The 52389-nt window shown below is 72.3% G+C and carries 80 protein-coding genes (1 of these 80 only partly in view); 61 read left to right on the forward strand and 19 right to left on the reverse strand.

All coding sequences use genetic code 11. The annotated features are described in order from the left end of the window. Positions 1-62 precede the first annotated feature (62 nt). From ACIPSC_RS34750 to ACIPSC_RS34845, 20 genes are all read left to right on the forward strand, one after another. Positions 63-608 carry a single-stranded DNA-binding protein gene (locus ACIPSC_RS34750; RefSeq protein ID WP_400832505.1) on the forward strand — a complete coding sequence of 182 codons (546 nt, stop codon included), beginning with the start codon at positions 63-65 and terminating at the stop codon, positions 606-608. A 190-nt stretch (positions 609-798) separates the two neighbouring features. Next, positions 799-1005 carry a hypothetical protein gene (locus ACIPSC_RS34755; protein WP_400832507.1) on the forward strand — a complete coding sequence of 69 codons (207 nt, stop codon included), beginning with the start codon at positions 799-801 and terminating at the stop codon, positions 1003-1005. Between the two features lie 7 nt (positions 1006-1012). Beyond that, on the forward strand, positions 1013-1456 hold the full coding sequence (locus ACIPSC_RS34760) for a hypothetical protein (RefSeq protein ID WP_400832510.1): 444 nt from the start codon (positions 1013-1015) through the stop codon (positions 1454-1456). Next, a complete protein-coding gene (locus tag ACIPSC_RS34765) occupies positions 1453-1731 on the forward strand; it encodes a hypothetical protein (RefSeq protein WP_400832513.1) in 279 nt (92 codons plus the stop codon). Before ACIPSC_RS34760 ends, ACIPSC_RS34765 begins: the two co-directional genes overlap by 4 nt. Next, the gene (locus ACIPSC_RS34770) at positions 1728-1976 is read left to right on the forward strand and encodes a hypothetical protein (RefSeq protein ID WP_400832517.1); all 249 of its coding nucleotides are present in this window, start codon (positions 1728-1730) and stop codon (positions 1974-1976) included. Before ACIPSC_RS34765 ends, ACIPSC_RS34770 begins: the two co-directional genes overlap by 4 nt. Before the next feature lie 73 nt (positions 1977-2049). Next, positions 2050-2244, forward strand: coding sequence for a hypothetical protein (locus ACIPSC_RS34775; RefSeq protein ID WP_400832520.1), 195 nt, complete (start codon positions 2050-2052; stop codon positions 2242-2244). Continuing rightward, positions 2241-2606, forward strand: a complete 366-nt coding sequence (locus ACIPSC_RS34780) for a DUF4326 domain-containing protein (RefSeq protein ID WP_400832523.1) — start codon at positions 2241-2243, stop codon at positions 2604-2606. Before ACIPSC_RS34775 ends, ACIPSC_RS34780 begins: the two co-directional genes overlap by 4 nt. After that, positions 2603-2848 (forward strand): hypothetical protein, encoded by a 246-nt coding sequence (locus ACIPSC_RS34785; RefSeq protein ID WP_400832528.1) that lies wholly within the window; start codon positions 2603-2605, stop codon positions 2846-2848. Before ACIPSC_RS34780 ends, ACIPSC_RS34785 begins: the two co-directional genes overlap by 4 nt. After that, entirely contained in the window at positions 2845-3774 is a 930-nt protein-coding gene (locus ACIPSC_RS34790) for a hypothetical protein (protein WP_400832531.1), read from the forward strand. Before ACIPSC_RS34785 ends, ACIPSC_RS34790 begins: the two co-directional genes overlap by 4 nt. A gap of 151 nt (positions 3775-3925) precedes the next feature. Continuing rightward, positions 3926-4174 carry a hypothetical protein gene (locus ACIPSC_RS34795; RefSeq protein ID WP_400832533.1) on the forward strand — a complete coding sequence of 83 codons (249 nt, stop codon included), beginning with the start codon at positions 3926-3928 and terminating at the stop codon, positions 4172-4174. Beyond that, positions 4171-4980, forward strand: a complete 810-nt coding sequence (locus ACIPSC_RS34800; protein WP_400832536.1) for a hypothetical protein — start codon at positions 4171-4173, stop codon at positions 4978-4980. The genes ACIPSC_RS34795 and ACIPSC_RS34800 overlap by 4 nt, the downstream gene beginning before the upstream one ends. Positions 4981-5037: 57 nt before the next feature. Beyond that, on the forward strand, positions 5038-5226 hold the full coding sequence (locus ACIPSC_RS34805) for a hypothetical protein (RefSeq protein WP_400832539.1): 189 nt from the start codon (positions 5038-5040) through the stop codon (positions 5224-5226). Positions 5227-5295: 69 nt separating this feature from the next. Beyond that, positions 5296-5751, forward strand: coding sequence for a hypothetical protein (locus tag ACIPSC_RS34810; protein ID WP_400832542.1), 456 nt, complete (start codon positions 5296-5298; stop codon positions 5749-5751). Beyond that, positions 5748-5957, forward strand: coding sequence for a LuxR C-terminal-related transcriptional regulator (locus ACIPSC_RS34815; protein ID WP_400832549.1), 210 nt, complete (start codon positions 5748-5750; stop codon positions 5955-5957). The genes ACIPSC_RS34810 and ACIPSC_RS34815 overlap by 4 nt, the downstream gene beginning before the upstream one ends. Continuing rightward, positions 5954-6136 carry a hypothetical protein gene (locus tag ACIPSC_RS34820; RefSeq protein ID WP_400832553.1) on the forward strand — a complete coding sequence of 61 codons (183 nt, stop codon included), beginning with the start codon at positions 5954-5956 and terminating at the stop codon, positions 6134-6136. The genes ACIPSC_RS34815 and ACIPSC_RS34820 overlap by 4 nt, the downstream gene beginning before the upstream one ends. After that, the gene (locus tag ACIPSC_RS34825; protein ID WP_400832556.1) at positions 6133-6471 is read left to right on the forward strand and encodes a hypothetical protein; all 339 of its coding nucleotides are present in this window, start codon (positions 6133-6135) and stop codon (positions 6469-6471) included. The genes ACIPSC_RS34820 and ACIPSC_RS34825 overlap by 4 nt, the downstream gene beginning before the upstream one ends. Next, a complete protein-coding gene (locus ACIPSC_RS34830; RefSeq protein ID WP_400832559.1) occupies positions 6468-6644 on the forward strand; it encodes a hypothetical protein in 177 nt (58 codons plus the stop codon). The genes ACIPSC_RS34825 and ACIPSC_RS34830 overlap by 4 nt, the downstream gene beginning before the upstream one ends. Then, positions 6641-6922: a LuxR C-terminal-related transcriptional regulator gene (locus tag ACIPSC_RS34835; RefSeq protein ID WP_400832562.1), complete on the forward strand. Its 282-nt coding sequence runs from the start codon at positions 6641-6643 to the stop codon at positions 6920-6922. The genes ACIPSC_RS34830 and ACIPSC_RS34835 overlap by 4 nt, the downstream gene beginning before the upstream one ends. Beyond that, positions 6919-7857, forward strand: a complete 939-nt coding sequence (locus ACIPSC_RS34840) for a hypothetical protein (RefSeq protein WP_400832568.1) — start codon at positions 6919-6921, stop codon at positions 7855-7857. The genes ACIPSC_RS34835 and ACIPSC_RS34840 overlap by 4 nt, the downstream gene beginning before the upstream one ends. Positions 7858-7935: 78 nt before the next feature. After that, the gene (locus tag ACIPSC_RS34845; RefSeq protein ID WP_400832571.1) at positions 7936-8403 is read left to right on the forward strand and encodes a transcriptional regulator; all 468 of its coding nucleotides are present in this window, start codon (positions 7936-7938) and stop codon (positions 8401-8403) included. A gap of 27 nt (positions 8404-8430) precedes the next feature. Here ACIPSC_RS34845 and ACIPSC_RS34850 read toward each other — a convergent pair whose 3' ends face one another. Both ACIPSC_RS34850 and ACIPSC_RS34855 read right to left on the reverse strand, forming a co-directional pair. After that, the gene (locus ACIPSC_RS34850) at positions 8431-8874 is read right to left on the reverse strand and encodes a hypothetical protein (RefSeq protein ID WP_400832572.1); all 444 of its coding nucleotides are present in this window, start codon (positions 8872-8874) and stop codon (positions 8431-8433) included. A gap of 70 nt (positions 8875-8944) precedes the next feature. Continuing rightward, positions 8945-10213 carry a helix-turn-helix domain-containing protein gene (locus tag ACIPSC_RS34855; protein WP_400832575.1) on the reverse strand — a complete coding sequence of 423 codons (1269 nt, stop codon included), beginning with the start codon at positions 10211-10213 and terminating at the stop codon, positions 8945-8947. A 154-nt stretch (positions 10214-10367) separates the two neighbouring features. Between ACIPSC_RS34855 and ACIPSC_RS34860 the strand changes: the two genes are divergently transcribed. Beyond that, positions 10368-10607 (forward strand): hypothetical protein, encoded by a 240-nt coding sequence (locus ACIPSC_RS34860; RefSeq protein WP_400832581.1) that lies wholly within the window; start codon positions 10368-10370, stop codon positions 10605-10607. A 44-nt stretch (positions 10608-10651) separates the two neighbouring features. On the opposite strand, the gene ACIPSC_RS34865 is transcribed toward ACIPSC_RS34860, so the two are convergent. From ACIPSC_RS34865 to ACIPSC_RS34895, 7 genes are all read right to left on the reverse strand, one after another. Then, complete coding sequence (locus ACIPSC_RS34865; protein WP_400832589.1) at positions 10652-11047, reverse strand: PIN domain-containing protein; 396 nt, start codon at positions 11045-11047, stop codon at positions 10652-10654. Positions 11048-11067: 20 nt separating this feature from the next. Further along, positions 11068-11985, reverse strand: a complete 918-nt coding sequence (locus ACIPSC_RS34870) for a hypothetical protein (RefSeq protein WP_400832595.1) — start codon at positions 11983-11985, stop codon at positions 11068-11070. Positions 11986-12109: 124 nt separating this feature from the next. After that, complete coding sequence (locus ACIPSC_RS34875; RefSeq protein WP_400832599.1) at positions 12110-12535, reverse strand: hypothetical protein; 426 nt, start codon at positions 12533-12535, stop codon at positions 12110-12112. 117 nt (positions 12536-12652) lie between these two features. Then, entirely contained in the window at positions 12653-13297 is a 645-nt protein-coding gene (locus ACIPSC_RS34880; protein ID WP_400832603.1) for a DUF6083 domain-containing protein, read from the reverse strand. A gap of 273 nt (positions 13298-13570) precedes the next feature. Further along, positions 13571-15019, reverse strand: coding sequence for a replicative DNA helicase (gene dnaB, locus ACIPSC_RS34885; protein WP_400832605.1), 1449 nt, complete (start codon positions 15017-15019; stop codon positions 13571-13573). A 21-nt stretch (positions 15020-15040) separates the two neighbouring features. Next, entirely contained in the window at positions 15041-16222 is a 1182-nt protein-coding gene (locus ACIPSC_RS34890) for a hypothetical protein (RefSeq protein WP_400832610.1), read from the reverse strand. 213 nt (positions 16223-16435) lie between these two features. After that, positions 16436-17197: a GntR family transcriptional regulator gene (locus ACIPSC_RS34895; protein ID WP_400832614.1), complete on the reverse strand. Its 762-nt coding sequence runs from the start codon at positions 17195-17197 to the stop codon at positions 16436-16438. 252 nt (positions 17198-17449) lie between these two features. On the opposite strand from ACIPSC_RS34895, the gene ACIPSC_RS34900 reads away from it, so the two are divergent. From ACIPSC_RS34900 to ACIPSC_RS34960, 13 genes are all read left to right on the forward strand, one after another. Next, entirely contained in the window at positions 17450-17860 is a 411-nt protein-coding gene (locus ACIPSC_RS34900; RefSeq protein ID WP_400832616.1) for a hypothetical protein, read from the forward strand. After that, on the forward strand, positions 17857-18015 hold the full coding sequence (locus tag ACIPSC_RS34905) for a hypothetical protein (RefSeq protein ID WP_400832619.1): 159 nt from the start codon (positions 17857-17859) through the stop codon (positions 18013-18015). The genes ACIPSC_RS34900 and ACIPSC_RS34905 overlap by 4 nt, the downstream gene beginning before the upstream one ends. 94 nt (positions 18016-18109) lie before the next feature. After that, positions 18110-18565 carry a hypothetical protein gene (locus ACIPSC_RS34910; RefSeq protein ID WP_400832621.1) on the forward strand — a complete coding sequence of 152 codons (456 nt, stop codon included), beginning with the start codon at positions 18110-18112 and terminating at the stop codon, positions 18563-18565. Further along, positions 18562-18747 carry a hypothetical protein gene (locus ACIPSC_RS34915; protein WP_400832625.1) on the forward strand — a complete coding sequence of 62 codons (186 nt, stop codon included), beginning with the start codon at positions 18562-18564 and terminating at the stop codon, positions 18745-18747. The genes ACIPSC_RS34910 and ACIPSC_RS34915 overlap by 4 nt, the downstream gene beginning before the upstream one ends. 73 nt (positions 18748-18820) lie before the next feature. After that, positions 18821-19027, forward strand: coding sequence for a hypothetical protein (locus ACIPSC_RS34920; protein ID WP_400832628.1), 207 nt, complete (start codon positions 18821-18823; stop codon positions 19025-19027). A 189-nt stretch (positions 19028-19216) separates the two neighbouring features. Next, positions 19217-19885, forward strand: coding sequence for a hypothetical protein (locus tag ACIPSC_RS34925; RefSeq protein WP_400832632.1), 669 nt, complete (start codon positions 19217-19219; stop codon positions 19883-19885). Positions 19886-19982: 97 nt separating this feature from the next. Beyond that, positions 19983-21248, forward strand: a complete 1266-nt coding sequence (locus ACIPSC_RS34930) for a hypothetical protein (protein ID WP_400832640.1) — start codon at positions 19983-19985, stop codon at positions 21246-21248. 44 nt (positions 21249-21292) lie between these two features. Continuing rightward, the gene (locus ACIPSC_RS34935) at positions 21293-21460 is read left to right on the forward strand and encodes a hypothetical protein (protein WP_400832645.1); all 168 of its coding nucleotides are present in this window, start codon (positions 21293-21295) and stop codon (positions 21458-21460) included. Between the two features lie 158 nt (positions 21461-21618). Next, on the forward strand, positions 21619-21882 hold the full coding sequence (locus ACIPSC_RS34940; protein WP_400832649.1) for a hypothetical protein: 264 nt from the start codon (positions 21619-21621) through the stop codon (positions 21880-21882). Between the two features lie 40 nt (positions 21883-21922). Then, positions 21923-22498, forward strand: a complete 576-nt coding sequence (locus ACIPSC_RS34945; RefSeq protein ID WP_400832655.1) for a hypothetical protein — start codon at positions 21923-21925, stop codon at positions 22496-22498. A gap of 140 nt (positions 22499-22638) precedes the next feature. Further along, positions 22639-24717: a hypothetical protein gene (locus tag ACIPSC_RS34950; protein WP_400832662.1), complete on the forward strand. Its 2079-nt coding sequence runs from the start codon at positions 22639-22641 to the stop codon at positions 24715-24717. A gap of 2 nt (positions 24718-24719) precedes the next feature. Next, positions 24720-25088, forward strand: a complete 369-nt coding sequence (locus ACIPSC_RS34955; RefSeq protein WP_400832668.1) for a hypothetical protein — start codon at positions 24720-24722, stop codon at positions 25086-25088. Between the two features lie 3 nt (positions 25089-25091). After that, positions 25092-27374, forward strand: a complete 2283-nt coding sequence (locus ACIPSC_RS34960) for a hypothetical protein (protein ID WP_400832671.1) — start codon at positions 25092-25094, stop codon at positions 27372-27374. A 100-nt stretch (positions 27375-27474) separates the two neighbouring features. On the opposite strand, the gene ACIPSC_RS34965 is transcribed toward ACIPSC_RS34960, so the two are convergent. Next, the gene (locus ACIPSC_RS34965) at positions 27475-28662 is read right to left on the reverse strand and encodes a methyltransferase domain-containing protein (RefSeq protein WP_400832676.1); all 1188 of its coding nucleotides are present in this window, start codon (positions 28660-28662) and stop codon (positions 27475-27477) included. Next, positions 28659-28787, reverse strand: coding sequence for a hypothetical protein (locus ACIPSC_RS34970; RefSeq protein ID WP_400832680.1), 129 nt, complete (start codon positions 28785-28787; stop codon positions 28659-28661). The genes ACIPSC_RS34965 and ACIPSC_RS34970 overlap by 4 nt, the downstream gene beginning before the upstream one ends. A 274-nt stretch (positions 28788-29061) precedes the next feature. On the opposite strand from ACIPSC_RS34970, the gene ACIPSC_RS34975 reads away from it, so the two are divergent. The 4 genes from ACIPSC_RS34975 to ACIPSC_RS34990 all read left to right on the forward strand — a co-directional run bounded on the left by ACIPSC_RS34975 (position 29062) and on the right by ACIPSC_RS34990 (position 32220). Then, entirely contained in the window at positions 29062-29706 is a 645-nt protein-coding gene (locus ACIPSC_RS34975) for a hypothetical protein (protein WP_400832684.1), read from the forward strand. 85 nt (positions 29707-29791) lie between these two features. Next, positions 29792-30370, forward strand: a complete 579-nt coding sequence (locus ACIPSC_RS34980; protein WP_400832687.1) for a hypothetical protein — start codon at positions 29792-29794, stop codon at positions 30368-30370. After that, entirely contained in the window at positions 30367-31386 is a 1020-nt protein-coding gene (locus ACIPSC_RS34985; RefSeq protein WP_400832691.1) for a hypothetical protein, read from the forward strand. Before ACIPSC_RS34980 ends, ACIPSC_RS34985 begins: the two co-directional genes overlap by 4 nt. 108 nt (positions 31387-31494) lie before the next feature. Then, on the forward strand, positions 31495-32220 hold the full coding sequence (locus ACIPSC_RS34990) for a hypothetical protein (protein ID WP_400832699.1): 726 nt from the start codon (positions 31495-31497) through the stop codon (positions 32218-32220). A gap of 298 nt (positions 32221-32518) precedes the next feature. Here ACIPSC_RS34990 and ACIPSC_RS34995 read toward each other — a convergent pair whose 3' ends face one another. The 3 genes from ACIPSC_RS34995 to ACIPSC_RS35005 all read right to left on the reverse strand — a co-directional run bounded on the left by ACIPSC_RS34995 (position 32519) and on the right by ACIPSC_RS35005 (position 34512). Further along, a complete protein-coding gene (locus ACIPSC_RS34995; protein WP_400832702.1) occupies positions 32519-32641 on the reverse strand; it encodes a hypothetical protein in 123 nt (40 codons plus the stop codon). 72 nt (positions 32642-32713) lie between these two features. Then, positions 32714-33547, reverse strand: a complete 834-nt coding sequence (locus ACIPSC_RS35000) for a PIN domain-containing protein (RefSeq protein ID WP_400832705.1) — start codon at positions 33545-33547, stop codon at positions 32714-32716. Between the two features lie 113 nt (positions 33548-33660). Beyond that, positions 33661-34512 carry a DNA ligase gene (locus ACIPSC_RS35005; RefSeq protein WP_400832712.1) on the reverse strand — a complete coding sequence of 284 codons (852 nt, stop codon included), beginning with the start codon at positions 34510-34512 and terminating at the stop codon, positions 33661-33663. Between the two features lie 603 nt (positions 34513-35115). Between ACIPSC_RS35005 and ACIPSC_RS35010 the strand changes: the two genes are divergently transcribed. Next, on the forward strand, positions 35116-35253 hold the full coding sequence (locus ACIPSC_RS35010) for a hypothetical protein (RefSeq protein ID WP_400832717.1): 138 nt from the start codon (positions 35116-35118) through the stop codon (positions 35251-35253). A gap of 114 nt (positions 35254-35367) precedes the next feature. Then, positions 35368-35586 (forward strand): hypothetical protein, encoded by a 219-nt coding sequence (locus ACIPSC_RS35015; RefSeq protein WP_400832720.1) that lies wholly within the window; start codon positions 35368-35370, stop codon positions 35584-35586. Here the strand turns inward: ACIPSC_RS35015 and ACIPSC_RS35020 are convergent. Continuing rightward, positions 35570-36268 carry an HNH endonuclease family protein gene (locus tag ACIPSC_RS35020; protein ID WP_400832724.1) on the reverse strand — a complete coding sequence of 233 codons (699 nt, stop codon included), beginning with the start codon at positions 36266-36268 and terminating at the stop codon, positions 35570-35572. The genes ACIPSC_RS35015 and ACIPSC_RS35020 overlap by 17 nt on opposite strands. Positions 36269-36400: 132 nt before the next feature. Beyond that, complete coding sequence (locus ACIPSC_RS35025; protein ID WP_400832727.1) at positions 36401-36673, reverse strand: hypothetical protein; 273 nt, start codon at positions 36671-36673, stop codon at positions 36401-36403. A gap of 88 nt (positions 36674-36761) precedes the next feature. Between ACIPSC_RS35025 and ACIPSC_RS35030 the strand changes: the two genes are divergently transcribed. Both ACIPSC_RS35030 and ACIPSC_RS35035 read left to right on the forward strand, forming a co-directional pair. Further along, a complete protein-coding gene (locus ACIPSC_RS35030) occupies positions 36762-37082 on the forward strand; it encodes a hypothetical protein (RefSeq protein ID WP_400832730.1) in 321 nt (106 codons plus the stop codon). Further along, positions 37076-37804 (forward strand): hypothetical protein, encoded by a 729-nt coding sequence (locus ACIPSC_RS35035; RefSeq protein ID WP_400832735.1) that lies wholly within the window; start codon positions 37076-37078, stop codon positions 37802-37804. The genes ACIPSC_RS35030 and ACIPSC_RS35035 overlap by 7 nt, the downstream gene beginning before the upstream one ends. Before the next feature lie 13 nt (positions 37805-37817). On the opposite strand, the gene ACIPSC_RS35040 is transcribed toward ACIPSC_RS35035, so the two are convergent. From ACIPSC_RS35040 to ACIPSC_RS35050, 3 genes are all read right to left on the reverse strand, one after another. Continuing rightward, entirely contained in the window at positions 37818-38324 is a 507-nt protein-coding gene (locus ACIPSC_RS35040) for a hypothetical protein (protein WP_400832738.1), read from the reverse strand. Between the two features lie 148 nt (positions 38325-38472). Further along, positions 38473-39513: a PhlD gene (locus ACIPSC_RS35045; RefSeq protein ID WP_400832741.1), complete on the reverse strand. Its 1041-nt coding sequence runs from the start codon at positions 39511-39513 to the stop codon at positions 38473-38475. A gap of 29 nt (positions 39514-39542) precedes the next feature. Continuing rightward, positions 39543-40433 (reverse strand): XRE family transcriptional regulator, encoded by an 891-nt coding sequence (locus ACIPSC_RS35050; RefSeq protein ID WP_400832746.1) that lies wholly within the window; start codon positions 40431-40433, stop codon positions 39543-39545. Positions 40434-41089: 656 nt separating this feature from the next. On the opposite strand from ACIPSC_RS35050, the gene ACIPSC_RS35055 reads away from it, so the two are divergent. From ACIPSC_RS35055 to ACIPSC_RS35145, 19 genes are all read left to right on the forward strand, one after another. Next, positions 41090-41275 carry a hypothetical protein gene (locus ACIPSC_RS35055; protein WP_400832752.1) on the forward strand — a complete coding sequence of 62 codons (186 nt, stop codon included), beginning with the start codon at positions 41090-41092 and terminating at the stop codon, positions 41273-41275. Between the two features lie 25 nt (positions 41276-41300). Beyond that, positions 41301-41504 (forward strand): hypothetical protein, encoded by a 204-nt coding sequence (locus ACIPSC_RS35060; RefSeq protein WP_400832758.1) that lies wholly within the window; start codon positions 41301-41303, stop codon positions 41502-41504. A gap of 358 nt (positions 41505-41862) precedes the next feature. Beyond that, on the forward strand, positions 41863-42147 hold the full coding sequence (locus ACIPSC_RS35065) for a hypothetical protein (RefSeq protein ID WP_400832762.1): 285 nt from the start codon (positions 41863-41865) through the stop codon (positions 42145-42147). 6 nt (positions 42148-42153) lie between these two features. Beyond that, positions 42154-42522, forward strand: coding sequence for a hypothetical protein (locus tag ACIPSC_RS35070; RefSeq protein WP_400832766.1), 369 nt, complete (start codon positions 42154-42156; stop codon positions 42520-42522). Then, positions 42519-42740, forward strand: a complete 222-nt coding sequence (locus tag ACIPSC_RS35075) for a hypothetical protein (RefSeq protein ID WP_400832773.1) — start codon at positions 42519-42521, stop codon at positions 42738-42740. The genes ACIPSC_RS35070 and ACIPSC_RS35075 overlap by 4 nt, the downstream gene beginning before the upstream one ends. Next, the gene (locus ACIPSC_RS35080) at positions 42737-43120 is read left to right on the forward strand and encodes a holin (RefSeq protein WP_400832778.1); all 384 of its coding nucleotides are present in this window, start codon (positions 42737-42739) and stop codon (positions 43118-43120) included. Before ACIPSC_RS35075 ends, ACIPSC_RS35080 begins: the two co-directional genes overlap by 4 nt. A 27-nt stretch (positions 43121-43147) precedes the next feature. Next, on the forward strand, positions 43148-43339 hold the full coding sequence (locus tag ACIPSC_RS35085) for a hypothetical protein (protein WP_400832781.1): 192 nt from the start codon (positions 43148-43150) through the stop codon (positions 43337-43339). After that, positions 43336-43608, forward strand: coding sequence for a hypothetical protein (locus tag ACIPSC_RS35090; RefSeq protein WP_400832786.1), 273 nt, complete (start codon positions 43336-43338; stop codon positions 43606-43608). Before ACIPSC_RS35085 ends, ACIPSC_RS35090 begins: the two co-directional genes overlap by 4 nt. Beyond that, positions 43605-43808, forward strand: coding sequence for a hypothetical protein (locus ACIPSC_RS35095; RefSeq protein ID WP_400832789.1), 204 nt, complete (start codon positions 43605-43607; stop codon positions 43806-43808). Before ACIPSC_RS35090 ends, ACIPSC_RS35095 begins: the two co-directional genes overlap by 4 nt. Before the next feature lie 471 nt (positions 43809-44279). After that, positions 44280-44456: a hypothetical protein gene (locus ACIPSC_RS35100; RefSeq protein WP_400832792.1), complete on the forward strand. Its 177-nt coding sequence runs from the start codon at positions 44280-44282 to the stop codon at positions 44454-44456. A gap of 44 nt (positions 44457-44500) precedes the next feature. Then, positions 44501-44923 (forward strand): hypothetical protein, encoded by a 423-nt coding sequence (locus ACIPSC_RS35105; RefSeq protein ID WP_400832795.1) that lies wholly within the window; start codon positions 44501-44503, stop codon positions 44921-44923. Beyond that, positions 44910-46535: a hypothetical protein gene (locus ACIPSC_RS35110; RefSeq protein ID WP_400832799.1), complete on the forward strand. Its 1626-nt coding sequence runs from the start codon at positions 44910-44912 to the stop codon at positions 46533-46535. The genes ACIPSC_RS35105 and ACIPSC_RS35110 overlap by 14 nt, the downstream gene beginning before the upstream one ends. A gap of 16 nt (positions 46536-46551) precedes the next feature. Further along, the gene (locus ACIPSC_RS35115; RefSeq protein ID WP_400832802.1) at positions 46552-48000 is read left to right on the forward strand and encodes a phage portal protein; all 1449 of its coding nucleotides are present in this window, start codon (positions 46552-46554) and stop codon (positions 47998-48000) included. Positions 48001-48002: 2 nt separating this feature from the next. Further along, a complete protein-coding gene (locus ACIPSC_RS35120) occupies positions 48003-49004 on the forward strand; it encodes a hypothetical protein (protein WP_400832807.1) in 1002 nt (333 codons plus the stop codon). A gap of 54 nt (positions 49005-49058) precedes the next feature. Further along, entirely contained in the window at positions 49059-49805 is a 747-nt protein-coding gene (locus ACIPSC_RS35125; protein ID WP_400832810.1) for a hypothetical protein, read from the forward strand. Then, entirely contained in the window at positions 49802-49990 is a 189-nt protein-coding gene (locus ACIPSC_RS35130) for a ribosomal-processing cysteine protease Prp (protein WP_400832813.1), read from the forward strand. Before ACIPSC_RS35125 ends, ACIPSC_RS35130 begins: the two co-directional genes overlap by 4 nt. A 2-nt stretch (positions 49991-49992) precedes the next feature. Next, positions 49993-51294 carry a hypothetical protein gene (locus ACIPSC_RS35135; RefSeq protein ID WP_400832815.1) on the forward strand — a complete coding sequence of 434 codons (1302 nt, stop codon included), beginning with the start codon at positions 49993-49995 and terminating at the stop codon, positions 51292-51294. Positions 51295-51356: 62 nt separating this feature from the next. Then, positions 51357-51758 carry a hypothetical protein gene (locus ACIPSC_RS35140; RefSeq protein WP_400832818.1) on the forward strand — a complete coding sequence of 134 codons (402 nt, stop codon included), beginning with the start codon at positions 51357-51359 and terminating at the stop codon, positions 51756-51758. A gap of 18 nt (positions 51759-51776) precedes the next feature. Then, positions 51777-52389, forward strand: partial view of a hypothetical protein gene (locus ACIPSC_RS35145; protein ID WP_400832821.1) — the 5' portion only. The gene runs 17 nt beyond the window's last position; only the first 613 of its 630 coding nucleotides appear in the window; its start codon is at positions 51777-51779; its stop codon lies off the right edge, out of view.

Here is a 52389-nt window from a genome sequence, read left to right on the forward strand (position 1 = left end):
CACGACACCGCGCCGCCCTCGAAGCGGCCGTGTACCCGACGAGGAAGAGGAAGGCGGCCTGAATGGCTGGCGAGACGATCATCACCCTGGTGGGGAACCTGGTCGACGACCCGGAACTGCGATTCACCCCCTCCGGCGTCGCGGTCGCGAAGTTCCGCATCGCATCGACCCCGAAGACCTACGACCGGACGACCGGGGAGTGGAAGGACGGCGACAGCCTGTTCCTGCCCTGCGAGGTGTGGCGGCAGCCGGCCGAGAACGTCGCCGAGACGCTCCAACGCGGCATGCGCGTCATCGTCCAGGGCCGGCTGCGCCAGCGCTCCTACGAGACGAAGGACGGTGAGAAGCGCACCGTGTTCGAGCTCGACGTGGAGGAGATCGGGCCGAGCCTGCGCTTCGTGTCCGCGACGGTGACGAAGAACCCGCCGTCCGGCCGGCGGTCCTCGGGCGGCTGGGGCGCCAACGCGGCCGGCTCCGGTGGCGGGCGCGCGGCCCCCGCGGGATCCGGCGGGGCCGGCGGGTGGGGCGGCGGCCAGGATGGCCAGGACAGCAGTGGTGGCTGGCCGGCGGGCCAGGACGGCGGCTCCACCGAGGAACCGCCCTTCTGACCAGGTGACACACGAGCGGGCAGGGGCCCGGCGCAGACCAGCGCCGGGCCCTTCGTCATGCCCCCACCCAATCTCTATTGCAGTGCAATAGAGATTGGCGTACGGTGGTGCCCACTCCGAGAGAGCAGCACCACTGCTCGACGGAATCGCCGCTGGAACGCGCGCGCCACACACACCACGGAGACCCGCCATGACCGAGACCACCGCCCACGACGCTGACACCTGCATGGGCATCTGCTGTGGCACCTGCGCCCGCTGCGGCCAGCAGTTCGACGCCGCCGACACCCGCTACGACGGCTACGCCCGCCACCAGCTGAGCGACTTCTGCTGCGGGTGTGTGGACCGGTGCCACGAGAGCGAAGACGCTGACCACCGTTGCGTCATCTGCACCGACTAGGGCCCCGATGAGCACGCTGCCCTGCACCACCCGCCTCGACGTCTACGACGCCCTCCTCGACGCCGAACTCGACACCCAGGCATACAAGGCCGCGCACGACCAAGCGGCCCAACTGTGCGGCGCCTGCCCCCGGCCGTGCATCGAGAAGGTCACCGCCACCAGCGCGCCCCGGACGGTGCAGGACTTCGACGACACCGAGTGGATTCCGGCGCCGGCACCGGCCGTCCTGCTACCCCTCAACACCGTCCGCCGTTCCCGGGTCTACTGGCCGCCCACCGGCCGGGACTACGTCCAGCCCGACCGCCGGCCCACCGCGTGGGCGCGCATGGCCGCCGAGCTCGCCGACGACGGCCGCACCCTGCCCGACATCGCCGCAGCCCTCTGCGTCGACGAAGCCACCGCCACCGCGCTCATCGAGTCCGCCCGCCACGCCTCCAAGGACGCCGCATGACCATCGAACTCCCCGACCAGCCCCGCCGCTTCCGTGTCCACAAGCCCCCGGCCGAGCCCCAGGACTGCACCCTCCACCCCGACGGCCGGATGAGCAGGGAACTCTGCGGCCAGACCCTGTGGAGCATGCTCTCGTTCGACGCCATGCTCGACATGAACTGGGCGGACGCCGAGATCGAGTGGGACCCGGCGCCGGCCGAGGACACCGCGCCCGTCCCGGCCTCCGAGGCGGACACGCCGCTCGCCCTCTTCGACGCCGCCGGTGGTGCCCGGTGACCGCCACCCCGTCGTCGGCCGACCTCGTCGAGCGCGTTGCCGCGGCCATCGTCGACGACGCCATGCGACCCCACGACCAGCGGAAGGGCCTCGTCCACGCCCCGGGCTGCGAGAAGCCCAAGATCCACCACCACGCGGCAAGGACCGTCACCGAGGTCCGCGCCTGGCGCAAGGCCGACGGCTGGCGCCAGCGCCCCGGCGGCCGGGACATCTGTCCCGGCTGCTGGACCGCCGGCCACCGCTGACACCTCGCCGCCCGACCGCCGCCCGACCGCCGCCCGGCACCGCGGGCGGCGCCCACCCCGAGGAGACCACCCAATGAACGACCTGACCGCCGCACTTACCGCCTGGGAGCAGGCCTCGGCCCACGCCGCCGGCAGTCACGGCACTCTCAGCCACGAGATCACCGTCCAGGACCTCGCCACCGGTCACACCGCCACGTACCCGATCACCCCCGCCCAGGCTGCAGACCTGGCCCGCCGCCTCACCGCCGCCGAGGAGACCACCCGATGAACCCGGTCCGTGTACAGCGCCGCCGCACCCGCGGCTGGCGCGCCCCCGACGGCGCCGTCTACGTCGGCCGCGGTAGCCGGTGGGGCAACCCCTGGCTCATCCACGACGACGGCCGCTTTTACACCGTCCAGCACGCCGTGGACGGCCGAACCGCAGGCTCCAGCCGATGGCTCCAGGACGCCCACTGGACCGCCGCCAACGTGTACCGCACCCACCTGCAGACCGACCCGGAACTCGCCGCGCAGGCCCGGGCTCTGCTCGCTGGCCGCGACCTCATGTGCTGGTGCGCCCTCGACCTCGACTGCCACGCCGACGTCCTGCTCGAACTCGCCAACCAGACCGCCGAGAAGACCACCCGATGAGTGCCGAGCGCCGCCACCGCTGCCCGCCCTGCTGCCACCGGTGCCCCGACCTCGACGACGAGATCATGCCCGGCTGCATGGGCACCGCCGCCAACCTCGGCGCCGAACACGGAGCCCTCACCTGGTGCACCTGCCGCGCCAGCCTCCCCAGTGACGCCAACCCCGCCGCTCTGATCGAACTCCTCACCACCCGAGTCGACGACCTCACCCGCCGCATCACCGAACTGGAGGCCAACCGATGAGCACCCAGCCCACCGCCCTGCTCGACCTGGACGTGGTCGAGACGCGCCACCACCAGATCGCCGACCCGGCCGCCTGCGGCACCTGCTGGCGCCTCGCCCTCGCCGGCCAACCGACCGAACACCCCGCGTGCGCCCGCCGCGCCGTCCTCCTGCCCGCCCCCGACGCGCCCGACTACGAAGACCTCGCCGACCTCACCGACGAGCAGAAGGCCGCGCTCCCCGCCCGCTTCCACACCCCGGTCTGGGAGGGCAACGCCGTCCCGCACTCGTGGGTCTGCGCGGTCTGCTGGGGTGACGGCTGGGTCACCCGGTGGCCTTGCGCGGCGGCCGTCCGGCACGGCGACGAGGTGTTCACCCCGGAGCACCAGGCCACCCGAGCCCGCGAAGACGTGCCCGCCCTGCTCGCCCGGGTCCGGGAACTGGAGGCTGCCCTGGCCCGTGCCACCCGCAGCTCCTACTCGGGCCGGCACGTCTGGGAAGCCTGGGCCGAAGAAGGCGACCGCACCCTCTGCACCACCGAAGCCGACGCCCGTGCCGCCGCCATCCAGATCTGGTCCGAAGCCGAGTACGACGGCAGCGACCACCCCGACGGCTTCATCCCGAGCTGGCACGAGACCAAGTGGGGCCTCGAACTCCTCGACGACGGCGAGCACACCAGCGTGTTCATCGCCCGCCAGGACGTGTTCGGCACCCACCCCGACGAGAACGCCCCCAGCGGCCCCACGCGGCCCGAGGCGCCCACGCTCACCGGCTGGGCCGCCGACATGGCCGAGGCCGGCCTGGAGCCGTACGACGGCACGCTCACCCTCGACGCCGACGACAAGCCCTTCCTGCGCGTCCACCTCGCCTTCGCCGCCGACGCCACCGACCAGGACCGCCAGGGCTTCACCACCCAGCTCGGCCACCTGATCCTCGGCAGGCTGTGAGAGGCCCCCAGCAGCCCGCCTGACAGCCCGGCAGCCCCGGGCCGCACCACGCGCCCACCCCGACCACGGAAGGCGCCACACACCCCGCCACAGCCCCGCGCCGGACCGGTCCAACACCAGAACGCGCGCGCCACACACCACGGAGACCACCATGGAACCCGCCGAGTTCGCCCGTCGCCAGATCGACGCCGCCCAGCGCGACCTCGTCCAGGAGACAGCCCGCCTGGCCGAAGTCGCCGCCCAGGTGCATGCCGAAGCCCAGAGCGGACGACGAGTGGAGGGCGACCTGGAGCGTCTGATCCAGTACACCGTCTCCGCTCTGCGCCGATCCGCTCAACTGCACGGCATGCAGGACACCGCCAGCTACACGACCGACTCCGTCGCCGGGGGCGCTCGGTGACCGCCACCCCGCCGCCGGCCAGCCTCGCCGAGCGCATCGATGCCGCGATCCGGCCCTCCATGCTCATCGGCCTCCAGGACGCCGAGCTGTACGACGAGCCCGGCCGGGAGCGCATCGGCGAGTGGGCCGACTCCATCACCGCCTGGGTGCTGGCCGTCGTGCAGCCCGAGCTGGACCGCATCCCGATCCTGGAGGACCGGGTGTCGAGGCTGACCACAGTGCTGGACAGCGCCGACGACGTGCCCGCCAGGATCGCCCGGCAGGCCCTTGTGGAGGAAGACCGGCTCACCGCCGAGCTGGCCGCCCGCGACGCCGAGAACGTTCGGCTCCGCGCCGCATGGCAGTCCGCCCGCCACCGCGCCAACCACAACCACCTCGCCGGCCGGCGCTTCCCCGGCGGCGCTGTCCGCGAAGCCCTCGTCCACGCCGGCTACATCACTCGCCGCGACACCGTCACCGATGCCGTCCGCAAGATCAACGACGCGCCCCGCACCTGGTACGTGCGCTGGCTCGTCCACAACCTCCGGCGTCTCGGCAGCGCGCACACCCACACCATCGCCCAGGCCAAGCGGCAGACCCGCCGCGCCGAGGCCGCCGAGGCCGAGAACGCACGGCTCCGCACCGAGCTGGCCGACGCCCGAGCGACCGGCATGCGGGACGCCGCCGCGATGCTCCGCCGCCACTGCCCCAAGCACGACGCCCTCTCCGGTCGGGCCAGCACCGCCTTCATGACCTGCCACTGCCCCGGCGCCGACGCGATCGACCACGACGCCGACAACCTCGCCGCCCGCACCCCGACCAGCTGACCCCTGCCGCCCGACCGCCGCCCGTCACCGCGGGAGGCCAACCCCGAAGGCCCGCCCATGTGGACCGAGTACGCCGACTGCCCGACCTGTGACCGTCCCGTTGCCGTCTACACCCCCCGCCACGGCGACGGAACGATCCGCCTCACCCACTGGCACAAGCGCGACGACGACCAAGGCGGACGCCGGTGGTGCCGCGCCGAGCTGGACATCGGCGATCACGACATCCGTAATACGCGCCGTCCCTGATCGCCCGGCGGCCTGCCGCCACCCGGCGGCAGGCCCACCTCCTGACCGCCTCCCAACCGAGGAGCACCCGTGCCCGACCGTCACGAGCAGCGCATGTACCTCAACGACGTACTGGCCCGAGCTGAGGAGCGCACCGCCGCGCGCCTGGCCACCGCAGCCGACCAGCCCGCCGACCTGCTCACAGCCGCAGCCCGGCGACTCCGCGAAGCCGCCACCCACGCCATCCACGACGGCCGCACCACCTGGAAGCTCGGCAACACCCTCCGCAGCAAGAGCCCCGTCGTCGTCGACGACACCACCTCCCCGACCGTCCTCATCGAAACGTGGGCCCAACGACTCGAAGCCGTCAACGACTACCTGACCCTCGTGCACCCGGCCGTCGGCCTCGCCCTCGCCGACTGGCTGGCCAACGAGGCCGCCTACCAGCTCCACCTCGCCGAGACCGGCCACGACGGCGCCGAGGACTCCGAGTACGCCCTCCGCGTGGCCCGCGCAGTGCTCGGCCAGGACGGCGGCCAGCAGTGATCCGCCCCCTCACCGAGTTCGAGGCTGCCGTCTTCCGCTACCGCACGCAGGGCCTCAAGAACTACGAGATCGACCACGCCCTCGGCCGGAACATCACCGAGCGAACCGTGCACAACGCCGTTCTCCGCGCCATCCGCGCGCTCGGCGCCCGCACCCTCGACCAGGCCATCCAGATCCACAACCAGCCGCCGGGCGCTGCCGGGTGACGCACGCCCTGCTCGGCGCTGCCGGTCTCCTCGCGCTGGCCGGCAGCGCCCTCACCACCCTCGCCCTCTGCCACGGCACACGCTGCGGCGACCAGCAGGCCGGGCCCGAACCGGCCGACCCCGTACGCGAGGCCGCCGAGACCAGCGGCCTCATCCCACGCCCCGGAGGCACCCTGTGACCGACCAGCCGCTCATCAGCCCGCCAATCATCGCGAACGACCGCGGCTTCTACACCTACGGCGGCCGCCCCATCCCCACCGACTACGGGCACACCATCACCGTCCGCGAGTCCTCCGCCGCCAGCGGGCCCCACGTCTGGCTGGCCATCGACGGGCAGAACGCCAGCGCCGACACCAACCCTCACCTGAGCCTCGCCCAAGCCATCGCCCTCCGCGAAGCACTCGGGCAGTTCATCGACGGCGTTCCGGACCGCTGGGTGAACGGCGCCCAGAAGCTCGCCGAAGCAACCCAGGCTGCCCTCGGCACCGCCACCCCCGAGGAGCCGCAGCCGTGACGACCGCGCCCAACCCCGACGACATCGGCATCACCACCTCCACCGACGGCTCCGTCGTCACCCTCTGGGCCCGCTACAGCTGCACGCTCCACTGCACCTTCGTGCTGGCGGAGCCCAGCCCCCCGGCCGACTGGTGGTTCGCCCTGCCGCCCACCGCGGAGCCCCAGCCGTGACCCGCCCGCCCAGCACCCCGAACGCCGAACCCGGCGACCCCCTCAACGAACGCGAACTCCAGGTACTCCGGCTCACCGCCAACGGCCACACCACCGCCTACATCGCCCACACCCTCGGCATCTCCCGCGGCACCGTCACCAACATCCGCACCACCACCCACCGCAAGCTCGGCGCCCGCGACACCGCCCACTCCATCGGCCTCGCCATCATCACCCGCCAACTCCACCCCCGAGAGATCGCCACCGTCCACCCGCTCACCACCAGGAACGCCGCGTGACCCGCCACTACGAGACCCAGCTCAAACAGCAACTCGCTGCCGCCGAACGAGAGCTCGCCCAGTGGCGCCAGCAAGGCCGCCGCGCCGACCGCTACCGGGCCGCCTGGCAGTCCGCCCGACGCCGAGCCGAGGCCTACGGCGAAGGCATCCTCCGGCTCTGCGACGACCGCGACACGGTGTACGGCTGGCTGTGCGAGGCCGAGGCCACCGCCTGGGCCCTCCGCGCCGAACACAACGGCGCCACATCTCCCGCGGTGCTCGTTCCCGTCGACGGGCCGGAGGCCGCTGCCGCCGCCGTCGCAGCTGTGACCGCTGCCGTCGCCCGCGCCGAGCAGGCCGAGGCGGAGCGCGACGGCGCCTACCGCGAGCGCGCGCACCTGACCGCGTGGCTGGCCGCCATTCACCCCGCCGTCATCACCGTGGCTCCCGACATCGACGAGCCCGGCTGGCAGCTCCTCTTCATCATCGTCGGCGGCCGGCAGATGTCCTGGCACATCCACCCCCGCGATGCCGACCTGTACGTCCACGTCGAGCGCGTCCCCGTCGATGACCCGCGCGCCCAGTGGGACGGCCACACCACCGACCAGAAGTACGAGGCGATCCGAGGACTCACGGCCCGTGCCATGCCGGCCCCGGTCGGGACGACGCCGGCCAGTTGCCCGGCCTGTCTGTGGCCCGTGCACCACGGCATCACCTGCAAGGAGAACCTCGCCGTCCTCCGCTCCGCCGACGCCACCGACACGACCAGCTCGCCCGGGGCCACGCCGCACTGGACCGACCCCATCCGCGCGGTCGCGCCGTTCCTCCTCACCGGCGGCCAGCGTCGCACCTGGAAGCAGGTCGCCGAGCTGAACGCCCAGGCTCGGGCCGATCGGGCTCGTGCCGATCGGGCTGCCGCCGACCGGATTCGCTGGACCCTGCACGGCCGAGGTTGACCCCCGGCACCACGAAGGGGCGCCCCCACCCACCACGGCCAGGGACGCCCCCATCAACACGATCGAGGAGAGCACGACATGTCTGGGATGTTCGCCGCCGTCTTCATCGCCCTATTCGCTGCGCACCAGGTCGGTGACCACTGGGTCCAGACCGGCTGCCAGGCCGCCACGAAGGGCCTGCCCGGCCGGCCCGGGCGTTGGGCCTGCACCAAGCACGTCGCCACCCTGACTGCCACCAAAGCCGTTCTGCTTGCCCTGGCCGCCGCGGTCCTCGACCTGCACCTCACCGCGGCCGGCCTGGCCATAGGACTCGGCGTCGACGCGGCCAGCCACTGGTGGGCCGACCGCCGGACTACGCTCGCCGCCCTCGCCCGCGCCGTCGACAAGACCGAGTTCTACGACCTCGGCACCCCGGCCCACCCCAACCACCCGGTCACCGCCGACGGCAGCTACGCACCGACCCTGGGCACGGGCGCATACAGCCTCGACCAGTCGTTCCACATCCTCTGGCTCTTCACGGCCGCGCTCATCATCACCGCCGTCTGACCCGCCGCGTCGGCGACTGCGAGCCGATCAGGCGGTGCCCGAAGCCGGGGGTGCAGCGACGATCCGCGTGCCGCCGCCCGGGCGGGACACGCCTTCGAGGACCTTGTTCCAGTCCGTGTCCTTCAGCCAGGTCTTGGTGCCCAGCAGGTGGGCGGTCCAGTTGACGAGAGCAGGCCAGGTGCGGCAGCGGTGGACCTCGAGGCTGTAGGCGCCTGCCTCGATGTCGTCGTCGCAGCCACCGTGGTTGTGGGTGACCCGCCACCGCACTAGCTGGGGACGTTCGAGGAGTTGCTTGGGGGTGTACCACCCTCCGTCAGACTCGGTCGCGTGGCGTTCCTTCCATTCACGCAGGGCGGTTCGGCGGTCGGTGAGGTCGGAGTTCTTCACCCAGATGTCGCCTTGGCCATCGGCGATGTCCTTGCCGCACGTGTCACAGATCATCAAGAGGTCATGAGTGGGTGCGCTGTTCATGCGCCCCATGCTGGTGGATTCGGGTAGGCCGCGCGGGCGCATTGGACGGATCCCCCGGCGTTCTGATAGGTCAGCCGGCCTGGGCGCGGATCTTCTCCGCGGTGTCCCGCGCGGTGGTGTTGCCCGCGTAGCGGGGCTGTTCGAGCATCCCGGCGAGGCGATCCATTCGCTTCACGATCCAGGAGATGCGCAGGTCTTCGGGCAGGTCGAGGACCGGAGCGACCGCGGCGGTGGCGCCCTCGGCATCGTCGAGCTGGAGGCGGGCGGTGGCCAGATACACGTGGGCGAGGTGCTCGTCGTCCAGCGACCGCTCGCCCGGGCCCTGGTCCTGCCACAGCCGGATCGCGGTTTCGGCCTCGCGTGCGGCGCGTGCGGCGTCGGGGCCTCCATCCAGCCAGATGAGGCTGCTGCCCGCGTAGTAGGCCTGCTTCGCGGTGGAGAAGGCGAAGAGGCCGCCGAGGGTGTCGTCGCCGGCGTGTTCCCGGGCGATCTCGGCGGCGTCCAGGGCCGCGTTCGCACCCGCCGCGTCACCGAGGTTCGCGAGGCACTGGGCCTGCCCGCACAGCAGCCGCGCCAGCCCCGTCCCCAACCCACCCCCGACACCGCCCCCGCGGGCGCCGCCGGTCCGGCCGGGGCCGGTCGCGGGGTGGGCGTACTGCAGGCCGTCCAGGATGAAGTCCAGCGCCGCATCGAAGTCGGAGCCGAACCGGGCGATCAACGACTGCGTACCCCGCACCCACACCCGCAGCTCATCGTCCCCCGCGAAGTCCGCGCACCGCCACGCCGCCCGCGCATGCTCACCCGCGATGTCCGCCCGCCCCAGATCCAGCGCAGCGTAGGCGAGGACCCCGGACAGGTGCCCCGCCGCCCGGTACAGGCGGGTGCGCTCCGTCGGCCGGTGGTGGCGGGTCCGCAGGCGGGCTGTGACGTCCTGGCGCAGGTGGTGGGCGTCGTGGAGCATCGGGCCGGGTGGGCAGGCGAGGTATGCCTCGGCGAGGCCGGCGACGTCCCGCTCGATCGTGTCGATCTCGAGGTCGGCCATGTCGGCGAGGACCCGGGAGGACGCGGCGGTCGCCGCGAGGAGCGCATTCAACCGGGCCGCGCCGGGGCTCGCGGCGGGCCGGGCGGTGTCGGTGCGCCACCGGTTGAGGAGCAGGCCGTCCGCGCCGAGCGCCCGGTCCGCGGCCCGGGCGAAGTCCTCCGCCGGCGGGCGCTTCCCGGTCTCGATGTTGTGGACGTGCCCGCGGGAGTAGTGCACCCGCTCGGCGAGGTCGGCCAGCGACCAGCCCTCCTCGACCCGCAGGGCCCGCAGCAGCCGCGGGAACGTCCAGTCGCCCATGTCGTCGAGTGTGCCCACCAGATCCCCCGCCCCGGGCTGCCGCGTGTATTCACCCACCCTAGGCGCCGCGGGTGAAGACACGTCCCTGCTTCCCGGCCTGACGGTCCGTCGGCACAGTGATCACCACCCCGGCCGGCGACACGAGAAGGAAGCCGTGGACACCACTCCCCGCACCGCACACCCCCGCACCACCACGGCAACCCACCACGCCACAGCGGCGGCCGCCCCGACAGCACCCGGGCCGGACACCGCAGCAGCAACCACCCCGACCGCCCGGCTCCGCCCGACACTGCGCTTACTCGCGCTCACCGGCACAGACCTCGACGACCTCCAGCAAGCTGCCCGCACCCTCCACACCCCCGCGCTGCGCCCGGCCGCCGGAGGCACCCGATGAGCCACCTCGGTGCGGGCCCGCGCCGGCGCGGCGGGGACGGTGGTTCACACGGGGGTCGCGGTTATCTCGTTCTTCGGCAGGCCGAGGCCACTGATCAGGGCGTTGATGTCGTTCGGGTCGCTGGTGAGGATCACGACAGGGCGGGTCTGCCGGGCCGCGACCGTGACGACGATGGCATCGATCGTGCATCGGCCGTCGAGGCCGGCCAGCCTCAGGAGCTTGCCAGCCTCGCGGCTGATTTCCGCGGTCACCGGCACCACCTCGCCGGACGCGCTGACAGTCCGGTTGATGTTCGCGTCCCGGGCGTCCCCACGCACGACCTCCGCCAGGGTCACCGCCGCCAGGACAATCCGGTAGCCCTGCCGCAAGCCCTTGGCGACGATCGCTCGCACGTCGCCGTTGCCCTCGGCGAGCTTCGACAGGCCCTCGCTGTCCAGCACGATCGTGCCGCTCGCAGCGGCTACTCGGCGTTGCCGGGCCACAGTTCCTCCGCCTTCGCGATCGACGCCTCCGGGATCGGGCCGTGCTCGTCTTCCAGCACATCCAGCAGGTCCTGCATGCGATCCCGTTCCAGCTGGAGGCGTACCGCGGCCGCCACGTACTCGGCCGAGTCCGCGCCGGCGCGCTCCTCCAGTTCCTCGGCCAGGTCCTCCGGCAGCACCCCACGGAGGGATCCGGCGGCCTTCGCCCCGGCCGGTGCGGCTGCCGTACGGGAGTCGCGCCCGGCGCCGACGATGTGGTTCTCCTCCAAGTACTGCGCGAGCAGGGCGTCGGTCTTAGCAATCGACGCCTCCAGGCCGGTCAGCGCCTCCGTGCCTGCAGGGATGGGGACTACGGGGATCCGGGGAACGGCCACCTGCGGTCCCTGCGGTCCCTGCGGCTCCCCAGCCTCGGCGCCGAGGTTCCGGCGCGCCCGCTCCCGGGCCCGACGCGCCGACCTCGGAGCCTGTCCGTGCCAGCCAACGTCGCCGGTGACGAATACACCTCTCAAGGACCCCTTGACCGCAAGGTCATCGGGCACGACAAGGCCAGGGATCACACCAATCCCCGAGGAAGCCAGGGTGAGTCCGGCGGCTTCCTCGGGGCGTCTGGCCAACTGGGTGAGCTCAGACCACAGGGACCTGATCCGTTCCGGGTCGGCCGGCGTCGCCAACCGCGGCCGGGCGATCTCCGCGTCGGTGTACGCCATCAACGCCTTCACCGCTCGCTTGATGAGCGGCAGCAGATCAACCGGGGCCTCCGCATACAGCTCCCGCAACGCCGCGCTGGCGTTCCGGAACTCCTCCACTACACCAGCCTCGGACGGCTGCCCGCCCGGTTCCGGCGCCGCGTCCTCGGCGGCATGCGACGTCTCGGCGTACTCCGACTGCGCAACCATGCCCCGATGCTACGCCCCACGCCCGGCCGGGCCGGCCCGTTCTCTTGCGTTCCCCGACGTGTGTGAGCGCCGCCCCTCGGCCGGGGCCGCCGTGCTCTGGCCGTGCAGCCCGGACGTCAGGGGCTCAGCACAGTGCGAGGCCCATGGCGATCGTCGGCCCCATCGACTTCTTCAGCCCGTACCCGAGCTGCGGGTCCTCCGCCCACAGCCGGCCCGGCTGCGGATAGACGGCCTGAGCCGGCCCGTTCAGCGCATACTCGACCCCATCCGTCTCGAACGTCACCACGTTGATGCCACGGCAGCGGAGAATGCCGCCGGTCACGGTGAACGGCCACGGCGAGACGTCGACAGCGGTGATCGTCCGACTGCGGTACTGCACGGCGGCCGGCTTGGACTCCTTGTCGTCGTTCGAGGAGCTGAGGACCGCGATGAACACGATCACCGCGAGGATCGCGATCGTCGCAATCCACTCGCGACGGCGCCTGATAGCCCGCTCCTCGGGCGTCCCGCCGAAGAACGAGGTGGTGGTGGTCTTGTCGGTCTCGGCCACGTGGCGCCCCCTCAAGTAGGGCGCCAGGCTAGAGCCTTCGCGATCACCACCGCCACAGGTTCCACACAATCGGGGCAAGCCGGCCCCGGCCCGGCCGGCCACCGCGGTGCGCACTCGTCAGAGGGCCTGCCGCTGGCGCTGCTCGTTGTTCCGCCACAGGGCGAGCATGTGCGGGCTGGTCGGCGCCGGAACGCGGCCTGGGCAGACGTCCCAGTGGCAGACCCGGCAGCGGTCGGTCGGGTTCGCACGGCCGATGTTCAGCGCGGTGTTGTGCTGGTCGATGTGCCAGCGGGTCCCCTCGGGCACCAGGTACGTCGGATGCGCAACGGGTTCGAGGAGGACCCACTTCTTCGAGCGGGTCATGAACCACTGGGCGGCGGCTCCGCACTGGCCGCACGTGGTCGTTGCCGTGGCGGCAGGCTGGACCGTGGTCGTGGCGTGCGGCGCACGGGCGTCCTCAACGCCAGTGTCTTCTGGGCCTGCCATGCCGGCGAAGACCTCCAGGATGGACACCGGCTCCCGGCTCGGGTCGGGCTCCGGTTCCGGGGCTATCAGGCACGGGCGGCACAGGACGGCCCGCTCGTAACCGTTCCAGCGAGCGCCCGGGCGGTTGCAGCGCTTGCAGTTGGTCGGCTCGTTGTCCAAGCCGTACCGCAGGCCACCCTCGGGCCAGCAGTCGTCGCAGATGACCATGTACGGGTCGTTGTTGCGCGGACGGGCAGTCCCGCGGGATCCGCACTCGTCGCATCGGGGTTCGGCCACCACAGCACCTCCGGCCGGGACGGGCGCCGGCCTGCCGCCGAACTTGAGTCCGCCCCGATGCACACCGAACGTACTCAGCAGACCGACACCCGAAGAACCGGAATCGTTTCACGCAACGTTTCACGATCTTCAACCCCAGTAGGCCAGCCGGGCTGGCCTACTGAAACGCCGTCCGACGAAGCTGAAGAAGAGATGCTTGCGAACGGAGTCGATCACGTTCTCGACGCCGCCCCGCTGCGCCCCGGCGGTGCCCGGCCCGAGGCGCCGGGTTCTTCAGTTCCGGGTCATGTCGACGAAGCGGCTGTAGTGTCCTTGGAAGGCCACTGTGATCGTGGCGGTGGGGCCGCCTCGGTGTTTGGCGACGATCAGGTCAGCTTCGCCAGCGCGCGGGGACTCCTTCTCGTAGGCGTCCTCGCGGTGCAGCAGGATCACGATGTCCGCGTCCTGTTCGAGGGAACCGGACTCGCGAAGGTCGGAGACCATCGGGCGTTTGTCGGTGCGCTGCTCGGGGCCCCGGTTCAGCTGGGACAGCCCGATGACTGGCACCTTGAGCTGCTTGGCGAGGAGCTTGAGGTTGCGAGAGATCTCCGAGACTTCCTGCTGCCGGTTCTCGGGGTTGCGGGTGCCGGACTTCATGAGCTGGATGTAGTCGATGACGATCAGCCCGATGTCGTGCTGCTGCTTGAGACGGCGGGACTTGGCCGCCACGTCCATGACGGTCAGGTTCTCGCTGTCGTCGATGAACAACGGCGCGCTGGCGTAGTCGTCGTAGTAGCGGGCGAAGCGGGACCAGTCGTCGTCCGTCATGTCGCCGGACTGCATGTGGTGGTGGGGGATGCGGGCGTGGGCCGACATGATCCGCTCCTCGATCTCCTCCCGGCCCATCTCCAGCGAGAACAGCGCGGACGGGATCTTGTGCTCGATCGAGCAGGAGCGGGCGAAGTCCACGGCCAGGGTCGACTTACCCATCGCCGGCCGTGCGGCGATGATGACGAACTGGCCGGGCCGCAGCCCCTTCGTGAGTGTGTCCAGGTCGAGGAAGCCGGTGGGGATGCCCTGCAGCCCGCCCTTGGCGTTCTTTCGGGCCTCGATGCGGTCGGCCAGCGTGTCGGCCGTCGCACTGAGGGGGCGGACTTCGGTCGAGCGCTCGGGGCCGAGCACGCCGAACAGCTCCGACTGGGCGGCGTCGACGACCTCGCGGACGTCTCCTTCGCCCGAGAAGCCCATGTTGGCGATGCGGACGCCGGACTGGCTCAGGCGGCGGAAGACGGCGCGCTCGTGGACGATGCCGGCGTAGTACTCGGCGCTGGCGGCGACCGCGTGGTTGGCGCAGTCGTGGAGGTAGCCGGGACCGCCGGCCCGGGCCAGTTCGCCGCGGCGGGTGAGCTCTCCCGCGACCGTGATGGCGTCGGCCGGCTCGCCCTTCGCGTACAGGGCCAGGATCGCGTTGTGGATGAGCTCGTGGGCGGGCCGGTAGTAGTCCTCGGGCCGGAGCACGCCGATGACGTCTCCGATGGCGTCCTTGGAGATGAGCATCCCGCCGATGGTGGCCTGCTCGGCCGCCATGTCGTGTGGCGGAACGCGCTCGATGCTCCCGGCTCCTACCGCAGAGTCGTTGCGAGGACCCCGGCGGCCTCGCCCCGGCAGCGCATCCGGGTCCAGCTCGTCGTCGTAGGGCTCCTCGTCGGCGTAGGTGGCCGCGTGCTGGTGCGGAATGGGCACGATGGGATTCCGTCCTGGGGGTCAGTTCGCGCGGCGAACGCGGGAAGGGTGGCAGTCCGGGCAGGGGATGACCTTGTCGCTCTCCAGGTCCGGGTCCGCGATCGTTCGCATGATCAGGCTCATCGGCTGGACGCCGTCGTTGCACTTGCCGCACCAGTCCGGCAGCCACGGCTTGCGCTGCGCCCCGGCGGCGCGGTCCGGCGGTCCGTCCCCGGCGTCGACGGCGAGTACGGCCTCGCGCAGCTCGAGGTTCTTGATCCTGAACTCCAGCACCGTGGCGTGGCTCCGAGGTGCCGCTTTGCCTTCCTCGGTGCGGGTGAGCCACAGCCTCAGCGCCGCATCCAGCTTCCAGCCGGTGTCCTCGAGCGCGCGGACGAGCTCGGTGGCCAGGCCGCGGACTTTCAGCCGGCCAACTGCCCACTTGCCGGGAAGCCGCATCAGGAAGTCGACCGCGGCCTGCAGCTGCTTCGGATCCACGTCGGCAGTCAGAGGTGCCTCGCCGCTGGGGGCTGCTGCGGATCCGCCCCCAGCAGCCGCGCTGCGCCGCTTCGGAGGGGAGGGGGAGGAGGTAGTTCCTACCTCCTCCGGGGGGTGTGGGGGGTTTCCGGCATTGCCGGAAGTAGAGCTGACCTGCGGAAACGTCGAGCTTCCGGCAATGCCGGATCCGGCAATGCCGGAAGTAGAGCCGACCTGCGGAAACGATTGGTTTGTCCTGCTTCCGGCAGTGCCGGAAGTGGCAATGCCGGATCCTGCATTGCCGGAACCAGAGCTGACCTGCAGAGATTCGAGGGGCGGGGCCCAATCGGGGTTCCAGGCAGGGTTCTCGTAGTACTGGTACGACACGGGGCCGGCCCGGCGCCGGTCGGCCGACCGAGTTGGGATGCGGCGGACGTAGCCCTTGGCGATGAGCCGCGCGAAGGATTCGTAGACCGCGTTCTTGCCGATCAGGCCGGACCCATTCCCACTGGGAACCCCGAGCTCCTTCAACCGCTCCCACACCGTGATCGGTGTGACCACCAAGGGGTCCTCGTCGGGCAGCCGGCGGGCCTGCTCCTGCAGCATGAAGGCCAGCTGCACGACCACCTGCAGGTCGAGGTTGAAGACCGCGGTCGGGCCGAACTGCATGTGGTGGTGGACCTGGATGCCACTGACCGGGCCATGAGCCGTGATGGAGCCCCGCTCCTCCACGGGCCGCGCACTCACGAGGTACCACCGTCAACCAAAAGTGACGCATTGCGCAATGCCTTGGGCGTTCCCGCCGGGCTGGCTAGTCTTGCCATCGAGCACCTGTTCCTTGCTGGGTGGGTTGCTTCGATCAGCGAGCTGGAACTCGCTGTGTTGCATGGACGGTCGGTCGGGTCTCCATCCCAGCCGACCGTTCGCGCGTTTGGGGAGGCTACTGCCTCGGCCCCCGTCTCAAGCCTGCGCGCGAGGGACAGCCTTTCGCGTTCCAGGTGCGTAGGTGTCTTCCCAGACCTCGATCGGTTGGCCGTCGTCGGTGTGGAAGGTCACGTTGCTCACCAGGACGGGTACCGCCATGTCGGGTGGCACGTCGGCGAGGTTGAATGCTGCCAGCTCGTCGTTCGAAGCAGGCCGGGCGTGGAAGAGCTCGTTGGCGGGCGTGATCGACTCGCCCGTTCGCTCCGTGTACAGGAGTTGCCAGAACTTCGGCAGCTCCGTTCCTTCCACCAGCTCAGGAACGATCGCGAGAGCCCGGGGGTGAATGCAGTTGACGCCGATCGCCTTGGGCTGTCCATCCTGACTGAAGAGTCGAACGCGAAGCACGATCTCGCTGTCCAGTTCGATCCCCAACTGGTCCGCGATGTACGGGTCGTTGCAGGAGCGCAGCGAGGGGCGAATGAGTTCCACCTTGGTCTCTCCGTCTTGGTACGGCTTGCCGGTGCGAATCAGCTGCTCAATGCGCGCAACCCCGGTCACCACAACTGGTGGCGGGTCGGCGACCACTGTTCCCACGCGGGGGCGCGCAATCGTGAGGCCCGCCCGGCGCAGCTCGGCCATGGCCGCAGCGGCCGTCGTGTTGCTCACGTTCCATATGGTCTGCACTTCCCGGACGGTGGGGAGCTTCGCGCCGGGCTGCAGCTCGCCGCTGTCGATCTTTCGTCGGTAGTGGTTGGCGATCTCCTCGTACCCGGGCCCTCGGGGCCTATCGGTGCTCATGGTGGGTCGTCCTTCCCGGGGGCTGAATGGCATGGCGGGTCTTCCTGGAGACATCAGCCTAGACATTGTTCCGGAACATTGACAAGCGTCGGGCTCGAATGTCATCGTCTTCCCATCGCCAGCCGGACGGGATGCGACCCCGACCGGAGGGCTACTGCACCACCGCCATGCCAGAAATGGCGCTGCGGGCTCAGGGATGCGACCCCTGGCCCGCAGCTGGGCGGGCAACCTCAAGTCACTGAGGAGCACACCGTGAGCATCATCCTGCCCTATACCGCGCAGCATCCCGCCACGACCCCCGAACGCAGCCAGCCGTTCGACAACTTCGCGCCGACGACCAACCTCGGGTTCGTGCCGGAGACCAGCACCCTCCCGAACGACATCGCCCGCCACCAGGAGATGGCCCGCCTGCTGGCCGACCCGGCCACGGTGCTCCTGAACGCCTTCGCCGACTGGGTGACCGCGGTCAGCGCCGAGGAGTCCGACGACGTCGAGGCCGTCACGATGGTGCAGGCGATGGACCTGCGCTACGGCGGCACCGCCGCCGAGGGCCTGACCCGCCGCGCCACCCTCCTCCTCGCGCAGCTCCTCCGCCAGGACACCGAGCTGCGTACCGAGCGCGGTATCCCGTCGGCGCCGGCCTGGGCGGGGGTGGCCCAGTGAGCGACACCACCCAGACCGCGCCCCCGGCGCAGCCGGCCCCGGAGCCGGTGCAGATGCCGGGCCACGAGGTCTACCGCCACGTCGAGCAGCTCGCGGCGATGGTCGCCGCTCAGCCGGCCTCGTCCGGCCAGGCGCAGCAGGGTGGTGCGCGATGATCGGCGTGTTGCGTAGCTACCTCGGCGGTGGCACGACCAAGCCCTCGCCCACCCCCGCGCCCGGCGCCGGCAACGGCGGGAAGGGTGGTGTCCGGTGAGCGACCACAACATCAACGGCGGCTACGGCAACAAGCCGATCCCGACCCCGCCCCCGCAGCCCCAGGGCTGCGCTGTCCGCACCGTTGAGGTGCATCCGATGGTGCAGGACGCGTTCGACGCGGTCCGTGCCCTCCGGTCCCTGGCTGCCGGTTCGCCGCAGGACGCGGCGCAGCTGCTGCTTGGGCTGGTGGGGGACGGTACGGGTGGTAGGTCGGTGGCGGACGAGCTGGCCCGGGTGGTGGTGCGGGTGGCCGAGCAGGCCGCGGCGCAGCTGGACCCGGCGGCCGGTAACGACGTCGTGTACGCAGCGCGGCTCGCCGAGATCGCGCTCACGGACATCGCCGGCGAGCACATGGCCCCCGCGATCACCGAGCTCGAAGACACCGCCCCGACGCCCGCCCGGCCCGTCGTAGCCGCGGGGCAGGGCCGGCTGCTGGTGGGTGCGCGATGAGCGCCCGTCGCATGCTCGCCGCCGGTGTGATCCGTCGCCAGGAGGGCCGCACCACCGTCCTGGTGGTCACCTCGGCCGGCGTGTCCGGCCGTATCACCACTCCCCGCGGCGCGGCCGCGGTCGACCCGGACGGCGAGCGTGCCCCGCGGCCCGCCGACGAGGACCTGCCCACCGCCGCCTGACCCCCCTCATTGCCGCCCCGGGCCGGGGCCCAGCGCCCCGGCCCGTCCTGGCCGAACCACGGAAGGACCTGCCATGAAGAAGCCGCTGTCGAAGAAGCTCGCCGCCGCCATCGCCCGCGAGAACCGGGCCGAGGACGCCGGGATGCACGCCGACGACCGGACCACCTGCTACCCGCACCAGGACTGGGCCGAGAACTGCGAGGGCAGGCACGTCCGGCCCACCGCCGAGAGCCTGCTTGCCGAGCACAACGAGATCGAGCGCCGCCGCAACCGCACCTGATCGGCCCCGCCGCGCGCTGCCGCCCGACCACACCTCCGCCCCGGGCCGGGGCCCAGTGCTCCGGCCCCTTTGGGGGGCCCCTGTGGGACTCATCGATCTGCTGTGCACGCTCTTGCGGCCGAACCGGCCCACCCGCCCCACGCACCCGTCACCGACACCTGTACCGACATGAACCGAGAGGACCCCGCTATGACCACCACCGCCACCACCGAGGCCGCCTGGCCCGCCGACACCGTCGCCCGCTTCCTCACCCTCGGCGGCGCCGCCGTCAACCTGCGCACCCACACCTTCGAGACCCACTACACGACGAGGGGGGTGCTGTGCAGCGGGGGCGCGATGCGGACCGTGGCGGGCTTCCTCGTGGAGTGCGAGGGCTGCGGTACCCGCCTCAGCCACCGAAACGCCCGCACTGACGGGGAGCCGTACCTGCCGAACGAGGAGGCCGAGGCCATCAAGGACGCCAACGACCATGCCGCCGTGTGCCGGGCCATGCCCCGTTCCACCCTCACCGCTGCCCCGGAGAAGAGCACCATCGACAGCGCGGTCGACAAGCTGGTCGCCCGGTACGGCGAGGACATCGCCTTCCTCGCCGGCGGCCACAGCGGCCCCGTCCCGATCCCCGCCGAGGGCCTGACCCTCGCGACGTTCGCTGACCTCGTGCAGGACGCCGCCGACCACCTCGAGTCCTACCCCTCGGTGGGTCTGGGCAGCGAAGCCGATGACCTCGCCGAGGCCGCCTCCCGACTGCGCGCCGCCCTGGACGCCCAGGCCGACCACCAGGACGCCCTGCTGACCCTGGCGGCGAAGCTCCTGCCGGCCGCCACCGACGCCGCCCAGGAGCTGCGCCTCGCGGGCTGACTGTCCGCCCGGGTAGGGGCGGGGGCCGCCGTCGTGCCGCGCACCCGCCCCACCCAATCCATGTCATGCCCACTACAGATCTTGGAAGGAGGACCCGGTGACCACCACCGCCGACCCGGCCACGACCCTCAACGGCGTCTACACCGACTCCTACGCCGAAGCCTTCGCCCGGGCCCAGGTCACCGAAGCCCACGCCGAGCAGCTCCGCCAGCAGAACCTCGTCGACCAACGCACCGCCGACATCACCCTCCAGCTCGAAGAGGCCAAGGCCAAGGCCGAGATCGCCGCCCTCAACGCCAAGGCCGCCGCCGAGAACCACAAGGCCGACCAGGCCCGCCTCAAGCGCCAGGCCGACGCCGACGCCGAACAGGCCGCCGCCCACCGCCGCGCCCAGTCCGCCACCCAGTGGCGCCGCTCCGCCCTCGGCTTCGCGATCTCCTGCGCCGTCGTCGCCCTCCCCGTCCAGATGCACGCCTTCTGGAACCCCGCCCAGCTGTGGCTGCTCGCCACCCCGGTGATGCTCGAAGGCGGTGCCTGGGTCGTCAACCGCGGCGCCGCCGCCGCCGTCGACGACCACCGCCCCCACTGGCACTACCGGCTGATCTCCTGGCTCCTCGCCCTCGTCGCCGCCGGCATCAACCTCGCTCACGGCCTGGAGACCTTCGGCGTCGCCACCGCCCTCGCGACCGCGTTCGCCTCCCTCGCCGGCCCCGGCGTCTGGGACCTTCACGAACACGGCCGCATCCGCGCCCGCGACGGCAAGCCCTCCCGCGCGCAGCGCCGCGCCGAACGGGTTGCCGCGAAGAAGCAGGCCGAGCGGGACGCCGCCCGCGCCAAGGCCGACGCCGACCGCAAGCACGCCGAGACCCTGGCGCAGCAGGCCCTCGAAGGCGAGTACCAGAAGGTGCATCCCGAGGTGTATGCGCGGGCGGTGCAGCTGCGTGCGGCGCTGTCGCAGCGGGTCATCACGCAGCGGGTGTGGGAGCGGGCCTGGTACGACGTCACCGGTTCCTCGCTGGGTGACACGGCGGAGTCGATCGGGGCCCGGGTGGCGGCGGTGGCGCGTGCGAAGGCCGCCGCCCTCGACCCGGACGGGCAGCCCGCCGACGGCGCCGAAGTGGCCAAGAACCTGCAGGTCGTTCCGCAAATGCCCCCCGGCGGTGCGAAGGCAGACAAGGCCCCCGGGCAGGGCCCCGGGCGCGGCAACCCGCACGGCCCGCCGGTACGCGGCCGGCGCACCGCGGGCGACACCCCCGAGTACGCCGACGGCGCGCGCAAGCAGATGGCACTCGCCGCGAAGCAGACCCCGAACGCGCGCCCGCAGGCCACCGCCCGCATCACCAAGCGGTCCGGCCGCAAGTAGCCCCGCCGGGGCCCGGCCCCGCAGCCGACACCCACCACTCGCAGATGAAGGAGACCCCCGTGAACGCCCTCGTCCACACCCTCGGACTGCTCCTCGCCGCGCTCGCCGCGACCGCCCTCATGGCCGCGCCGATTGCCACCGCCCCGGTCCGCGTCGAACGCTCCCGCACCGCGACGGCCGGCCTCGACCGGACCCGGCCGCCCCGACGGTGACCCGGATCCCGGCGACTCCGAACGGCCGCCAGCCCACCCCCGGCACCGGGGGTCTGGCGGCCGACGAAGGCGCCCGGCGCCGACACCCAGCCCACACCCCGCCGGCCACCCGGACCAACCGGGCGGACCACCGCAACACCAGAAGAGGAGCCACCCCCATGACCGACCAGCAGCCCTACGCCTACGAGCTCACCGCCACCAACGCCCATGAGGCGCTGAACATCCTCGACGCCGTCCGGAAGCTCGTCGAGGCCCGCGTCGCCTTCATCAGCCCGGACGAGGTGCTTCCCAAGGCCGACACGAAGCGGGCCGTCCCGATCAGCCTGCGGATCGGCCTCGACGAGTTCGCCGCCGTCCAGGCCGCCCACGACATCGCCACCCTCAACGCCATCGCCCACACCCCCCACCCCGACCAGGACTGACCCAACCCGCCCGACCCATCCACTCCCCGGAGCGACCCCGATGAACGACCAGTCCGTCTACAACGACCCGGCCTACGACATCTCGTCCGTGCCGTCCTGGAAGACCCCGCCGCTGCACGGCGCCTACGCCCCGAACGCCAAGCTCTCCCCCCGCGCGAAGGCCGGCATCGGCGCCGGCGCCGTCGTCCTCGCCGCCACCGGCATGTTCGCCTGGTCCACCTGGTCCTCCGCACAGGCCGACGCCGAGGTGAAGAAGGCCCAGATCGCCCTCGACTCCGCCCGCCTGGACCTCGAGCGGCAGAAGCAGCAGGCCGCCCAGCAGGCCGAGCTCGTCAAGACCGCCAGCCAGGAGACCGAGGCGCAGCGGGCCCGCCGGGAGGCGGTGCAGGCGTGCGTGGCGAAGGCCGGCGGTGGCTTCAACGCGATCGAGGACTGCGGGAAGGCCTATCCGCAGGTGGAGGTGCCGGGGATGGTCAACACCTCCCGGTCGGTGGGCGCAGCCGGCGGTGACGACGGCGCGCCGGTGCCCGGGGCGGGTGTGGTGGTGCTCGGCGGAGCCGGGGTGCTGCTCGTGGCCGGTTGGGCGAAGAAGCGGTTCAGCCACCCAAAGGTGTAACAGTCCGTTACTTCCTCACTCCCTCCTCCCTCCCTGCCGTGAACCGATTCGCCTCCTCACTCTGCCAATAGGGCAGGTCAGGGCGTTTTCGGGGGGTGGGGAGGAGGGGGGAGGGAGACATCGAGAGCAAGGAGGCCGAGATGGCGACACCGACAGTAACGACTGCTCCGAACCTGCCCGCCCCGCCGCCGCCCGCCCAGGACCGCGCGCCCGCGGTCGAGACGCCGAGCGCGCCGTCGTCGGGCGGCCTCGCGCAGCTTCTCGCGCCCGTCCAGCCGGCCCGGCCCGCGACCGTACTCGGCAGCACCACGTCGCTGCAGCCCGCCCCCGGCGAGGACAGCTCGGACGGCAAGGGCGGCGACACGGCGCCCGGCCGGGGCGGTGCCGCCTCCGGGAGCCAGGCGGGCGGTCAGGAGGGCGCGGTGTCGGCTCTGGTCCGCGCCATCGCCGCGCGGCTCGGCCGCACCGGCACGACGAAGAGCATCAAACGCAATCACGACGTGAAGGAGACCCGGGTCTCCGGGAACTCGACGAACACCACCAACACCAACACGAGCAAGGCCGACCAGGTCTCCAAGAACGAGAACACCCGGCAGGACCGCTCCCAGCGCGACGCCAAGACCGCCGACCTGAACAACAAGACCAGCCAGCAGCAGGGCAAGGACAGCCGGGACGTCAAGAAGAACGACTCCACCGACGCCAAGACCGCTGCCACCAACACCAAGGCCTCGAAGCACGACCGCTCCTCGAAGGCCGATACCTCCTCGCGCGACAACAACGACCGCCGGGCGAGCACGGACGCGAAGACCGCCGACACCAAGGCGTCGAAGACCGATGCCTCGTCGAAGAACGACACCTCCCACGCGTCCAAGACCAGCAAGGACGGCAAGGACCACCGCGACACCAAGGACTCCACGGCGTCCGACACGAAGTCCTCCGACACCCACAGCCGCAAGGACGACAGCAGCCGCCGGTCCGGCACGGACGCGAAGACCCTGAAGCCCGATAAGGCCCCGGCCGGCGGCAGCCAGGGAGACGGTGACAAGCCCGCGCCGGGCCCGAAGCCGGACAGCACCGGCACCAAGCCCACCGATTCGAAGCCGGACAACACTGCGGCCGCCGGCGGCCCGACGAAGCTCAAGCCCCCCACCAAGGGCCCGGGCGCCAAAGCCCCCGGCCCGGCACCCGCACCCCGCACCCCGGGCGCGGCCCCGCCGGACAGCGCGAAGGGCCTGGGCAGCAAGTTCAAGCCGCACGTCGGGCCCGGCGCCCAGACCCCGCCGGGCGGCCCGGTCCCCCCAGCACCGGCCAAGCCCGCAGACAAGACCCCGCCCGGGTCCGCACCCGACACGACCGGCAAGACCCCGGCACCCGCAACAGCGCCGGACAAGAAGACCACCGCACCCGCCACCGCGCCCGGCGCGACCGCCGCCGGGAAGCCGGCCGCCACAGCCGCCACAGGCCAGCAGGCAGAGAGGAAGCCGATGGACACCACCACCGCCCCCACGGCACCCGCCCCGGGTGCCCGGGCCGCGGGGACCGCCCCACTGACCCCGGTGAGCGGCTCGACCGCCGACCTCGCCACGAAGGCCGCCGGCGCAGCCACGGTCGCGGCGATCCGCCCGCGCACCGACCCCGCCCAGCCGGACACCGACCAGCACCAGCCCGCCGCCGCGGTGCCGCCCCGCCCGACCACCCCGCCCACCGCCGGCCAGCCCCACACCGCCACCGCCACCGCCACCACCGGCCCCGGGGCGCAGCCCGTCACCGGGATCTCGGTCGGTGAACGCGACATCACCTTCCAGGCGGACGGCGACACCCACACCCTGAGCCGCGGCGAAGTCCGCACCCTGCGCCAGTTCGAGCGCCGCATGGAAGCCAAGCGAGCACCGCTCCAGCAGATCGCCGAGGCCAGCAAGGACGGCCGGATCCACGCCACCGAGCTCGCCACCCGGGCCCAGAAGCTCGCCGAAGCCGCCCGCGAGGTCAAGGGCGGCACCGCCCTCGTGCGCGTCATCCTCCGCCTCGCCGAACAGGTTCAAGCGCTGCGCGTCGGGGCCGAGGAAGTCGAGCGCCAGGCGACCCGCGGCGCCGAGGCCGTCGGGGTGCTCGTCGCCAACGCGGACACCCGCCACGGCGGTATCTACCGGGCCGTCGGCGACAGCCCGCTCACCATCCCCGCCGAGCGGGAGTTCTACGACGACAAGCAGGGAGGCTGACCATGGCACTGACCTACCGTGAGCTGGTGCGCCAGACCCGGGCCCTGGGCCGGGACGTCCGCAGGGGCGCCGAGCAGCAGAAGAAGCGGGCCGCGGCGATCGCCGACGAGGCCAAGGACACCGGGCGCATCGCCGATCAGATCGCCGCCCTGCACGTCGACGCCGCGACCATCGCCGAGACCCGCGAGACCTCGAAGATCATGCAGGGCCTGTCCGAGGCCGCCCTCGCCCAGGCCACCGCCGCCGAGGAAGCCGCGCGCAGCGCGCAGGCCGCGGAGCAGCAGGCCGTCGCGACCCACGGCGGCATCCAGGAAGCCCGTGACAACGCCCGCGTCCCCATGGCCGCCCGCCAGTGGTACACCCAGGAGTAGACGATGACCACCGACCACACCCCCGCCGACGCCGCGGTCGAGAAGAACCCGGGCGCCGAGAAGGCCTTCGCTGTCGTCGAGAGCACCGCCCCGATCGTCATGGCCACCCTCATGCCGTTCCTCGACGCCGAGACCTCCAGCACCGTCGCCACGTTCCTGTCCGCCCCGGTCCTCATCGCCGGCGCCAACGCCGCCGGCCTCATCTCCGAGCGCACCCTCGACGCCGTCCCCGGCGGCGACATCCTGCGCGCCCACCGCGTCCCGTTCCTCGTCTCCGCCCTCACCACCGCGACCGCCGCCGCCACCGGCGCCCTCCAGGGCCCGGCCGGCATGGACTCCCTCATCGCCGGGTTCACCACCATGCCCTCCGCCGCCGGGATCGTCTCCACCGCCTGGTGGGGCGCGGCCGGGTTCGTCGTCTTCTCCCTGCGCCGGGTCCTGCGCAGCAGCCGGCCCCGCCGTCTGCGGGCGGCCCCGCACCCGCAGACGGACCCGCAGCCGCCCGCCGAGACCACCCCGATGGAGCGCGTCCTGCAGCGCTGGCATGCTCACATCTCCGGCGAGTACGGCACCCACCCCGGCCAGCACCTGAAGGTGACCGGCATCGGCCCGAACGCCTGGGAGGGCTTTATCGAGGCCCAGCCCGGCCGCCCGGTCACCGTCCGCCCGGAAACCGTCTCCGGCGTCTACCGGATCCCTGCCGCGTGGGTGCGCATCACCGACGGCCCGCACGACAGTGCCCGGAACATCCACGTCGACCTCGTCGCCCCCGACCCCGGGGAGCAGCCCCAGTACGGTGAGCTGGAGCTGCGGTGGCTGCAGCGCGTCGCCCGCTCGGGCGGATGTGTGCCCGGCACCCACCTGGAGGAGATCACCCCGGACCCGGCCACCGGCGGCGTCGCCGCCTGGGTCGTCGCCGACGATGACACCGACACCGTCACCGTGCCCACACAGTTCCGCCTCGCCGGCGCCCTGTATGTCAAGAACCCGCTGCTCGTCGCGTTCGAGCCCACCCTCAACCCCCGGCGGGCCAAGCTGCGGCTCATGGAACGCTCCCCGCTCGAGACCGGCACCCCGCTGCCCGGCCCCGAGGCCCTCGTGGCCAACGACAACGGCTACGTCCGGTTGGGCCTCGGAGTCTCCGGGCGGCCCGCCCGTATCCAGCTGTGCGACCCCAAGGGCGGCGCCCAGCACGTCCTCGTCGCCGGTGTCACCGGCTCCGGCAAGGGTGGCGTCCTGCAGCTCCTCGGCCTGGCTTACCACGTCAACGGCTGGGCGATCATCTACGCCGACCCCAAGGGCAGCAGCAACCCCGACGTCGAGGACATGGCCGCCTACGCCGGCTGCGGCCTGGAGGAGGCCATGGGCGCCCTGCGCCTGGCCTACGCGATCCTCCTGCACCGCATCGCCCAGTCGAAGGAGAAGCGGCAGAAGAACTTCGTCGCCACCCCGGAACAGCCCTACATCGTCCTCATCCTGGACGAGTTCGCACAGCTACTCGGCGAGAAGTCCCCCTACGCCGCAGAGGCCGCGTTCATCATCAGCGCCTACGTCTCGCTGGCTCGCTCCCTTGGCATGGCCCTCGTGCTGTGCGGGCAGATCATCAACCTGGACAAGATGGGCTCGGACACGGCGATCCGCGACAACGTCTTCTACGGCGGCCAGCTCGTCCTCCTGCGCAGCGACGGTGCGCAGAAGCACCGGGTCGACCTGCCCGACAGCTTCGACGGCATCGACCCGTCCCAGATCCCCGCGTACTGGACCGGCGACGACGAGTCCCTGATCTTCGACCCGACCATTCCCGAGGACGACCCTCGACGGACCTTCGGCGTCGGCTACGTCGCCGGCCCGGACGGGCGCGCCGAGCAGATGCGCGCCTGGATCCTCGAGTCCGCTGCCGGCATGTTCGACCCCGACCGCATCACCATGCCGGCCGACTTCCCCGGCTGGGACGACCGCGACCTGATCGCCACTACGCTCGTCGGCCCGGCCGCCGCCGACAGCGACGACATCACCACCACCGCCTGGGTGCCCGCCCAGGCTGCCCCCGCTCTGACTAAGGAACCCACCGCCGCCGAGAAGATCCTCATTGCCCTCGACGAGTGCCGGGACCCCCTGGGCCTGGAGGTCGGCTACCTGCACATCGACCAGATCATCACCATGACCGGCATCGCCCGCGGCACCGCCGAGAACAAGCTCAGCACCCTCACGAAGGACGGCACCATCGTCCGCCACCCGACTACCAAGGGCTCCTACGGCCTCCCCCTCCGGCAGGCCGACCAATAGGCCCAGGCACCCCGAGGCCCCCGCTCCACGAGGAGCGGGGGCCTCGTCGCGTCCGGCGCGCGGCGCAGCGGGACCGCCAGCGCCGGTTCCTGGCCGGGGATCAGCCGACCGCGGCCGCCGCGGTGGTCCGGCCGATCGGCCAGTGCGGCCCGCTCCGGTCGTCGTACACCCACGCCCACTGCGCGCCGGGGGTGACGGTGACGCCGTAGTCGTACAGCACCGGCCGGCCGAGCGCCTCCCACTGGTCCCAGGCGGTGAGCAGCTCATCGCCGATCCGGCGCGGCCCGCCCTGGTGCACCACCACCGCCCGGCCGGGCCGGGCGGACATGGCCGCCCACGAGCGGGCGCCGTCGTGGACCCACGCCGAGACGCCGTCCTCGTCCGTCCCGGTGGTGAACACCGCGTCCGGTGCGGCGACGCGCAGCGCGAACCGGAGGGACCAGTCGTCGCGCAGCGGCGCCAGGTCCCGGTGGACGGTGTGCTCGGCCTCCGCCGGTCCGGTGCCGCGCACCGCCGCGAACCCCGCAGCCCCGGCGGCCCCGGCCGGGGCAGTCAGGGTGTGGCCGCGGTCGGGCATGAACTGTGCCAGGCCCTGTACCCAGCCCGAGGCGGACTGGCCGTCGTCGGCGACGGTGAGGGCGACGTGCCCGAGCCGGCCCCACGGGTAGACGATCCGCCCGCCCGGCCGGGTCGCTTCCACCCACGTCCACGGCACCCGCTCGACCGCGTAGGTGGCGTGCACCCGGTCGAACCGGCCGCCCGTCGGGACGGCCGCGGTGCCGTCCCCGGTGACCACCTCGGCGTCGACCCCTGCCGCGGCGAGGCGGCCGCGCGCGAAAGCGGCCAGGCCGGGGTCGACCTCCGTGGACACCACCCGGCCGGGCCCGGCCCGCCACGCCGCCAGCGCCGTGCTCCAGCCCTGCCCCGTACCGACGTCCCACACCCGGTGCCCGGGCTCCAACTCCAGGCTGTCGAGCATGTCGACCACCACGCCCTGCGCCGACAGCGACGACGAGGGCAGACCGCCGGTGACCTGGGTGACCGCCGCGGCGTCCTGATCGGCGTACAGCTCGCCCACCCACCCCGCCGGGTCCACCGCCCGGTCGACCGGCACGTACGCGTGCCCGTCCCACCGCCACAACCGGTCCGGCGCGAACAGGTCGCGGGGCAGGGCGGCCACCGCCTCGCGCAGCCACGGCGAGTCGTCCGGCCACGCCGAACGCCCGGCCATCGCCGCGTCCAACCGCGCCCGCCCCGCCACCACCAGGGCGTCGACCTCGGGGGTCACTTCTTCTTGTGCTTTCCGTCGCTCGCCGGCTGCGCGGGCACCTGCCCGTCGGCGTTGCCGGGCGGCGGGTCCCCCTTGCCGGGGTCCGGCGGCGGCTTCTCGTGCTGACCCCTGGACGGCTGCATGGCTGCACTCCCCTTCGTGTGCGGTACACGGACGGGGCCATCCTGACGCCCCGTCGGGTCGCGGGGAAGGGGGCGTGGCGGTGCGTCGGGGGCGTCCTGCGGGTGGCCGTACGCCGCCGGGCGACACGTTGAAGATATGACTGAACCCCGGGGGGTAGTCATGACTGAACCCCGGGGTGTAGCGTGTGTGGTGTTGGGGGTAGCCGCCCCCAACACCACAGCCCAGCAACGGCGTTGCGACCGCCGTCCCCGGGCTCACCCAGGAGGATACGTCATGGCCGACGGCACCCAGGTCCAGGTCCACTCCGTCACCGAGGACACCGAGCTCCACTGCTGGTACGACCGCGAGTCCCAGGCCCAGTCCGTCTACGTCGAGCTCGGCCTCTCGGACGGCATCCTCCTCGCCTCCTACAACGGCATCGTCGGCTCGGGCATGCCGGCCTCCGTCTACCACGGCATCGACCGCCGATGGAGCATCCCCCCGCTGACCGCCGACGGCGCGAACAAGCTCCTGGCGGAGATCGCCCCGCTCGCCCAGCGGGTCCTCGACGGCTCCGACGTCGAGTGGGACGGCCGCAACCACGTCGGCCGGATCCTCACCGACGACGCCCAGGCCGCCTACGACGCGATCAGCGAGCTGTGCGAGGCCATCGAGCCGGAGGACGACGCCGTCCTGCAGGTCTGGAGCATGGACACCATCGGCGAGGGGTGGACCGCCGAGGAAGCCGGCATCACCGCCGCCACCACCGACGAGGAGCTCAAGCAGATCGAGGTCCGCCTCACCGAGGAGTTCCGCGACGGCATGGGCTTCAGCGCCGTCGTCATCGATGGCCTCGACGACTACCTGCGCGAGCTGCGCGACGACCTCGCCGCCCAGGCCGCCGAGAACGAGGACGACGAGGACGAGGACGAGGACTGACCTCCCCGTGCGGGCGGCCCCGGCGCATCCAAGCCCCGGGGCCGCCCGCACCACTCCCAACCCCGACACCGACCGGAGAACCACCATGAGCACCAACACCCCCGAGTGGCTGCAGGCCGTCCAGGAAGCCGACATCGAAGCCGACCTCCTGCGCGACAAGGCCGAACAGGTCGCCGTCCGACGCGCCCACGCCATCTGGCGCGGCGTCCAGGAGACCGGCCCGGGCGGCCGCGACGCCGCCGCCGCGCAACTCGGCACCACGGTTCGCGCCGTCGACAAGGCCATCGCCCGCGCCAAGGCCAACCCCCAGTACAGCCACCTGCCCGGCAACCTCCTCGAGCGCCTCTTCGACCTCGAGATCGCCGACCTCAAGCCCCTGCCCGCCGACTGGTGGACCGCCATCGCCCACCTCGTGCGCGGCACCATCATCGACTCCATCTGGCTCGACGCTCCCGCCGAACTCCTTGCCGCCGACCTGGAGGAGGCCGCCCTCGACGGCAGCGACCTGCAGGGCTGGGACACCGCCCCGATCGCCGCCGCCGTCCGCACCTGGAACCGCACCCAGACCCTCGCCGTCCTCGAAGCCATCCGCCAGGACGCCACCGACACCCTCCCCGTCGCCGAGGCGGACCAGAACACCGAGCCGGGAACGGACCAGCCGTGACCGCCCCCGCCCCGCTGCCCACCGGCATCACCGCGCGCGACCTGCCCGAGATCCGCGCTGAACTCGCCACCTGGCTCACCGACCCCGGCCCCGACGGCGGCCCCGCCATCTGGTCCGCGAACTTCGACCCCGACGCCGCCGCCCAGGAACGCCACGCCGCTCTCCAGTGGGCGCACTCCCTGCGCGTCGCCGACCTCTACTACGCCAACGCCGACATGGCCCGCCTCGCCTTCAGCGCTGGCGCAGCCCTGCCCTCCTACCGCCTCCACCCCGAAGACCTCCCCGCCCGCAACGGCCTGGTCGTCTGGGAGGAACCCGTCACCGACGCCTACGACGGCGGCGAGTACACCGGCGCCCCGATCACCGCCGCCACCTGGATGATCGACCGCAACGGCGTCCAGATCCGCACCTGGGCCACCCGCGAGAACTGGCTGCGCTTCATGGCCGCCGGCGACCCGCGCGCCGGCCTGCGTAATCTGACGAAGACCGAGGTCGACCGCCTGCGCCGCCGCTGCCCCCAACCCATCGTCAGCTTCCACGTCTCCTACCTGCCGTTCGCCAAGGTCCCGGGCTGGCTGCGCGACACACCCCAGGACACCAGCGGCATGAGCCTGGTCGAGCTCGAATCCCGCTACAGCGCCCTCGACCAACTCCAACAGGCAGAACGCGCACTCATCGTCACCTGGCTCCTCATGGGCCAGACCCTCGCCACCACCGAGGAACAGCACGCGAGCAAGACCTCCGCCAAGCGCATCGCCCGCCTCGACCCGAACCTGCTCACCGCGGTGCGCTACGTCCGCCTGCGCCACCGCGGAATCCCCCACCAGGACCGCGCCGACGAACCCGCCGCCGGGCCGCGCCACCACCACCGGTGGATCGTTCGAGGCCACTGGCGCAACCAGTACTACCCCTCCCGCAAGGACCATCGCCCGATCTGGATCGACGACCACCTCAAGGGCCCCGACGGCGCCCCCATCCTCGACCCCGACAAGCTCGTCAACGTCCTGCGCCGATAGCACTGTGTGTCAATTCCGGGCCGCGCCCACACCCCGGCCTCCCTACGATGAACTCCACGCCCCGGCCCGCGCCCCCGGGCCGGGGCCCGACTCCGATTGAGGACGACGATGGCCCCCTCGCGCAGCACGACGATCCGCAAGTTCGCCCACGGCCTCGCCCAGGCACACGACTGCGCGATCGATGCCGCCCCCGACGACGGCCGGACCTGGAGCCTGCGCTGGCACGACGGACCCACCCGCAACCACGTACGAGAGAGCGTGGACCGGGAACTCCCCGAGCACGCCGACATCATCCGGCTGCACCGGGAGCTCAGCGCCGAGGCCACGGTCCTCGGCGCGATCCGTGCCTACACCACCGGCAACATCGACACCTACTCCAACATTCGCCCCTGGAACCTGCGCGACGCCGCCCAGAACCTGCTGCAGGACGTCGCCGACCCGCTGGCCGGTGCCACCGACCGCGAACGCGCCCTGGTGGCCCACCTCCTGGACACCACCGCCCGCACCGCCGGCGGCTTCACCTACCGCGACGCTGACAACGCGCTCGACGCCTTGGTCGAGCACCGCGGCATCGGCTGGCTCCTCACCACCACGGTGCCCGGCGCCAACCCGACCCCCCTCGAAATCCTCACCGCCCACTACGCCCGCGAGCACGCCGACGTGTTCCGCACCGCCGGCACACCGATGCCCGCCCGCGCCGCCTGGAATGCCGTCCTGGCCGACCCCGCACCCGTGCCCGAAGCAGCGCAGGCGGGCCTCGCCCTGCTGCCGATCCTGCGCGCCGAACTGGACGCCGCCGAGGAGCGCCTGCGCGCCGCCGCCACCGGAGCCTGAAGAACCCGGCGGTCGGCGGCTCGTTGGGCCCGGCATGGACGACCAACTGCTCCTCGAGGCCGCCGACCGGCGGGCCGCCGCATGTACCTGCGGCGCGGGTCGGTGTGCCCGCTGCCGGGGCACGGGCTGGGAACCAGGCAGCCCGCCACCCCGCGCCGAGTGCACCGCCTGCGACGGCCTCGGCGGCGACCGCCCGCACACCGCGGTGTGCCCGGGTGAGGACGTCACCGTCCTCGGCTACAGCCAGCCCCTGCCGCCCGGCCGGTAAAGACAGCCCGGGGCCCGGGTCAGGCCGGGATCAGTTCCAGCCGCTGTCGTCGGTAACCCCCCACGACGCATCCGGCACCACGCCCCACACCGAGTCGGTGGGAGCAGCGCCCCAGATCGTGTCCGGGCTGGTACGGGCGGTGTGAGCGGTCATGGCGGCCTCCCTGCCACAGATGATCGGGACTGCCACCCTAGGCGTGCGGCAGCGTACTGAACAGGCCCTTCGCTACTGCTTGGCCGGTGCTTCGAGCTTCAGGTCCGTGTCCTCCAGGCGTAGCGCAGACAGGCCGAACTGTCGGGCGCGGAGCCGGACGTTGGCGTCGTTGCTCAGCACAGTGGTACCAGCTGCCGGGTTGAGCTGGTGGATGTCGCCGGCGGTCAGCAGGATCTGGGTGTCGGCGTCCACGGTGGTGGAGTGGTTGGGCATCCAGACCTCAAGCGTCACACCGGGGCGGCGCGCGGCATCGACAGGGACCTGCTCGTTCGGCTTGGCACCGAACAGGGTCCGCTCCAGGTACTTGATGGCCGCGCCGGCCAGCTCGGACCGGCGCCCGCCCGCCCACTTCTGCCGGTCCAGCTCCTCCACCACCGCAAGCGGCACCACCAGACGCGCCGACTCCACGGAAACGCCGCCGATCCGCCATACCCGAGCCCAATCGATGTCGCTGAACGGCTTGGCGTTCAGAACGACGTTGGTATCCAGCACCACAGGTAGCCCCGGGCGCTGCGCCAGCGCCTTGATGGTGCGCAGCTGCACCTGCGCCTGCTCCAGCGCGGCTATCTGGACGTCGAGCTCGCGGTAGACGGGTCGGGGGGAGGGCGCGTTGGTCATGTCGGTCACGGCGAAGAGGTGCCAGTACGCCGTCGACTGCAGGTGGGCGACCAGGTCCGGTTCGGCGAACGGTTCCAGGTGCGGCAGGACCTCGTCGACGGTCTCCAGGTAGGTGTGAAGTGGGCCGGGACCGGGGTACCCGGAGCTTCGGGCGTTGGAGAGCTGGTTGATCGCGTAGCCGAGGCCGCGTTCGGCCTGCTCCATGGTGTGCAGGGGCTTGAGTCGCATGCCCGGCATCCTGACAGCTCGCATCACCCTGGTGACAGCGGTTTGACGAGCGGCACCTTCGCCAGGCAAGGTCCCGCGTGTCATCGCTTCGAGCGGATCGCCTTGGGCCGACTTCACTCCTCAGGCCGTAGGCGGATGTAGCGCACGGTGGCGTGCCGGCCGGTTCCGACCGCGACCTCGACGGTCACCGGTGGACCGGTGATCGTCCACCCCGGGCCGCCTTCGCCGGCCGGCTCCAGGCGGTCGGCGAGGAGCTCGGCGATCGGGCCGGCCTGCACCGAGGTCAGCCGCGGCGAGGTGACCGCGGTGCGGCCGTCGGGCAGCCGCACGAGCAGGTTGTGCGGGCGCCGTGGGGTGCCCATCACGGCGAGCAGCACGCCGTCGAGGGTGTGGGTGTGCCGGATCTTCTGCCAGGCGCCGACGCCCGAGGTGACCCGGTACGGGGTGGACCAGCCCTTCGCAATGATGCCCTCGATACCCATCGGCTGGAGGTCACGGAACCAGACCCTCGCCTCGGCGAGACTGCTCGTCGCCATGGTGACCTGCAGCGGCGGCCGGGCGCCGGCGAGCGCCATCTCCAACGCCTCCCAGCGTTCGCGCAGCGGCCGCGCCCGCACGTCCCGGCCCGGTACCGCGAGGACGTCCCACGCGACGTACAGCACCTGCGTCCCCGCCGCCTTCCGCGCCGCCGGGGTCCGCAACAGCGCGGTGAAGTCGAGCCAGCCGCCCGGGCCGACGGCCACGACCTCCCCGTCCAGCACCAGACCGACGGGCAACCGCGCCAGCACCGGCGGCAAGCTGGGGAACCGGTCGTTGAGGCGATTGCCTTGCCGGGACACCAGCACCGGCTCGTGCCCCGAACCGACGAAGACGAGCGCCCGGATCCCGTCCCACTTCGGCGTGTACTGCACCCCGCCCAGCATCGCGTCCTCGGCCGGCAGCACCGGCACCGGAACCGGCCGCATCACCTCCACCGGAGGGCGCAGCACTACAGGAGACCGGGTACGGGGCACACCTCCAGCCTCCCGTACCTCGCCTCCGTCGGGCCGCGACTCGACGGAGGCGCCAGCCGTTCGGCCGCAGTTCGGCTCGGTGTCGGACATTGACGCCGTCAACATCGAGTAGATCCTCAGTCGGGACACCTCAAGATCGACGCAAGTTTTACGAGGTGCTGCTAAGGCGTAAAGGGCAATCCGTTCACATCAAATGCCCTCTGAGGTCTGGTCGGCGGGATTCTGTAGACACCTGCCGAACGGCTTGTGATGCCGCCCTGACCTGCGCAAATGTGGCGCTCGACCGGGCGGTCTGCCGTCGTCGCTTGGCCACTCCGGAGAATTCGGAAAGCCCACTGCTCCCGCCTGGCCACCCCGCGTATGTGTTCTCGCGGACTCAGGAGAGGCATAGTCGAAGCAGCCCCACCCCGAGCAGAACTTGGTAGGGACGGCTCGTAGCAGGGCTGCGATGTGCACCGCTCACCGGAAGGAAAGCCAATGCAATTGAACAATAGCGCCTTCAGGCGCTTGGCCGGTCGGGCCGTGGACGCCGCGGTCACTGCCACGGTGACAACGATGATCGCTGTGACCATCACGTGGACCCTCGGCTCGGGGCCCGTCTGCCGTCAGCTGGCGCCGGCGGCCCCGAGGCAGACCACGGCACAGCAGGTGGAGGGGGTGACCACGGCACCGACCATCGCCGGCCCCCAGTAGACCAGTGAACCAGCTGCCTACCTATCGGTTCCGCAGGCCGGCCCCGGCCGGCCTGCCGCACCCTGGAGGCCGGACCGGGATGATCACCAAGCCCGCCTGCGCGACGATGGAGTGGTGAACACCTCCGCTCCCCGGTACAGCCCCGGCGACGTCGTGGAGGAGACCGCGACGTCCGCGCGGCTGCGCGTCCTCGCTGTCGGCACCGAGGCGTACTTCGTGCGTCGGCTCGGTGCCGACGCGCCCGAGGAGCCGGCCGAGTACGCCTGGGTGCACGCCGGCTGCGAGGTCGCCACCCGGCTGGTCGCCCGGGGCGGGGTCACCGGGCGAGCGTGACCGTGATCGGCACGTCCTCGCAACCCGCCGCAATCCGGCGCAGCGCCGCCAGCTCGATGTCGTCGACCGCCAGGCCCCAGCGCGTCTTCACCGCGGTCCAGTCCTCGGCGTACCGGCACTGGTAGGCCGCGGTCGGCAACCACTCCGCGAGGTCCTTGTCGGCCTTCTGCCTATTGGACTGGTAGGAGACCGCGATCAGCGTCCGGGAGTCGCCCTGGTCGTTGGCGTAGGCCTCCCGCTCGGCCGCCGTCCACTTCGACGCCCCCGAGTCCCAGGCCTCCGCAAGCGGTGCCAGGTGGTCCACGTCGATCTTGGTCGCGTCAGTGATCGTCCGGTCGTCGTACGGGCTGAACCAGACCCCGCCGACCAGTGCGCACCGCGGCCCGACCTCGGGCGCGACCAGCGCCTCGGACAGGATGACCTCGCGGCGGGTGTCGCAGCCGTCCGCCGGATCCAGGCCGGCGTTCCAGTGCCTGAACGCGGTGCGCACGTAGCCGGTGCGGTCCTCCGGAGCGACCGGCAGCGCGTCGATCAGCTCGCTGAACTGCGCTGTCACGGTCTCACCGGGCACGCGGCGCCCGGCCGCTGGCGCGGCCGACGCCGGTACTGCCGCTCCGGCCGATCCCGCCAGCAGCAGCACCGCCACCGCGGCCGCCCGCAGCTTTCCCCGCCTGGTCGCCATCCGCCCCACTCCGTCCGCCCGGTGATCACGTCACGGTGATCATCCCGGCACGGAGCAGCCGACCGGTAGCGCTCCGTCACCGGATTCACCCGGGACGGGGAACAAGTCGTACCGCACCGCGCGGTGGTGCGCTCAGCTCTGCTCGGCGAGCTTCCGGGCGTCCTCACGGACCGACTTCTGCAGCTCGAAGCGGTTCCCGCCGGCGGCCGCCCAGTACGCGTGAGCGTGCAGCCGCAGCCCCGCCGCCGAGAACGCCTCGTACGCGGCCCGGTCATCGGGCGCAGCCACCCACGCGGCCTCCGCCGCGTACCAGTCCCGCTGGGCCTGCACGGCCTGCTCGCGCAGGGCGGCCACCTGCACCGCGTGTTCGGCCTGCTGCACGTCGTCGTTGTTGATCTCGCTCACTCCCGCATCGTACGAACGCCCGAGGTCAGAGCCGTGCTGACACCTCTGACGGTTGACCAGATAGAACAGGTGTTCGATCCTAACGGGTGTGCCGAACTACCAGCCCCGCCGACCCGCCCCCGCAGGCGCCGCCGGCTCCTGGCTGGACGCCCGCCGCGCCCCCGCCACCGAGGTCGACCAGGCCGCCGCCGACGAGCGCCAGGTCTGGCAGCCCGCCCTCCTGCTCATGGGCGGCACCTGGGTACCCGCGATCGTCACCGCCTGGAGACCCCTCCCCGCCGGCCGCTGGGCCGCGCACGTCCTCTGGGGCCCGCCCCAAACGGACGAGTGGATCACCTACAGCCCCCGTGTCCTGCGCCCAGCCGCCATCACGTCCAGCCCCGGCCCGCGGGAGGCCGGCTCGTGCTGACCCCCGTCCCCACCCCGGCCGCCAGCGACCGAAGCGACCGACTCGCGGATCTCCTCGAACACACTTCCCCCGAGGCCCGCCAGCGAAGGGTCGACGCCAGCACGTGGCCCGCCCTCGACGCGATTGCTCCGCTCCTGCCCGACCGCCGTCTCCCCCGCGGCGCGGTCGTCGAGGTCCTCGGTGACCACTACCTCCTCATGGCGCTTGCGGCCGGCGCCGCCCAGCACCCAGATCTGCATGTCGCAGCTGTAGGTATGCCCGACCTCGGGCTCGCGGCCCTGAACGCCATGGGGATCAGTTACAACCGCCTCGCTGTCGCCGACGACCCGGGCGCCCACTGGCCCGAGGTCGTCGCCGCACTCATCCGCGAAGGCGCCTTCGGCGTCGTCCTGCTCCAACCCACTACCGCCCCGCAGCCCCGCGACCACCAGCGCCTCGCCGCCCGCCTCCGCGAATCCGGCTCCACCCTCCTCGTCACCACCCCCTGGCCCGGCGCAGCACTACGCCTCACCACCAGCCGCCCCCGCATCGCCGGCCTCGGCGACGGGTGGGGCCAGATCGTCTCCCGAACCGTGGACGCCGAGTGCACAGGCCGCGGTCGAGCCGCCACCCGAACCCGCACCGCCACCCTGCTCCTGCCCGGTCCGGACGGCACCGCCCAGCCCTCGCCCGCCGCCACCTCGGAGGAGACCAGCCCGCTGGCCGACGTCGCCATGGCGTAGCCCCAGTTCAGTGCTACGGGTTGAGGGTCTTACGGGACACTGCGAGGAAGCTGTCGACCGCGTCGCTGAGCTTCAGCGTGCGCGCACTCATCACTGCCGAAGCAGGCGTCCCGGCGAAGTCCGGCTGCACCACGCTGTCCGCGCTCTGAACAACGTTGAAGGCTGCACCCAGGACTTTCTGGGCTGCCTCGGAGACCTCTTCCGGTCCCTCCAACGCGATGAGAGGAAACGCGGCGCACAGCTCGCGGTAGTCGTTGGTGACCTCATCGACCCACACAGGCGTGTACTGCTCGGACTCCGTCGGTCCACCCAGTGGGTAGCCGTTTGCGGCGTGGGGGTAGGCGTTGGTGCTCAGAGTGTGAGCAGCGCGGAGGAGCGCGGCGTACGCCTCGCGCCGCTTGTCCCGCTGCTGGGTCAGGAGCTGGTGACGGCGCGCACCACGCGAGGTGATGAACGCCGAGGTGACGGCCCCACCAGAACCCACAAGTACGCCGATGATCGTCCATATCCCTTGGTTCATGGGCGAGATCGTACTGACGGGCCGTCGGCCCTGGCGGCGGAACGACGATGGCCCCCGGCATACTGCTCACACTGGGGGCCGTCGCCATGGTCTTCTCGGGACCGCTGCGCACCCTAGCGGCTGCCACTGACAGTTCGCACCATGCGCGCTACGCCGTGTGCCAGCTGACCTTCGCCGCGGAGACCGCGAAGCCGGGGGCGAAGCCGGCGAGCATGCCCCGCTGCCCGTGCGCCGGGGGGTCGTCGAACGTGCGGCGCAGCACCGACAGGACGGAGGGGCCGCCGAGGTTGGCTTCCTCCGCGAACTGGGCGCGGGAGTGCCGCAGCGCCTCCGGGTGCAGGGCGAGCTGCTTCTCCAGGTCCTGCATCACCCGCAGTCCGCCCGGGTGCGCGACCACGAAGTCCAGGTCCCACGGGCCGTCTTCGCCGGCGGCGAGCCAGGCGCGCATCGCCGGCCCCGACTCGTTGATCGACTGCGTGGCCGTGCGGTCGGAGTCGAAGTGGACGCCGGCGTCGTCGACGCGCTTGTGGTAGCGGTGCGCGCTGCCGGGCAGCCAGTACTCCCAGGTGTCGTGGATGCGCAGCGCGGGGCCGTCGGTCGGCTCGCTGGAGACGATGGTGGCGGCGCCGGAGTCCCCCCACAGGCCGGAGTAGATGATCTGCTCGATGCCGGTGTCGTCGATGTGGATGGTGGTGCTGAGCGCTTCGGCGCCGACCACCAGGGCCCGGGAGCCGGGGTGGGCGTGGACGTACTGGTCGGCCATCACCAGGATGTGGGCGCCGCCGCCGCACCCGAGCTGGGTGATCGGCCGGCGGGCGACGTCGCGGCGCAGGCCGAGTTCGTGCACCAGGTGGATGTCGAGGCCGGGGACGACGTCGCCGGTGCTGTGGGTGGTGACGACGCAGTCGATGCTGGCGGGGTCGATGTCCAGCTCTTGCAGGGCGCCGCGCGCCGCGGCGGTGCCCATCGCGAGGACGTCCTCGACCGCGGTGCGGTTGCGCTCCTGGAGGTCGCGGTCCGACACGACGACGTCCAGGGGGCGGCTGTAGTGGCGCAGGCGGGGTGCCTGGGCGGCGATCCGCTCGATGACCGGCAGCCGCGGGTGGCCGGCGTGCCGGCCGGTGATGACCTCGGCGAGCTCGTCGCCGGTCACGGTGTGTTCGGGGAGGAATATGAAAGGTCGAGACACGAACGACATGTGGAGGAATTCCCTTCGCTTCAGCCGCCGATCGGGGCCGACAGAGGGTGGGTGTGGTCGCGCCAGTTCGAGGGCTTCGCCCGGTAGTTCAGGAGCAGGTGCATCAGCAGGAAGCCCGGCGCGGCCAGCGGCATCGAGGGCCCCATCGTCACCGTGACCCGCTCGTTGCGGCCCGCGTGCCACAGGAACCGCGTGTCGCCGTCCGGCTGACGGTACGACTCGTCCAGACTCGCGTAGAGCGGCCCCGCCACCGGGTCCTTCTCGACCTTCCGCACGAGCAGGCCGAGCTCCCGATTCTGCGGAAATTGGTTGTAAGCCGCACGCAACTGCGGGAGCACCAGACGCGCCCAGCTGTTCTCCCAGTCCGGCAAACCCACTTCCCTGGAATACCGCGAGAGAACCATCCACTCCATCGTATTCTCGGGCGGTATCCCATTCGGAAAGATATCCGCAAACCGCTGATTGTAGAACCGGACCTTCCAGGCCCGGTCGGTTATGTACGCAGGACCGCCGTAGTCGTCGACGATGTCCTGCCAGTGCTCACCGATGACCACCGACGCCTCCGGCTTCAACGGGTACGGAGGGTGCGAGTTCAGCCGGTACAGCCACAGCGCACGCCAGTCCTCCTCCGTCATCCGCAGCGCCCGCGCCACCGCGAGCAGGTACGACTCCGTCGGCCGCGGCCGCTCCGACCCGGACTCGAACCGCGAGTAGGTCCCCGGGCTACGATCGGTCAGCAGGTCGATGTCGCTCTGCCGGAGCCCGCTCGCCGGCCGCCGACCCTTGCCCGCGTACCGGCTCACCGGCAGCCCGACATCCGCCGGCCCAAGTTGTGAACGCAACTTCGACAGCAACGCCTTCAAAGCCGGCTTGTCGCCTATGGAGCCCGCCGCGCCCGCCACTTCGACCACGCCCTCCTGTCGCCTCTCCCGCGGGGTGGCCGCAGTCAAGAGATCCCATTAATAGGGAAAGATCGTCCCTATGAATGGATGCTATCCGTGGGGAACAATCATGCCCCTGGGGGTGTCGCCCCCGGCTCCGACGGACCCTAACAGGGAGGACGCTCCGTGGGAATTGCCAACGAAAAGACACGAGATTCCACCCAAGCACTAAGGCAACCCTCACCGGGAACCCCGTACCCCGGCTCCGCCCGCACCACCGCCACACCCGCCCTCGCCGCCGCCCCCACCCCCGGACCGGCCCCCACGGCCACACCACGCCCCCCCGCGTCCGGACCGGCCCGGCACCTCACCCTCGTCACACCCCCCGAGAACCCCGCGCCCCGCCGCATGCGACCCACCATCGCCTGCATGCTCGCCGCCGGCCTCGACCTCCCCACCGCCTGAACCGGCGAGCGCGCTCCCAACGCACCACACCCTCGCCACGGCCTTGCACCCCGTCCTACGCTGAGCGTCCGGACAAGACCGTCCGCAACCACTTGACGGCGCGGCAGGAATGAACCCATCATCTGATCAGATGGGCCTTCATCCGCCCAGCAAGCCACGAAGGGCCGCCCCACACCGGGCGGCCCTTCGGCATTTCCCCGGCCAGGCAGGAGGGACGCGCCGTGACCGACTACCGCCCCGTCCTCCTCCCCCCAGGCGTCATCGCCGCCCTCATCGGCCGCCCCGTCGGCACCGTCAAACGCTGGGGCCACGAAGGCCGCCTCACCCGCCACGACGGCCGCTACGACTACCTCGAGCTCCGCGACGTCGTCGAAGGCCGCGCCAAGCGCCCCGCCAAGCGCCCCTGAACACCCCTCACCCCCAGGAGGCCACGTGGCAGACGAACCGCCCACCCCCACGGCCGGCACCACCGAACCCCTCACCGTCCACACCGCCCTCGAACACGCCGCCCGCCTCCTCCTGAACGCCGAGCTGGTCACCGACCACTCCCTCATGGCCCGCCTCGAGAGCATGGCCGACAGCTGGAACAGCATCGCCCGCACCCTCATCGCCGACCGCGACGGCCGCGACGACTAACCCAGCCCCCAAGCAGCCCCGCCGGCACCTCCCCCTGGCCGACGGGGCCCCCAGCCGCCTGCCCGGACCGCTCTGAGGGGGGCAGGTCCGGGCAGGCCCCCCACCACCGCCGGGAGCAGCACTGCACACCACCGCCGACCCCGACACGTGGCACGCCCTCGACGCCCCCTTCACCACCTGGGACCACTGGCAGCCCATCCCCGGACGCTGCAGCCGCTGCAACACCCCCGCCGAACACGGCCACACCCGCTGGTGGCACCTCGGCCCACCCTGCCCCTCCCGCGGCCGCACCGCCCACTTCATCCCCGACGCCGCCCCCTAGGCAGCGCCCCGCCCCCCTCACCCCTCGGAGACCGGCATGAAGCCCACCGTCGGCCGCATCGTCCACTACCACTCCCACGGCAGCCCCGTGCAGCCCGACGGCACCCAGCGCTACCGCTCCCAGCCACGCGCCGCCATCATCACCACCGTCCCCGAGCACCTGGACAAGGAGCCCTACGACGGCTGCCCCAACGACGGCACCCACCTGCCCTACGTCGTCAGCCTCGCCGTCCTCAACCCCACCGGCCTGCTCTTCGACGAGGCCGTCCCGTACGCCGACGAGCCCACCCCGGGCTGCTGGTCCTGGCCCCCACGGACCTGAACCACCATGGCCACCCACCGCCCCTCCCCCGCACAGCGGGCCAAGGCCGCCATCGCCCGGATCCGCCGGCGCTACACCCACCGCGCCAGCCGGCGCCCGCCCGAGCAACCCAGGCCCAACCCCGTCCGGATCGCCGTCCTGGAGCACGACCTCCTCGGCATCCCCCCGCAGCCCGGCACCGCAGCAGCCCTCGCCATCGCGCTGCGCCGCGTCGCTACCTGCATCGAGCACCAGCCGGTCGACGTCACAGCCCTCACCGACCCGGCCCCCAACGCCGTCTGCAGCGGATGCGGCCAGCACCTCCTCCACACCGACGGCCAGTGGCGCCCCGCGGCCATACCGGCGAGCAGCACGAGGACGGGTGACTCACGATGACCGCACGCTCCCACGGGCTCTTCGTTCAGACCCCCAACACCGATCACACCATCGCCCTCGACCCCGGCCAGTACGCCGCAGCGCTGCCCCACCAGTGCGACGAGTGGGTCATCGGCTGGGGCAGCCCAGTAACCGTCATCGACGCCCTACAGCAGCTCATCGACGAAGCCACCGCAGCGATCGCCACCCTGCGCGCCGACCACCAGGCGACCCGGTGACCCGCCGCCGCGCCCTCGCCGTCTGCACCGTCGCCGGCTGCCCCGAGCTCACCGACGGCGGCCGCTGCGCCCAGCACCGCACCGAAGCCGAACGGGCCCGCGGCACCGCCCGCCAACGCGGCTACGGCACAGCACACCGCACCCGCTTCCGACCCGCCGTCCTCGCCCGCGACCCGCTGTGCGTCTGCGACACCCAGGACCACGGACACGGCCAGCCCTGCGGCCGGCCCAGCCAGCACGCCGACCACCACCCCCTCAGCCGACGCGAGCTGGCCGCCTCCGGCGCCGACCCCGACGACCCCCGCCAGGGCCGCGGCCTCTGCGGCCCCTGCCACAGCAGCGAGACCGCCCGACACCAGCCCGGCGGCTGGCACCGCTGACCACCCCTCACCCCTCAGGAGACGCCCATGGCGCGCATCCAGGCCCTCGCCCTGCCCATTCGGCCCGACGGTGCCAGGCCCTTCGTCCTCATCGTCGACAGGGTCGCCGGCTGCAGCCCCGAGGAGCTCGCCGACCTCACCGCCGCCCTGCCCGCCCTACGCGACCAGTGCGGCGCCAAGGCCGTCGTCGTCTACGACGGCAAGCTCGACGTCGCATGACCCCCACCGGGCAGCCCCGCCACCACGTCGCCCTCACCTCCACCGGCATCACCCACCGGCTCACCATCGACGGCACCGACGTCTCCCACGCCGTCCGCTCCTGCACCCTCCACCTCGCCACCGGCGAGCACCCGGCCCTCGCAGTCGAGCCCCGCGTCGTCGCCCTCGACACCACCGAGGTGGACAGCGCCGTCGTCCTGGTCCCCGACGCCACAGCGGCCCTGCTCGTCGCCCTCGGCTGGACCCCACCACCACACGCCGACCAGTGAGCAGCCACCAGCCGCACGGGCCAGGGCCGGCCGCCCCGTACCCCACCCCGCCACCGTGGGTGGACCCCGACGCCGGCCCGCCCGCCCTGCTGCTCCCGCCCGGCCCCCGGCCCTGCCGCTCACCCGCCGTCGTGGCCGCCGTGCGCGCCGCCCTCGGCCTGCCGCCCGCCGGCCCGCCACCGCCCGCACCCACGCCCTGAGCCAGCCGCCGGCTGCCCGCCCCGCCCCTCGGCCACGCCAGGGGCACGGCCACGGCGCCGCCCACGCGGCCCAGGCAGGGGCCGGCAGGGCACCAGCACGGGCACAGCGGGCCACGGGGGCGCCGCGGCAGCCCTCAGGGCCCCACAGGCTGCCAGGCGGGCCTCACGGGCCGTCACCACCCTGCTCCCGGGGCTCGCTACCCACCGTCACCACCCCCAGGGGGGAGGCCCCCAGGCCCCCACGGCCGGTGGACCGCCGGGGAGCGCGCTGCCCGGTTTGCCAGGTTCAGAACTCCCAAGATGATCATGGGCTAGGTGACTGACGGTGACCGCGTTCCCGGTCAGCCGCCCCCAGGCGGCCTACCACCACGGCCCGGGACACCCGCCGAACCACCCCCGCAGCACCTGACCGAGCGCAACGCCGGCCAGCCTCGCGCCGCGCAACGCGGCCACCCCAAGGAGAACCCCACCATGGCCCTCTTCTGCTGGATCCTCGCCGCCTGGACCATCATCGGCACCCTGATCACCATCACCTCCGTCGGCAAGGTGCGCACCCCCATGACCGGAGGCGCCGCCGCCGTTGCCGCCCTCATCAACGCCGCCGTCGTCACTGGCCTCGCACTGACCGCCACCGGAGTCCTGCGGTGACCCGCGGCGGGGCACGCGCACGATCCGGCCCCGCCCCCGACCCCATGGCACTGCGCCGCGAACGCGACGCCGGCGAGTGGACGATCCTGCCTGCCGAAGGTCGCCAGGGCGCAGCTCCCGAGTGGCCGCTGACGGAGCAGAGCCTGCGGGAGGAAGGGCTGTGGGAGCAGTTGTGGGCCAAGCCGCAGGCGCTGATGTGGGAGCGGTACGGGCAGGAGCTGGAGGTCGCGCTCTACGTACGCCGGCTGACCGAGGCCGAGCTCATGGACTCTCGGGTCAACCTCACCACCGTGGTGCGACAGATGGCCGACAGCCTCGGCCTGACCACCCCGGGCATGCGCGCCAACCGGTGGCGAATCAACCGCGACGAGGAGCCGGCCACTGCGCCCACCGCGCGGTCTGCGTCGGGCTCCGGTCGCACTTCGGCACGTTCCCGACTTCAGGTCGTGACCAGTGACGGGGCTTGAGTTCGAGGTCGACTTCCCGACGCTGTGGGTGGTCTGCGACTGGATCGAGCGGCACTGCGTCATCCCGGACGGCTTCCGCAAGGGCGAGCCGTTTCAGCTGTACGACTGGCAGCTGTGGTGCACCGCGAACCACTACCGGGTCAAGCCCGAGGCGCAACTCGGCCAGCTCGCACCGGCGTTCCACTACCGCCGCTCGCAGTGGGTCGCTCCACAGAAAATGGGGAAGGGCCCGGGAACCGCATCGATCTGCGCGGCGGAGGCCGTGGGGCCGGTCGTCTTCGCCGGCTGGGCCGCCGGTGGCGAGGTCTACGACTGCCGGGACTGGGGCTGCGGCTGCGGCTGGGTGTACGAGTACGAGCCCGGCGACGCCATGGGCCGACCGTGGCCGACGCCACTGGTGCAGATCACCGCGTTCTCGGAGGAACAGACCGACAACGTCTACCGGCCGCTCCAGTCGATGATCCGCAACGGTCCGCTGGGCGAGCTGATGAAGGTCGGCGAGGAGTTCATTCGCCTCCCCGGCGACGGCCGCATCGACGTGGTCACCTCGTCCGCCCAGTCCCGCCTCGGCAACCCGGTCACGTTCGTCCTGCAGGACGAGACGCAGCTGTGGACCGTCGCCAACAAGATGACCCGGGTCGCCGAGACCCAGCGCCGCGGCGCGGCCGGCATGGGCGGCCGGACGATGGAGACGACCAACGCCTGGGACCCGTCGGAGAACTCGGTGGCGCAGCGCACCGCCGAGGCCGCCGCCAAGGTCAAGGACATCTTCCGGTTCCACCGGGTCCCGCCGGCCGCCCTGAAGTACGAGCTGAAGGCAGACCGGCGGCGCATCCACCGCTACGTCTACGCCGGGGCCGGCCACGTCGACCTCGACGCCATCGAGGCCGAGGCGGCCGAGCTGATCAGCGTCGACCCCGCGCAGGCCGAGCGGTTCTTCGGCAACCGGATCACCGCGGGCACGGGCGTGTGGCTGGCCCGGGACCGCTGGGACCTCCGCGCCGCCGACCAGCACGTGCCGGACGGCACCCCGATCGTGCTCGGCTTCGACGGCAGTGACCTCGACGACTGGACCGGCATCCGCGCCGAGACCCTCGACACCGGGCACCAGTTCACGCCGGTCTACTCCAGCCTGGAGCTGCCGACGATCTGGAACCCCGCCGAGTGGGGCGGCCAAGTACCGCGCCTGGAGGTGCACGCCGCCGTCGACGAGCTGATGCGCCGCTACCGCGTGGTGCGCATGTACGCCGACCCGCCGTACTGGGAGACCGAGGTGGACACCTGGGCCGACAAGTACGGCGACAAGCGGGTCGTCCGCTGGTGGACCAACCGCATCGTCCAGATGCACGCCGCCTGTGAGCGCCTGCTCACCGACGTCACCAAGGCCGACAGCCGGTTCACCCACGACGGCTGCGAGGACACCTCCACCCACGTCGGCAACGCCCGCCGGGCCGCCCGCACCGCCGACCGGTACGTCCTGCGCAAGCCCGCGCCCCACCAGAAGATCGACCTCGCCGTCACCAGCATCCTCGCCCACGAAGCCGCCGGCGACGCCATCGCCGCCGGCCTCGCCCGACCCACCAAACCACGGAGAACGACCGTGATGCGATGACAGGGGGTGGTGTCCGGTGACGCTGGCCGATCTGACCCCCGAGCAGTGGCTCAAGCGCCTCGTCGCCGCCCACGACGAGGAACGCAAGGGCCTCGAGCTCATGAACGCCTACTACGAGGGCCGCCAGCCGCTCTCCTACATGGCGCCGGAGCTCCTCAACGAACTCCAGGACCGGATGCGCCAGGTCGTCATCAACTGGCCGGAGCTCATCGTCGACTCCCTCGAGGAGCGGCTCGACATCGAGGGCTTCCGCTACGCGGACTCCGAGACGACCGCCGAAGACCTGTGGCAGATCTGGCAGGCCAACGACCTCGACGAGGGCTCCCAGCAGGGCCACGTCGACGCCCTCGCCCTCGGCCGGGCCTACGCCATCGTCGGCACCAACGACGAGGACGACGACATGCCGCTCGTCACCGTCGAGTCGGCGCTGCAGGTCCACGCCGAGCAGGACCCGCGCACCCGCCGGCTGCTCGCCGCGGTCAAGCGCTGGGAGGAGCCGTGCCTGGGCGCGGCAGCGACCAAGATGGCCACCCTCTACCTGCCCAACTCCCGGCACGTGTTCGCCCTCGACAAGGGGGCGTGGGCGGAGCAGCGGGACGAGGGGGACGAGCACGGCCTGGGGCAGCTGCCGGTCGAGATGATTGCGAACCGGCCGCGGCTGGCGGGCCCGCTCGGCCGGTCGGAGCTGAAGACGGTGATCCCGCTGTCCGATGCCGCCTGCAAGATCGCGACGGACATGATGCTCTCGGCCGAGTACCACGCCATGCCGCGCCGGTGGGCCACCGGCGCGTCCCGGGACGACTTCGCCGACGAGCAGGGCAACCCGCTCGGCGCGTTCTCCTCCCTCGCCGGGCGTCTGTGGGTCAACGAGGACCCCAACGTGAAGTACGGCCAGTTCACCGAGGCGCAGCTGACCAACTTCCACGAGACGATCAACGCCCTGGCCCGGCTGGTCGCGGCCCTGACCGGCCTGCCGCCGCACTTCCTCGGTCTGGCCACCGCCAACCCGCCGTCCGCGGACGCCATCCGCTCCAGCGAGGCGCGGCTCGTCAAGCGGGCCGAGCGCCGCCAGCGGGCCTTCGGCGGCGCCTGGGAGCGGGTCATGCGGTTGGCGCTGCTGGTGCGCGACGGCGAAGTGGCGCCGTCGGCGCGGTCCCTGGAGACCGTGTGGCGGGACCCGTCCACGCCGACCTACGCGCAGAAGGCGGACGCGGTGGTCAAGCTCCACTCGGCCGGGATCCTGCCGACCGAGCAGGCCTGGGAGGACCTGGGCTACAGCGCCGAGCAGCGCCGGCGGATGCGGGAGATGCAGCACAGTGCGCTGGAGCGGGCGATGGGTGGCGACCTCGCGGCCGGCTACGGGCCCAAGCCGCAGCCCGACCTCCTGCCGTCCGGTGAGGACGCCGCCGAACCCGCCCCCGCCACTGCCGGGGCCGTGGCGGCCGGGCCGGGCCGCGGGGAGTAGCGGTGGCTACCGCGGAGGAACTCGCTACCGCGCACTACCTGCAGCAGCAGCGCACCGTCCGCCAGGCCGCCGACCGGGCCCAGGCGGTGTGGCGCAGCCTCGGCTTCGACCCGGCGGGCATCGACGGCCAGTGGCTGTCGGTGGGGCCGGCGCTGGTGCAGGCGGTGACGGACGGACAGCAGGCCGCCGCGGCGCCGGCCGACGCCTACGTCGCCGCCGTCGTCGCCGCGGACGGCGCCGCCGGAGATCCGGCCGGGCAGGTCCGCACCGGCGCGTTCACCGGCCGCGCCGCCGACGGCCGCAGCCTGATGTCCCTGCTGTACGAGCCGGTGATCGACGCGAAGTGGCGCGCCACCACCGGCCTGCCCGGCCTGGAGGCGATGACCGGGGGACTGGCCACCCTGCTGCGCGCGGTGACCACCGAGGTCGCCGACGCCGGCCGCACCGCCACCGGTGTCGGGATCGCCGGGAACCGGGCCACCCGCGGCTACGTGCGGGTGCTGAGCCCGCCCTCGTGCGCCCGCTGCGCCGTCCTCGCCGGCAAGGAGTACGCGTTCAACGCCGGGTTCGACCGGCACCCGCACTGCGACTGCGTGCACCTGCCGATGACCCGCTACCGGCGCGGCGACCGGACCATGGACACCGCGCGGTACTTCCACAGCCTGTCCCGCGCGGAGCAAGACCGCGTCTTCACGATCCACGGGGCGCAGGCGATCCGGGACGGCGCCGACATCAACAGCGTGGTCAACGCCCGCCGCGGCATGTACCAGGCCGGCGTGGGCCTCAACCGGGTGCGCGCCACCTACGACGCGACCACCGTCCGCGGCGCGTTCTTCCGCTCCGAGCGGGAGCGCGCGATCCGCCTGGGCCTGATCCCCCGCAGCCAGGACCGTCGCGCCTTCAAGCTGACCACCCGCCGGCTGCTGCCCGAGGAGATCTACCAGCGCGCGGAAACCCGCGACCAGCTGATCTCCATGCTCCGCCGCTACGGCTACCTGACCTGACCACCGGCGCAACGCCGGACCGGTCCCACCTCCTGCAACGGGAGACACACCACCATGCCCAACCTGACCCAAGCCTGGTTCGACCTCGCCCGCCACGACGAGACCGACCAGGGCGACCCCGCCGCCGGCGCCGACCCGGGCACCCCGGATCCCGCCGACGACGACCAGCACGACCCCGCTACTGGCGCCGACCCCGCCGACGACCCGGCCGGCGAGACCAAGCCCGCAAGCGACGACGAGGCAAAGCTCGGCGACGCCGGCAAGCGGGCCATCGACCGGATGAAGGCCGACACGGCCGCCGCCAAGCGCGCCGCGGCGGAGGAGCGCAAGGCCCGCCTCGCCGCCGAGGCCCGGGTCCGCGAGTTCGAGGACCGCGACAAGTCCGAGCTGGAGAAGGCCACGGCCAAGGCCGAACGCGCCGCCGACCAGGCCGCCAAGGCCGTCGCTCGCGCCGTGTCCGCCGAGATCAGGGCCAGCGCCACGGACCGGTTCGCCGACCCCAGCGACGCCATCGAGGTCCTGATGCGCGACCCGGCCCAGTACGTCGACGCCGACGGCGACATCGACACCGACGCCATTCAGGCCGCCCTCGCTGACCTGCTCGACCGCAAGCCGCACTGGGCCAGGCCCGAACCCGCCCCCGCGGCGCCGGCCGAGCCCGCCGCGGAGCGGCCCCGCCGGCCGAGGCCGGACCCGGGCCAGGGCTCCCGCCCGCCCGCGCCGCCCACCGACTTCCGCTCCGCCTCCCGCGAGGAACGCGACGCGGAGCTCGCCAAGTACGGGTACCGGCTGCGGTCGTGATCCACATCCGCGCCCGCCTGGGCGACGGGCGCACCTCCATCGAGGTGGTCGGCCATGAGGAGCACGCCGCGGGAGGCCGCGTCTGCGCGGCCGTATCCGCCGTCACCCAAACCGCACTGCTGGGCCTCGAACAGATCGCCCGGCAACACCCGGACCTCGTGTCCGTCACCATCACCGAGGAGTGAGCATGTCCCCCACCCTGACCGCGGCCCGCCAGTGGTTCGACCTCGCCCGGCACGACGTGCGCGGCACCGTGCCCACGCAGATCCGCGCCATGCTGCAGAACGGCATCCTGGACCGCGTCTTCCGCGACGCCCTCGTCCCGAACTTCATCTTCCCGGCGATCGCCGACTCCGAGCCGTGGATGGCCGGCCTCGGCGACACCAAGACCTTCACCCGCAAGGGCCTGCTCGCCCCGGTGACCACCCCGATCACGGGCTCCGACCCGTCCGCGGCCACCTACGGCATCGAGCAGTGGTCCGTGACCATGGATCAGTACGCGAACTCCATGGACACCAACATGCTGTCCAGCAGCATGGCCCTGGCCAGCAAGTTCCTCTCCGACGTCGAGACCCTCGGGATCAACGCCGGCCAGACCATCAACCAGGTCTCCCGGAACAAGCTCTACAACGCCTACTCCGGCGGCCGGACCTGGTGCACCACCGCCGGCGGCTCGGACACCAGCATCATCGTGCAGTCCGTCGCCGGGTTCTCCACCGTCCTCGTCAACGGCGTGCCCACCCCGGTCTCCGGCGCGAACCCGCTCAACGTCACCATCGCGGGTGTCGCCAACACCGTCGTCGGCGTCAACAGCGGCACCAGCACGCTGACCCTGGGCACCGCCCGCGCCGACGTCGCCGGCGACTACGTCCTGGCCTCCAACGCCCCCGTCACCATCCGGGCGACCGGCAACTCCGCCTACGACCTGTCCGGGTCCAACGTCGTCACCTTCGCCAACTTCCGCGCCGCGGTCGCCCGCCTGCGGAAGATGAACGTCCCGACGATCAACGGCTACTACGTCGCGCACATCGACCCCGACACCGAGGCGCAACTGTTCTCCGACAGCGACTTCAAGCAGGCCCTTCAGGGGCGCGTGGACTCCCCGGTCTACCGGGACCTGTCGATCGGCCGTTTCGGCGGCATCGACTGGGTCCGCAACATCGAGTGCCCGACCATCCTCGGCGGCTCGGCCGGCACCGTGACCGTTCACCGGCCGATCGTGCTCGGCGGCGGCGCGCTCATGGCCGCCCCGTTCGACTCCACCGGCTCCCTCCTCGCCGGCACCGGCGTCGAGGACGTCCCGGACGTGCGCACCATCAACGCCGCCCCCGGCGTCGACGTCACGATGATCGTCCGCCCGCCGCAGGACCGCCTGCAGCAGGTCCTCACCACCACCTGGTCCTGGATCGGCGACTACGGCGTCCCCACCGACGTCGGCACCGGCGACGCCGCCCTCTACAAGCGCGGCGTCGTCATCGAGCACGCCTGACCCCCTCCCGGGGCGCGGCCACCCTGCGCTGCGCCCCGGACCCGCCCCCGAGGAGGACCCTCATGCGCGTGCGCGCCACCGCCGACACCCGCACCTACTTCAACTACCAGATCCACGAGCTGCGCGAAGGCGCCGAGGTCGACGGCGAACTCGCCGCCCACCTGTGGACCACCCGGGCGCCGGTCGAGATCGTCGACGGCGAGCCCCCGGCCCCGGCCGAACCGCCGGCCGACCCCGAGCCCGGCAGCGACAGCGGCGACGGGAACCCCGGCGACACTGGTGCCGACGGCGGCGGCCCGGACGGGGAGCCGCCCGTCGACGGCACCATCGAGGCCCTCATGACCTGGGTCGGCGACGACCCCGACCGGGCCGCCGCCGCCCTGGCCGCCGAGCAGGCCAAGGACAACCCGCGCGCCACCGCCGTCAAGCGCCTGGCCGCCGTTGCCGACACCACCGAGGACTGACCGGAGGGAGGACCCCTCGTGACCCTCCCCCCGCTCGCCACCCAGGCCGACCTCGAAGCCGCCCTCCAGCGCACCCTCGACCCCACCCAGGCCGCCGCCGCCCTACGCCGCGCCTCGGCCCGCGTGCGCGCCTACACCCGGCAGGAACTCACCTTCCACGCCCAGGACACCGTCGAGATCCCCGGCGGCGGCCGCCAGCTCCTGCTCCCACAGCGGCCCCTGCTGGTCGACGACACCAACCCGCTCACCGTCACCGAGCTGTTCGGCGTCACCGGCACCGAGTTCACCTGCGTCGAAGGCCGCGACTACACCCGCCTCGGCTCCAAGCTCACCCGCGCCGAGGCGTTCTGGGCGCAGACCAGGCTCATGGGCTGGCCCTGGGCCCGCCCCCAGGGCATCTGGGCCGACCGGGTCCGCCTCACCTACAGCCACGGCTACGCCACCGTCCCCGACGACATCGTCGACATCGTCGTCGACCTCGCATCGATGACGATGACCAACCCCCAGGGCCTGCGCTCCGAAGCCATCGACGACTACAGCCGCACCTTCGCCTCGGAGACCATCGGCGCCGGCTCCCTCACCGCCGACCACAAGCGCACCCTCAACGCCTACCGCGCCACGGCGTTCTCCG

Source organism: Kitasatospora sp. NPDC090091 (assembly GCF_044747365.1).
Taxonomy (GTDB): Bacteria; Actinomycetota; Actinomycetes; order Streptomycetales; family Streptomycetaceae; genus Kitasatospora.

Coding starts and splice junctions, on each gene's coding strand:
- ACIPSC_RS34805 (WP_400832539.1), top strand. CDS start 5,038: ATGTGGACCGAGTACGCCGACTGCCCGACCTGTGACCGTCCCGTTGCC.
- ACIPSC_RS34795 (WP_400832533.1), top strand. CDS start 3,926: ATGGAACCCGCCGAGTTCGCCCGTCGCCAGATCGACGCCGCCCAGCGC.
- ACIPSC_RS35000 (WP_400832705.1), bottom strand. CDS start 33,547: ATGCGACTCAAGCCCCTGCACACCATGGAGCAGGCCGAACGCGGCCTC.
- ACIPSC_RS34750 (WP_400832505.1), top strand. CDS start 63: ATGGCTGGCGAGACGATCATCACCCTGGTGGGGAACCTGGTCGACGAC.
- ACIPSC_RS34960 (WP_400832671.1), top strand. CDS start 25,092: ATGACCACCGACCACACCCCCGCCGACGCCGCGGTCGAGAAGAACCCG.
- ACIPSC_RS34940 (WP_400832649.1), top strand. CDS start 21,619: ATGACCGACCAGCAGCCCTACGCCTACGAGCTCACCGCCACCAACGCC.
- ACIPSC_RS34955 (WP_400832668.1), top strand. CDS start 24,720: ATGGCACTGACCTACCGTGAGCTGGTGCGCCAGACCCGGGCCCTGGGC.
- ACIPSC_RS35040 (WP_400832738.1), bottom strand. CDS start 38,324: ATGAACCAAGGGATATGGACGATCATCGGCGTACTTGTGGGTTCTGGT.
- ACIPSC_RS35125 (WP_400832810.1), top strand. CDS start 49,059: ATGCCCAACCTGACCCAAGCCTGGTTCGACCTCGCCCGCCACGACGAG.
- ACIPSC_RS35005 (WP_400832712.1), bottom strand. CDS start 34,512: ATGCGGCCGGTTCCGGTGCCGGTGCTGCCGGCCGAGGACGCGATGCTG.
- ACIPSC_RS34935 (WP_400832645.1), top strand. CDS start 21,293: ATGAAGGAGACCCCCGTGAACGCCCTCGTCCACACCCTCGGACTGCTC.
- ACIPSC_RS34870 (WP_400832595.1), bottom strand. CDS start 11,985: ATGGTTGCGCAGTCGGAGTACGCCGAGACGTCGCATGCCGCCGAGGAC.
- ACIPSC_RS34980 (WP_400832687.1), top strand. CDS start 29,792: ATGAGCACCAACACCCCCGAGTGGCTGCAGGCCGTCCAGGAAGCCGAC.
- ACIPSC_RS34850 (WP_400832572.1), bottom strand. CDS start 8,874: ATGAACAGCGCACCCACTCATGACCTCTTGATGATCTGTGACACGTGC.
- ACIPSC_RS35140 (WP_400832818.1), top strand. CDS start 51,357: ATGCGCGTGCGCGCCACCGCCGACACCCGCACCTACTTCAACTACCAG.
- ACIPSC_RS35085 (WP_400832781.1), top strand. CDS start 43,148: ATGGCGCGCATCCAGGCCCTCGCCCTGCCCATTCGGCCCGACGGTGCC.
- ACIPSC_RS34970 (WP_400832680.1), bottom strand. CDS start 28,787: ATGCAGCCGTCCAGGGGTCAGCACGAGAAGCCGCCGCCGGACCCCGGC.
- ACIPSC_RS35020 (WP_400832724.1), bottom strand. CDS start 36,268: ATGGCGACCAGGCGGGGAAAGCTGCGGGCGGCCGCGGTGGCGGTGCTG.
- ACIPSC_RS34990 (WP_400832699.1), top strand. CDS start 31,495: ATGGCCCCCTCGCGCAGCACGACGATCCGCAAGTTCGCCCACGGCCTC.
- ACIPSC_RS35100 (WP_400832792.1), top strand. CDS start 44,280: ATGGCCCTCTTCTGCTGGATCCTCGCCGCCTGGACCATCATCGGCACC.
- ACIPSC_RS34790 (WP_400832531.1), top strand. CDS start 2,845: ATGAGCACCCAGCCCACCGCCCTGCTCGACCTGGACGTGGTCGAGACG.
- ACIPSC_RS34945 (WP_400832655.1), top strand. CDS start 21,923: ATGAACGACCAGTCCGTCTACAACGACCCGGCCTACGACATCTCGTCC.
- ACIPSC_RS35135 (WP_400832815.1), top strand. CDS start 49,993: ATGTCCCCCACCCTGACCGCGGCCCGCCAGTGGTTCGACCTCGCCCGG.
- ACIPSC_RS34755 (WP_400832507.1), top strand. CDS start 799: ATGACCGAGACCACCGCCCACGACGCTGACACCTGCATGGGCATCTGC.
- ACIPSC_RS35070 (WP_400832766.1), top strand. CDS start 42,154: ATGGCCACCCACCGCCCCTCCCCCGCACAGCGGGCCAAGGCCGCCATC.
- ACIPSC_RS34895 (WP_400832614.1), bottom strand. CDS start 17,197: ATGAGCACCGATAGGCCCCGAGGGCCCGGGTACGAGGAGATCGCCAAC.
- ACIPSC_RS35090 (WP_400832786.1), top strand. CDS start 43,336: ATGACCCCCACCGGGCAGCCCCGCCACCACGTCGCCCTCACCTCCACC.
- ACIPSC_RS34925 (WP_400832632.1), top strand. CDS start 19,217: ATGACCACCACCGCCACCACCGAGGCCGCCTGGCCCGCCGACACCGTC.
- ACIPSC_RS35065 (WP_400832762.1), top strand. CDS start 41,863: ATGAAGCCCACCGTCGGCCGCATCGTCCACTACCACTCCCACGGCAGC.
- ACIPSC_RS35010 (WP_400832717.1), top strand. CDS start 35,116: ATGATCGCTGTGACCATCACGTGGACCCTCGGCTCGGGGCCCGTCTGC.
- ACIPSC_RS34785 (WP_400832528.1), top strand. CDS start 2,603: ATGAGTGCCGAGCGCCGCCACCGCTGCCCGCCCTGCTGCCACCGGTGC.
- ACIPSC_RS34995 (WP_400832702.1), bottom strand. CDS start 32,641: ATGACCGCTCACACCGCCCGTACCAGCCCGGACACGATCTGGGGCGCT.
- ACIPSC_RS34780 (WP_400832523.1), top strand. CDS start 2,241: ATGAACCCGGTCCGTGTACAGCGCCGCCGCACCCGCGGCTGGCGCGCC.
- ACIPSC_RS35105 (WP_400832795.1), top strand. CDS start 44,501: ATGGCACTGCGCCGCGAACGCGACGCCGGCGAGTGGACGATCCTGCCT.
- ACIPSC_RS34950 (WP_400832662.1), top strand. CDS start 22,639: ATGGCGACACCGACAGTAACGACTGCTCCGAACCTGCCCGCCCCGCCG.
- ACIPSC_RS34975 (WP_400832684.1), top strand. CDS start 29,062: ATGGCCGACGGCACCCAGGTCCAGGTCCACTCCGTCACCGAGGACACC.
- ACIPSC_RS34915 (WP_400832625.1), top strand. CDS start 18,562: ATGAGCGCCCGTCGCATGCTCGCCGCCGGTGTGATCCGTCGCCAGGAG.
- ACIPSC_RS34760 (WP_400832510.1), top strand. CDS start 1,013: ATGAGCACGCTGCCCTGCACCACCCGCCTCGACGTCTACGACGCCCTC.
- ACIPSC_RS35075 (WP_400832773.1), top strand. CDS start 42,519: ATGACCGCACGCTCCCACGGGCTCTTCGTTCAGACCCCCAACACCGAT.
- ACIPSC_RS34920 (WP_400832628.1), top strand. CDS start 18,821: ATGAAGAAGCCGCTGTCGAAGAAGCTCGCCGCCGCCATCGCCCGCGAG.
- ACIPSC_RS34765 (WP_400832513.1), top strand. CDS start 1,453: ATGACCATCGAACTCCCCGACCAGCCCCGCCGCTTCCGTGTCCACAAG.
- ACIPSC_RS34855 (WP_400832575.1), bottom strand. CDS start 10,213: ATGGGCGACTGGACGTTCCCGCGGCTGCTGCGGGCCCTGCGGGTCGAG.
- ACIPSC_RS34845 (WP_400832571.1), top strand. CDS start 7,936: ATGTCTGGGATGTTCGCCGCCGTCTTCATCGCCCTATTCGCTGCGCAC.
- ACIPSC_RS34775 (WP_400832520.1), top strand. CDS start 2,050: ATGAACGACCTGACCGCCGCACTTACCGCCTGGGAGCAGGCCTCGGCC.